Origin of the sequence: Aquimarina sp. AU58 (assembly GCF_900312745.1) — a bacterium.
GTDB lineage: Bacteria > Bacteroidota > Bacteroidia > Flavobacteriales > Flavobacteriaceae > Aquimarina > Aquimarina spinulae.
In genome coordinates, this window is the sequence record NZ_OMPD01000004.1 from 1 (window position 1) to 57,671 (window position 57,671).

A 57,671-nucleotide genomic window follows, 5' to 3' on the forward strand; every position below is an offset into this window, starting at 1 on the left:
GAAAAAAATTAAACCAAATCTCAACGAACTTAACAAAACATTATCCCGTTTTGAACGGGCGCAAACATACAACCCTTTTTTATTCTGACAAGACCTTTTTAATAAAGTTTTTAAAACTTTTTCTTAACTTAAAAATCAAAAAAATAAATCTCTCAATGAACGCACTAAACATTATCCCGTTTTGCGGGGGCAAACATATAACCATTTATTAAAACAACAACACCTTTTGGTATAATTTTTTACAAAAAATAAGGAATATGCTGATTTTAAAAAAGATAGAAAACGAAGATAAGAAATTTAATCAAAATAGAAATAGATTTTCGATACTTTTTCTAAGTTTAAATACCTAAATGTGGTTATATAATATATTGTTTTGTATTAGGAATGGAAGTGGCATCCTTTTGTTGATCCTAAACAATTTAAAAAGCTACAACTTTTAATCCTACATCTATAAAGAAAACAAACAACTATACAACAAAAGATACAGCGTACAGCCCACCCCCCTTTTTCTGGGTAAATACCCGAAATTAATTTTTAGAAGAAGTTGTTTTTGATATATCAGACCATTTATTTCTCAAATCGTAAAAACTAAAATCTAAAGCTGTTTTTTGTTCTTTTAAAATACTTGACTGAAAACTTCGCTGTAATATATCCTCTATCCAATAATCTTCTTCTACATTTATAGGGTCGTATTTCTCTTTTAAAGAAATACTAAAAAGCTTAGCAGTATTATTATACCAAAAAGCTCTCCACCCACTTCTATATTCTTTTACTAACTCGAACATTGTTTTACCTGTTTGTCGATAAATCAATTTAACCAAAATCTGTCCTTCTGTACGAGTAAGCTTTTTTAATTCTTTAGTAAACTCTTCTTCCATGTACTTCTGTAACATTTTTATGTATCGCTTCTTTTTTCTCTTAGAGTCAATATTTTCTAATCGTTCATTAAGAGATATTAGTCTATCTGCAGCTAACTTCGCATAGGGATACACTTTTCTAGTCTTACGTCGTAGAATAAGATATTTCCTTCTTGCCAGTTTATTTTTAAAATTTAATCTCCCTAAAATAATTACTTCGTCAAGATCAATAGCCTCATGAGGAATTGTATCTCCTTCAATGATGTAGTACTGCACATAACCTGTAGTATCTACCTTAGAGGTGTCCAAAAGTTTTTGATCTTTCTTTTGGGCATTACTCAAAGAAGTTAGCATTACCAAGATAATATATACCGAATGTTTTATCATAATAGATTAAGAGACTTTCTAAAATTGTTCCAAAATTAATAATTAACCAATTGTAAACTGTAAAATGAATGTGAATATTGTTATTTTCGCAATAAAATGAAATAATACTATGGCAAAAAAGAGTATTCTAAATAAAAAATCCCTGACTTTTCTTGAAAAATACCTAAATAATCCTGCTCCGACAGGATACGAATGGGAAGGGCAAAAAATCTGGATGAACTACTTAAAACCTTATGTAGATGAATTTATAACAGATACTTATGGAACGGCTGTTGGTGTAATTAACCCAAAAGCAAAGTATAAAGTTGTAATCGAGGGGCATGCAGATGAGATTTCGTGGTATGTAAACTACATAACAGATAATGGGTTAATTTACGTGATCAGAAACGGAGGAAGTGACCACCAGATTGCAACTTCGAAACGGGTTAATATCCATACCAAAAAAGGCATTGTACAAGGTGTTTTCGGGTGGCCCGCTATCCACACCAGAAAAGGTTCAAAAGAGCAAGCTCCAACCCTTGAAAACATATGTATTGATGTAGGGTGTAATACTAAAGAAGAAGTATTAAAACTTGGGGTTCATGTTGGTTGTGTAATTACTTATCCTGACGAATTTTTTATTCTGAATAAAAATAAGTTTGTTTGTCGTGCGCTTGACAATCGAATGGGAGGTTTTATGATTGCAGAAGTAGCTCGTTTACTAAAAGAAAACAAAAAGAAATTACCATTTGGTTTATATATCACTAATTCTGTACAGGAAGAAATTGGTTTAAGAGGTGCCGAGATGATCACGCATACAATTAAACCCAATGTAGCTATTGTGACCGATGTTTGTCATGATACCACTACTCCAATGATAGAAAAAAAGACACAAGGAGAAACCAAAATTGGTGATGGCCCTGTAATTTCTTACGCTCCTGCGGTTCAAAATAGGTTGAGAGAATTATTGATTGATACAGCAGAAAAGAAAAAGATTCCTTTTCAGCGTATGGCATCTAGCAGAATGACAGGAACAGATACTGATGCATTTGCATACAGTAATGGTGGTGTTGCCTCTGCTCTAATTTCTTTACCGTTGCGTTATATGCACACTACTGTGGAAATGGTACACAGAAAAGATGTAGAAAATGTTATAGAATTAATTTATGAAAGTTTACTTTCTATAAAATCAGGAGAATCTTTTAGTTATTTTGAAAAGTAATTAATTACAACTTCATATACACTAAAAAAGCCCTCGTATACGAGGGCTTTTTTAGTGTATGCTTTTATTATATCACATTATCCATTATTTCCTGAACTACATCTGGATTTAATAACGTAGACGTATCTCCCAAATTAGAAGTATCCTTAGATGCTATTTTGCGCAAAATCCTTCTCATAATCTTACCACTTCTAGTTTTTGGTAATCCACTTACAAACTGAACTTTATCTGGTTTTGCAATTGGTCCAATAGTATTAGACACTTGTTCTCTAATTTCATTTATCAATCCTTCATCTGCTACTTGGTCATTATACAGAGTAACATATGCATACAGAGCGGTTCCTTTTACATCATGAGGAAAACCAACAATTGCAGATTCTGCAACCGACAGATGTTCATTAATTGCATTTTCTATAGGTGCAGTTCCCAAATTATGCCCAGAAACAATGACCACATCATCTACTCTACCTGTAATTCTAAAATTTCCTGTTGCATCTCTATATGCTCCATCACCAGTAAAATACATGTTTTCATATGCAGAAAAATACACATCTTTATATCGCTGATGATCTCCATAAATTGTTCTTGCAATAGATGGCCAAGGAAATTTTATTGCTAATCTTCCTTCTGAGCTTTTCGATTTAAATTCTATTTCTTTTCCCTCAGCATCCATCAAAACGGGTTGAATACCTGGTAAGGGTAATGTAGCAAATGTTGGTCGTGTTGGTGTAATCCCTGCTAATGGCGAAATCATCACTCCTCCTGTTTCTGTTTGCCACCAAGTATCTACAATAGGTGAATTTCCTTTTCCGATATTATCATTATACCAGTGCCATGCTTCTTCATTTATTGGTTCTCCTACAGACCCAAGAACCTTAATAGAAGAAAGATTATGTTTATCCACCAATTCTAATGGTTGCTTCGCTAGTGCCCTAATTGCGGTTGGTGCTGTGTAAAAATGGGTTACATTAAGTTTATCACAAATTTCCCAGAAACGACCATAATCGGGATAACTTGGTACTCCCTCAAACATTACAGTTGTTGCTCCAGCAGCCAATGGCCCATAAATTATATACGAATGTCCAGTAATCCAACCAATGTCTGCTGTACACCAATAGACATCATCTTGTTTTTTGGCATGTATATCTTGTCCCGTAGGGGCAAAATGATCGCACTGAAATACATTGGCAAAAGTATAGGTAGTATACACCATATATCCTCCAATGGTATGTACCATTCCTTTTGGCTTACCAGTAGAACCAGATGTATATAATATAAACAACATATCTTCTGCATCCATCACTTCTGCCGGGCATTCTTTTTCTACTTTTTGTAATTCATCAAACCAAAACTTATCTCTACCTTCTTGCATTGGTGTTGGCTCTACCGTTCTTCTGTATACAATAACCGTTTCTATAGAAGGTGTAGCTCTTAAAGCCTCATCACACATCTCTTTCAGTTTTACAGGCTTTGCTCCTCTATACACCTCGTTTGCAGTGATCAACATTTTACATTCTGAATCATTAATACGACTTGCTATAGCTGTACTTGAAAATCCTGCAAATACAATAGAATGTATTGCTCCAATTCGAGCACAGGCTAGCATTGCTATTGCCAATTCTGGGATCATAGGCATATATAAACAAACCCGATCGCCTTTTTTAATTCCATTATTTTTTAAAACATTAGCAAAATGACAAACTTTTACATGAAGTTGTTTGTAAGTAATATGACGGGATTCTTCTGTAGGATCATTAGGCTCCCAAATAATGGCTGTTTTATTACCAAATTTCTCTAAATGCCTATCCAGACAGTTTTCTGTAATATTTAATTTACCTCCTTCAAACCATTTTACTTCGGGTTTTGTAAAATCCCACTCTAATGTTTTATCCCATCGTTTATGCCAATAAAACTTTTCTGCTATAGCGTCCCAAAATTTTTCGGGATTATTAATACTTTCCTGATATGCTTCTTTATACTCAGCAAAAGAACTAAGCTGAAGTGTGTCTTTTATTTCCATGATCTGTGATTTTCTAATTTTGGTCTATTAAATTCTTTTAAAACATGTCATCGTCAAAAAATTATCGACAAGTAACTATTATTAAGGTTCAAACAACTTAAAAATAGCTGCATCTTGTTTTAAATACTAAGATTCATTCGGTTATTTTAAGCAATAAGCTCATTGATTTCTACCATAATCTTTTTTATTGAAAATGGTTTTGTTAAATACCTATCTACTCCCATTGTTAATCCTTTTTGAATATCTGAAGCCTTATTTTTTGCGGTCAAAAATATCACCTTAATATTCTTTGTTTCAGCATTTGACCTTATATATTTTAAGGTTTGATACCCATCTACGTTTGGCATCATAATATCCAACAGCACTACATCGGGAATCTGTGATTTTAATATTTCGATAGCTTCGCCCCCATCCCTGGCAATAAAAACCTCAAAATCATTCTTCTTGAATGTATACTCTAAAGACATTACAATATTTGGTTCGTCATCAACAATTAATATCTTCTTCTTATTCAAAACTTATTTATGTTTATTGAACTCATTTTAACTTTTTCTATTTCCTAAAAAATGGCTGAAATTCACCCATATTTCGTTACTTTTCTTACCCGTAGCGCTGCTATGACTTTCAAAAAGCGCCTCATCTGATCAAATTTCAACTCATTTTCGGTTAAAAACAAAAAGTCAAGATGAGTTCATTATTTACTACTTGTGCTCATCAGGAATTTCAATAATAAATCTAGCTCCTGTTTTGCACTTTTTATCGGCCCATATTTTTCCATTATGCCCTTCTATAATCTGCTTACTTATAGCTAAACCAAAACCACTACCTGCTGGTTTTTTTACGTTTTGATTTTTGGACTGGTAAAATTTATCAAAAATATGTTTCATATCCTCGATAAGAATGCCTTTTCCGTTATCTTCTATACTAATACGAATATAATCTTTCCTTTTTTTTGATACTATTTTAATAATTCCATTTTTTTCATCAACAAATTTAATTGCATTAGAAAGCACATTAGTAAATACCTGAAGAATTCTGTCTTCATCATACCTGGCGACTAAAATTTCTGAAGGTTTTGAATTCTGAATTTTTATATTCTTTTTTTCCGCAATTGCACGTACACCTAATATTGCTTTTTCTATGGTTAGGTATAAATCATTCTCTTTTTTATCCAGAATTTCTCTGCCAGATCCTAGTTTTTCTAAATCCAGTATATCATGAATTAGCTTGGTAAGACGTTCTGAATCATAAACAATATTATCCAAAAATTGCATTTTTAGCTCATTGGGCATATCCTGACTATCCAGTAACACTTCTGATGCTGCTCTAATTGACGTAATAGGTGTTTTTAACTCATGTGCGACGGTATCCAGAAACTCATCTTTTAATTTATCATGAAGTGTTAACTCTTCATTAACCTCTTTTAATTCATCGGTAAGCTGAGTTAATTCATCTGATTTTTGTTTTAAAAATTTATTTGTAGAAATCGTCTTTTTATTTTCTTCTAAAATCTCTAATACTTCTACTAGAGTAACGGGCTGTTCTTTAACTACACTGGATATTAAAATTCGGGAAGAAGCACTACCAATACTTCCTGTCAATAGTTTTTCTGAAAAATTAATTAGTCTTGCATCTGCAGCTTCAGCATTTTTAGGAAGATCGTATTTAAGATAAAACAAATCCAAAGCACGTTCTGTACGTTCCTCTCCTAAAAATCGATTCAATACTTTTCTAATATCTGAAACATAGGCTTCTCCTTTCCATACAAATGCATTTTCCTGCAAGGAATTATAATTGCTATCCACAAACATTTCTCCGTAATTACGTTCTCTATAGTTTCCTTTAAAAGAAAGGGAAACCGAAAGGTATACAATAACATTAGAAAACATACTCCAAAAAAATGCATGCGTTACCGGGTTAAGGATATCTATACCAAACAATGCATAAGGTCTTAAAAGTTCGATTTCAAAAGGACCGTACACGATAAAATTCATATTACCGAATATTGTATCCAGTACAAAAGGTAAAACAAGAGTGTACCCTGTAACCAATGCTCCCGTAATGATTCCCATTTTTGCAGCTATAGAAGACCCTCTATTCCAAAATAATCCAATAAAAAATGAAGGTCCCAGTTGCGCAATAACAACAAAAGATAATTGTCCAATCGAGAATAATGACAATTCTATATTAAAATTGATATAGAAAAAATAAGCTCCTAATATCAAACATAAAATAGCTATCCTTCTAATATTCTTAATATAATTGGCATTACGCTCAGGACGACTTTTACTAAATTTATCTAGAAATCCATAGGGAATAATTAAGTTATTACTAAGCATAGTTGATAACGCCAATGTAGAAACAACTACCATAGAAATCACTGCCGAAAAACCTCCTAAAAACACTAGAGTTGCTAAAAACACATCTCCATTTTGTAGAGGAAGTAATAATGAATAATAATCCGGATTCGCTATATCTCCTAATCGTAATTTTCCGCCCCAGGCGATAAAAACAACAAATACATTAAACAACAGTAAGTATAGTGGAAACATCCAAATTGCATTTTTAAGATCTTTTTTGGTCGTATTCTCTATCACAGAGACGTGAAATTGTCTTGGTAAAAGAAAAATTGCTAAAAAAGACAAGGCAATCATAAAATACCAATTGATACCAGACTCCAGGCTATCGAAGGTAGTTAATGATTCGAAGTCTTCTGTAGCCGATATTTGATTGTAAATATCTGTGGTTCCATCAAAAAGAAAATAGGTAACATACCCTCCTACTCCTAAAAAGAAAATAAGTTTGATTACGGATTCTACCGCTACCGAAAATACTATTCCTTGCCTGCGTCGTGTTGCATCGGTAGTTCTTGTGCCAAAAAATGCCGCAAATACTGCTAACAAAACCGCTATATAAAATGTTGAATCCTCAAAAATTGTTCCCGAAGAATTAACGGGATCATTAGAAATGATCTCAAAAGTCTCTGAAACTGCTTTAAGTTGTAATGAAATATAAGGTAATACACCCAAGACACATATTATAGTCACTAACGCTCCTAAAAATCTATCATTACCATACCTAAGGGATATAAAATCTGCAATACTTGAAACTTTATGTTGTTTTGAAATTTTGATTATTTTTTTCAATACTACAATCCAAACTGGAAAAGCTATTACAGGTCCCAAATAAGTAGTGAGAAAACTAACCCCAGAGGTCGCTGCAATCCCAACACTACCATAATAAGTCCATGCAGAGCAATATACCGCAAGTGATAATGTATAGACATAAGGATTATTAACCCAGGATCTTTTTGCTTTTTTTTCGGCCCAGAAAGCAATTCCAAACAAAAGCAGTAGGTATCCTACAATTATGAATATTAGTACATAGCTATTCATAAAACTTTTTCAAAATTATAAAAGAGATCAAAATTGAAATTGCCCAAATCAGAAATACAAAAAAGTACAGTATAGGGAACCCAAAAATACTTCCGAAATGATTAAACATAAATATCAACGGAACATTAAACAGAAAAAGCAATGCAATAGAGAGTACTACCAGTTTTTGTTGATGACGTTTTTTCATGAGAGTACTTCTATTGGTTACTTATAGTTTTTGAGGTTATACACTTCAATTCTTATCATTTTTTTAGTCAGATTATATTTTTTTTAAACCTCACAGATCTTAACAGGCCTGTGAGATTTAATACCTGTACATCTAATGTGTTGCTTCTCCAGCTCCACTAGGGATTCTTATATTTTCTACAATCTCTTGTACTTCTTTTGGTGGTGCCGAAGTAAATTTGGAAATCACTAATGATATCACAAAATTAATCACCATGGCAACGGCTCCAAATCCTTCTGGAGAAATCCCAAACCACCATTCGCTTGATGGAGGGAGCGTTTCGTCGAACCATCCTAATTTGTATTTTATCATATATAGCAGCATACATAAGATACCTACTACCATTCCTGCAATAGCACCTTCTTTATTCATTCTTTTATAAAATATCCCTAACACAATAGCAGGAAAAAAAGAAGCTGCTGCAAGACCAAAGGCCAGAGCAACAACAGCTGCAACAAAACCTGGTGGATTGATTCCAAAATACCCTGCAACACATACGGCAGCTACCGCAGAAAGACGTGCTGCGATTAATTCCCCTTTTTCTGAGATATCTGGTTTGATCATTTTTTTGATCAAATCATGAGATACAGAAGATGAAATCACCAATAACAATCCGGCTGCTGTAGATAAAGCAGCTGCCAATCCTCCTGCAGCCACCAAAGCAATTACCCAATTAGGGAGATTTGCTATTTCGGGATTTGCCAATACCATAATATCACGATCTACAAAAAGTTCGTTCTTGGTTGCAGCATTTACATTTGTAATTTTACGCTCTCCATGTTCTCCTCTATTTTTTCCATCAAAAACCGGTTTGTTTTTATTCCCTTCAACTGCATGCCCATTGGCATATTGCACTTGCCCATCTCCGTTTTTATCTGTCCATCCTAACAAACCTGTATCTTCCCAATTTTTAAACCATAAAGGAAGTTCTTCGTATTGTTTATTTTGTACAGATTCAATAAGATTTGTTTTAGCAAAAACTGCTACAGCTGGGGCGGTTGTATACAATATAGCGATTAACAAAAGTGCATATCCTGCCGACTTACGGGCATCTCTAACACGCTTTACAGTAAAGAAACGAACAATTACATGCGGTAATCCTGCAGTACCAACCATTAATGCCAAAGTTATAGCGAATACATCTAATATAGATTTAGAACCATTTGTATATTCTGAAAATCCTAATTCTGTACTCAAACCATCTAACTTATCCAGAAGATAGGTTCCTGAGCCATCTGCAATGGTATCACCAAATCCTAACTGAGGTATTGGATTTCCTGTCATCTGAATTGATATAAATATAGCTGGTACCATAAATGCAAAGATGAGCACACAATATTGTGCGACCTGAGTATATGTTATACCTTTCATCCCACCTAATACTGCATAAAAGAGCACTATAATCATCCCAATGATCACTCCTGTATTGATATCTACTTCTAAAAATCTGGAAAATACAATGCCGACTCCTCTCATTTGACCTGCTACATAGGTAAAAGATACGAGAAGTGCACAGAATACTGCTACCGATCTTGCGGTTTTTGAGTAATATCGATCCCCGATAAAATCAGGAACAGTAAATTTTCCGAATTTCCTTAGATAAGGAGCCAGTAATAATGCTAACAATACATATCCTCCTGTCCACCCCATTAGGTATACAGCACCATCATAACCAGAAAAGGCTATAATACCAGCCATAGAAATAAATGAAGCAGCACTCATCCAATCGGCAGCAGTAGCCATCCCATTGGCTAAAGGAGATACGCCACCCCCAGCTACATAAAATTCTTTCGTAGAACTCGCTCTTGACCAAATAGCAATTCCTATATATAAAGCGAAGGTTAACCCTACCAGAATATAAGTCCACATTTGAACACTCATAATATATTTTTTTAGTTGTTTATAATCTTAGATATTGTGTGAATTGAAATAGGATCATGCCCTAACTAAATTCATGTAATTTTCTATCTTCTTATTCTTTGTCATAACCATATTTCTTATCCAATTTGTTCATTAACCGAACGTAGACAAAGATTAGAATCACAAATACATAGATAGAACCTTGTTGTGCAAACCAAAACCCTAAAGGAAAGCCTCCCATATGAAATTGGTTTAACGCATCTTTAAAAAGTATCCCTGCACCGTACGACACGACAAACCATATTGCGAGTAAAATGAATAAGTATTTTACATTTTCTTTCCAGTAGGCACTGGCTTTTTGTTGTTTTTCTGACATAGTTATTAAGTTTTAGAGATAGATCATTGCTTGTAAGGTAACAAAACTTTGCGCATCATTATCACCATATTTTATGTTTAGATATTCTAAGGTTAACTTAGAGTTATGACCACTAAAATACGCATTAGCCCCAACACCAAATGTTGTTGCATTATCATCAATAGCATCTATAGATCTCAAATTAAAAGATGTATACGGTTGAAATTTAATTTTCTTATTAGCATTGGGAATTACATATCCTACATGTCCATATACCATCGATCCCGTCTCATAGGTTTGTCCTAAAGTATAATTCTGTCCATAATTATTATTTTGATATGTTGCATAAGCTGTAATCGCTGAGCCATTACTTCCTAAAGGAGCATCGTAGAATGCATCTACTGCAAATATTGCTACATCTTCTCCTTCGAGAGTGCCATTTGTATTTGCGATTACACTTCCATCGGGATGATAAAAGAATCCTGCACCAACATTAAATACCTTTTTACCTCCCAGGTATGATCCAACTTTATAAGGTAAGAAATTGGATTCCTGATCTAAAAAATTATAATCAAAATATCCTGCAAAATTCTTTCCGGCATCCTTAGACCCTAGTAATCGTCTGCCTGCATATACAGCTGGTCCATTAACAACAGGATCGGCTCCTTCCTGAAGGTTGTTGGTTATCGATTCATTAACAGATACACGATATTGTAACTTACCAAATGTTCCTTTGATATAAATTCCGATATGACGAGCAAACTGATCTGATAGTCCTATGTGTGCCCAGGACTGTCGATTATTATCCAGAGTCATAATATTAAGTGTGCTTTGATTATTAAGACGAGAAATCCCGTTCCAATAATGCAATCCTCCACCGATTGCATGATTTGCTCCAAGGCTGTATTGCCCCCAGACCCCATGAAAGAAAAGTTGCGAACTATCACCTTTACCCACGGGGTTTAGATTATTAGCATTTAAACTATTTAATCCAAAATGAGTAAGAATCAAAAAATCTTTATTGATTTGAGAATACATTAGAATACGTGCTCTACGAATACTGAAATCTATATTACCATCGTCATCGGGAACGTTATCTGTATATCTTGCCCAAAACTGTGCCCAGGAAATAATCCTAAAGTATTTTGAACCAGATTCATTTAGCTTTACTTTAAGACCTCCGGTATAGTCTGGAGATCCTTGAGAAAAGACAGAGTGCGAAATCAAAAAGCTACTTAAAAAAAGTAGTAATATGAGTTTTTTCATAATTTAAGAATTTGATTTGTAGAAAATGATTAATACTACTTGCGTAGTGTTGTGCACTTGCTAAAATTCTAAAAATTATGTCGAGTGATAAAAATTAGTATAGTTATTTGCTAATTAATATAGTTATTCTTTAAAACGTTCCCATTTTATAAGCATAAACTTATCTCCAAGTTCTGTTACAATAACCCCTGCTCCCTGGATATTTTCTGGAGATTGAAAATAATTAGCTAATTCTAAGGAATTTAAAATCTTATAGGTAGGATGGTATTGAGAGTTATACGGTCTCTTAATATTGTATTTTTTCACCCAATTGATAACACTAACATGGGATATCCCCAAAATACGTTCAATTTCACGATATGTTAATCCTTCGAGATAAAGCTGTAATGCTTTGTTAACATAATAATCATCTATTTTTTTACCCAGCTTATTAACTGTAAAATAATAACTACATTCTTTACATCGATATCGCTGTCTTTGGTTGATTACCCCACTTTTTATATACTCAGGTGAACCGCAATTCGGACAGGCTTTAATCTTCATATATATTATTTTTGCATAAATATATCATTTTAGCAATAAAAATATAACAAGTATTTAATATTAATTATAGATAAAATTAACTTTTCCATGATATTTATTGAAAATATATCTTTAATTTCCCTTCAAAAATGCATAATTAAAAAAACAAATATGACAGATGAGTTTATCGATATACTTCATAAAACAGGAGAGTTTACTGGAGAAGTAAAACTAAAGTCTGAAGCACATCGATTAGGGTTATATCATGCTAGTGTTCATATTTGGTTCTTTACAGATCAAGGGAAAATCGTACTACAAAAACGAGCCCGTAATAAAGATACGTATCCTGATTTGTGGGATGTTTCTGTGGCTGGACATATCGGTACTGGAGAAACACCAGAGGATTCTGCTATTCGAGAAGTTAAAGAAGAAATTGGTTTATCTATTTCTAAAAATAATCTAATATTTATTGGAATATATTTAGCAGAAAAAACACCCAGACCTGATCTTTATGACAACGAATTTCATCATATTTACCTTTCTCGCCTTGATGTTTCTACTAAAACGCTAACACTTCAGGAGGAAGAAGTTTCTGATCTTACTCTTATCGATCTTGATGAATTAAAAAACATCCTTAAAGATCCTATCAGAGCCTCTGCATATGTTCCTCACGATGCTGCATATTATGATTTTATTCTTAAGAAAATCACAAATCAATTCTAGTAATATGCCTATTACAACTAACTATTGTAACTTGATACTTTACTATTTATATTATAATAGTTTTGTATTGAAATTAAAAAATCAATAGATAAAAACTATGGAAAATTCAAACACAAAAACAATAGAAGCTTTAAATATATTATTAGCTGATTATCATATGCATTATCAAAAACTCAGAAATTTTCATTGGAATATCACTGGGTCCCATTTTTTTGAACTCCACGTGAAGTTTGAAGAGTTTTATGAAGATGCTAAACTGAAAATCGATGAAATTGCTGAAAGAATTCTAACACTTAGGGGTAAACCTGTTAGCAATTTTAGCTCTTACCTAAATCTCTCTAATATTAAAGAAGCAGATACAATGCTTGTGGATCACGAAATGGTCGCTACCATTCTTGAAGATCATAGCGCACTTTTGAATCAATTAAAAATAGTAACTACTGCTGCCGAAGATGCCAAAGATGACGGAACCCTGGATATTACAGGTACGTATATTGGAGAGATTGAGAAAACAAGTTGGATGCTTAATGCCTGGAATCATAGAAGCTAAAATAGTAAAACTCTCCTATCTTATCCTTTTGATGACCGCTACTGTTAGTTGTCAAAAGGATAAGAATACAGATTTAATAAAGGTTAATACTTTACCCAAAATTCTTCACGAAATATCAGGTATCACTATGTTATCTGATCACAATTTGTATGCTATAAATGATTCTGGTAATAGCAATACATTGTTTTGTCTAAATCAAAAAGGAAAAATAGTACGTGAAATCAAAATCTCCGAAACCAAAAATATAGATTGGGAAGATCTTGCATATGACAAAGAAGACAATATTTACATTGGCGATTTTGGCAATAATGCTAATGACCGAAAAGATTTAGTTATTTATAAAGTTTCAGGAATTCTATCAAATACTATTGTTACCTCAAAAATTGAATTCATTTTTGAAGATCAAAAGAAATTTCCACCTAAGAAAAAAAGATTAAATTTTGATGTTGAAGCTTTTGTACACTTGAACGGTAATCTTTACTTATTTACTAAAAACAGAGGAAAAAAATCAAAAGGAGTTACTAAGCTATATCGGGTTTCTGCCACGCCAGGAAAACATATGGCCAAACTAATTGGAGTGTATGAAACCTGCAAAAATTATTCTAATTGTCTTATCACCGGAGCCACAATCAATCGATCTGAAGATAAAATTGCCCTTCTCACACATAATAAAGTATTCTTACTCAGTAATTTTAAGGGCGATAATCTATTTGACGGAAGTATTCAAAAAATAGCATTAAAGCATAATTCTCAAAAAGAAGGAATTTGTTTTAAAAATGATTCTATTCTTTTTATAACTGATGAAAAACAAGGTCATAAAAAAGCTACTTTGTATAAATATCAGTTTGAAAAATAGGTTTTTATATTATTCGTCATTACATATCAAAAACATTTTTTTCTCATAAACCTTTATCTGTCTATAACATCTCCTAATATATTACACATTGATTTAAAATATCATGTAGCATCTCTGGAGGTGTTATAGACAGATTGAGTTTATTTATTCTTTAATTAATTCTTCACTATATTCTTATATACTGTATCGCCATTGGCTAAAGTAATCTTTAACACATATAATCCTGCTGGCAAATGACTCATATTAAGTTGATCTTTGTAAGAAGAGTTACTTTTCAATTTCGATTTCCCTGCATATCTACCCATATAATCATTCAGTTTCCATGAAGTTATTTGTTTTGTACTATTAATAGTTACTACCCCCTTAGTTGGATTAGGGTGCACTTTAACCATCTCTAACACTTCTAAAGTATTATTTTCTATACTAATATTATCATAAGTAATAACTTCTTGTTGGCTAATCGGTTCTTCTTCGACAACTATTTTTCCAGAGCATCCTTCGATATATGCTCTAAAAGATGATCCTGATTTAGCACTAAAACCAGTTTTTAGGTGAATCGCAGTCCCTGCATCATATGCCGCAGTTCCTCCACTAAAAATAACATTGGTAGCTGTAATTGTGTTTTTTGCTTCCTGAATATCTGTTTGACCAGAAAGCACATTTTGGTTAATCGTAAGGTTATCCTGGCAACTTTGGGCTAATAATACAGCTTGATGTGCATCTACCAAACCATACCCCATTTGATTATTCCAAGTTCCATTGGGTCGTCCTCCTGTAGTAGAATATGTATATGTTCCTACTTTCTGAGCAGATTGTTCGATAATCGTATTCACCTCACCAAATGTTAAGTTTGGATTAACGCTTAATATTAGTGCTGCTACTCCCGCTACTACCGGGCATGCCGATGAAGTTCCGTTAAAAGTTTGCGTATAATCTGATGTAGAATACCCGTTTATCCCCTGCCTATCTGTAGTAGGCATTTTTACTCCGGGAGCTACAATATCTAATTGACTACCATAACAGCTCCCCCATCTATTCTCTCCATCACAAGAACTTGGATTTTTACGCTCTGCACAAGGACTCATTGCCCCTACTACTAATACATCTGGATTACTATTTCCTGGGTATCGAATATTTGTATTATTCTCATTACCTGCAGCAAAAACAATGACACAACCTTTTCCTCCTCTACCATTAGTTAATGTATTTGTTATAGCATTGTCTATAATACTAGAAGGAGCATATCCTCCCCAAGAATTACTAATCACATCTGCTCCATTTTGCCACGCCCAATTAAAACCACTTGCTAATTGAGATGGAGTATCTGACGTCCTAAGATTGATACTAATCGACATTAATTTTGAAGTGGGAGCAACACCCGAAATCCCTAAATTATTATCTTTAACCGCTCCTATAATACCAGCACAAGCGGTTCCGTGATTTCCTCTTACTGTGGCTGGTGTTGTTCCATTATTTGCATCAAACCCGGTTCCGTAAACATTAGCCTGTAAATCTGGATGATTCATTTCTAGCCCATGATCATATACAGCTGTTTTAATACTTGGATCTCCTGTAGTTATTCCCCAAGCCTGCTGCATATTGATATCAATTCCCACTGTCCCTCCATTCTGTCCTGTATTATTTAAAGACCATTGGTTATTGAAATAAGTATCATTTGAAGTTTCTATATTGTGATACATAAAAGCTGGCTCTGTACTTTCAAACCGTCCTGTTTCATAAAAAATGTTGGCAAGTTGTATTGAATTTAATTTGTTTTTGGAAGTTACAGAAAGTGTAAACCAAAGTGGCATGTACTTATCATGACCTAAGATCTCTACATTCATTTCTTTTGCTTTTTTATAAAGAATATCTACGTCATCTTTATTTTTAAGTTTTACATAAAAATTATTTGACAACCCTAATTCTCCTCCACTTTTAGTAATATATGCCGGCGAAGCTTTTAAGATATTAGGTGTACTTTTATACGACTCAATCTCTCTATAATAATCCATTATAGACATGTTTTTGGTCATAGATATTTCCATATAATAGCTTTTTATAGCTTTCCTGCTAGTAGCCTTATCGTCTATTGCAATTACTGTCGCTCTTGCATTATCTTCTACTACCTCTGTTGTTTTAATCAAATTACTATTCAAAGATTTAAAAGAATTAATAGAATTCTCTCCCTCGAATGAGATAGAAATAGTTTTGGTATTTATGGTTAAAAACACTTTTTCTCCTTTATAATAGTAGAAATTATCTAATTGTCTTTGCCCAAAGGCACTAACAGTAAGAAACAACAAAATCAATGGTGTTATTTTATATATTATATTTCTCATGATGTTTATTTGTTATTTAAAAACAGTTGTATATTTTATTTCTTGGTAGACTTAGATTCTAACAAACTAATACGTTTGTTTTGTTCAATTACATACAAAGTCAATTCCTCTATCTTTTGAAGTAGCTTTATATTCATTTCTGCTAAATGAATACCATTCTTTTCCATCTCTTTAGCCGATGCTATTTCTGGTAAATGTTTGTTTTTCTTTACAAAAGCTTCTACCTCTGCTAAAGAAGGCAACTGATACTCATTTGCAAATACAAAATCTGCCCCTCCTGCTGTAGCCGTTACTTTTATTTCGCGAGAGTGAATATTTCCTTTTACGGTAAGTTTAGAATCTGGATTCTGTGTTCCTATTCCGACATTACCATTTGTTAAAATGGTCATCTTTGAGGCATAATTTGTAATAAGATGTAAATTATGGTTGCTTTCTGTACCAACAAACCCCCCTCCTCCATACCAAGATTCATTATGAGAAAATATTCCTGTCTTATATTTCTCATTTACACTGGTTGCCAGGATTTTAGAATGTTGTGAACCCGCAACATCCAATACTCTATTCCAGCCTTGTGCATTAGAAGGATTTTGTGTTCCTATTCCCACATTACCATTTGTTAAAATGGTCATCTTTGAGGCATAATTTGTGATAAGATGTAAATTATGGTTACTTTCTGTTCCAACAAAACCTCCTCCTCCATACCAAGATTCGTTATGAGAGAATATCCCTGTTTTATATTTTTTATTTACGCTGGTTGCCAGAATTTTAGAATGTTGCGAACCGGCAACATCTAGTACTCTATGCCAACCTTGTGAATTAGAAGGGGTTTGTGTTCCTATCCCTACATTTCCACTATTTGAATAAATAGTATTTTGATTATCATAATTATGTTGGGCATAAATCCCCGAACTAATACTCATTAGAATGAGTATAAAAATCGTTTTTTTCATTTTGTGTAATTTTAAGTTGGTTTATTTTTTAGCTTCAATTAATTTTTCTATTTCTGATAATCTATTAGACAAAGATTTCAATTCTTCAATCTCACTAGCTTGCCGTTTAATTTCTTTTTCCTGTTGTATCGTATACAGTGTTAGCTCTTCGATTTTTTGAAGTAATTTAGCATCCATCGCTCCAAGATAAATTCCGTTTTTCACTACTTCTTTAGCACTTGGAATATCTTTTAAATGCCCTTTTTCTTTGATGTGGTTTTCTACTTCACTAAGCGTAGGAAGGTTATAATCGGTTTCAAAAACAAAATCTGACCAGCTAGTTGCTTCTACTTTGATTTCTCTTGCTCCTATCGAGCCATCTACTGCAAGCTTGTGAGATCCTGTTGTTATTGTCCCTATACCTACTTTACCTACATGATCTATAGTCATAGCTGTTTTAGAACCAGAAACGTATGCGTTGGTTGTTGAAAAATACATTTTTGTCCCATAACTACCATCACTTCTTACATAGATACCTGCCTGAGCAGTTTCTCCATTAGACGAGTCTGATGCTCCAAAAGTGATGGCACTTCCAAAATGGTTACTCGAATTCTCAGGGTCTAAATGGATAGAACCTACTGAAGTTCCCGGAGTAGATTCGTTCCAATTATTTGAGCCCCCCGCGATCTGAAGTTGGGATTTAGGAACATTTGTCCCTATACCTACTTTACCTACATGATCTATAGTCATAGCCGTTTTAGAACCAGAAACGTATGCGTTGGTTGTTGAAAAATACATTTTTGTCCCATAACTACCATCGCTTCGAACATAGATACCTGCCTGAGCAGTTTCTCCATTAGACGAATCTGATGCTCCAAAAGTGATAGCACTTCCAAAATGATTACTCGAATTCTCAGGATCTAAATGGATAGAACCTACAGAAGTTCCCGGAGTAAATTCGTTCCAATTATTTGAACCTCCTGTAATATGCATTTTTGCTATAGGGTTTGTTGTACTTATACCTACTTTACCGGATTTTGAATAAATAGTATTTTGATTATCATAATTATGTTGGGCATAAATTCCCGAACTAATACCCATTAGGATAAGTATGAAAACTGCTTTTTTCATTTTGTGTAATTTAAGTTGGTTATGTACTATATTAGTTATGTACTTCTTGTATGATGTACATAACTAATATTAAATTGTTATACGTCTTTACCTTTGAGATTCTAGTTTTTCTAATCGAAGGTTTAATTCTTGAAGTTTTGTATTTAGAGACTTTAATTTTTTAATTTCTTTTTCCTGTTGAATTGTATACAGTGTTAATTCCTCTATCTTTTGAAGTAATTTAGCATCCATTGCTCCTAGAAGAATTCCATTTTTTTCTACTTCTTTAGCACTTGGAATATCTTTTAAATGTCCTTTTTCTTTGATGTGGTTTTCTACTTCGATAAGTGTAGGAAGGTTATAATTAGTTTCAAAAACAAAATCTGACCACCCATTTGCTTCTACCATTATTTCGCGTGCGCCTATGGACCCTTCTACTGCCAGTTTATGTGCTCCTGTATTATTGGTTCCGATACCAACTTTTCCATTCGGTATTAAAAATTTATTCGCTCCATTTTCCAGCCCTAGAATGAAATTGGTAAGGTTAGGATTAAACCCCATATAAGCCTTACGAACTCCCGCCTTATTTTTCCATTGCGTATAAAGCCATTTGTCATCTAAGGTTTGAAATGTTGCTATTGCATCTGAAGTGCTACTCACATAGAATGCTCCTCCATTAAGATGTAAACTTCCATTATTAACAGAAAATTTATTAGCCCCGTTTTCAAGACCTAAAATAAAATTAGTAAGACTTGGATCAAACCCCATATATGCTTTACGAACTCCTGTCTTATTTTTCCACTGAGTATAAAGCCATTTGTCATCTAAAGTTTGAAATGTTGCTATCGCATCTGAAGCACTTTTAACTGTTAATGTACCTTCAATTGTTTCATTTTGAGCTTCCGAATTAAAACTCAATATGATCAATCCAATTAATAAAATTGTTTTTTTCATTTTGTGTAATTTTAAGTTGGTTTTAAGATTATTGTGATGTCACATTTTGACATAAAAAAACCCCATAACAGGATTCTTTCGAATCCTGATTATGAGGTAATTTTTAATAAATATAGAATATAATAAGACTAAAAAACCATAGCTTACGGTTATTGTTATGTTAAATTTTTATGATTATATTTAGGTTACCAGAATATACTACCAAATATAGAATATCATATAGTCTTAGTACTATTTTATAGTAGGGTATTTCAAGTATAAGAAGTTTTTTAAATGCTATAAAGTTCTATAAGCTCATCCCAAAACCAAATGTAAATCGCAATCCATCATCACTAGAAAATACTCCTAACTGTCCTCCAATAGTATCCATAGCATTAAGCCAGATGCCTCCACCTACAGAATCATGCCACCGATTAGAATCTTCACCATCTAACCATACTCTACCGATATCATAACCACCAAAAACTCCTAATTGCAATGGCAATAAACCTGTTTTAAATGTATTAAAACTATATCTTATACCATTTCCAACCTAAATTTACTCAATAAAATGCACCTTCGATAAGATATCCCTTCACGGCCTTTTTGGCTTTTTCCTCTTCTAACAACTGATTCTATGATCTCGAACATACACCTATGATAATCCGCATTATAATAAATGGTTTGTAAAGGCAGTAAAACAGGGGGAAGTTCATCGCAGTTTTTGGTAGGAATTTCTACTTCCGATATCCGAAGCCCCCGATCACTGGTAATTCAAATCGCTTGCGCATAATAGTCGTTTTATCATAAATCTAACGTACATAAACCTAGCAAAACCATTGCAGATATCAAATTAAATCTTAACTATTACACCAATATTGATTGAGATTCCTAATACATCATATTGATGGGCTTACCCCTTTTTGATTCTGGCGAAGGATATGAAAATTGAGTAAAAAAGGTATTTTTATAGCGAATTAAAAAAAAAATTAAAATTCACATATTACAGAGGAAGAAAAACGTATAGAGGTCAGTATTTAAATACTGACCTCTATTAAATTTATTTTGTTCTGGTATTTCAAAGTTAAAATAAGAGCTCCTTAGATAATCAGGATCTTACAATCAAAACTTATTCTATTACAACAGTTTTTGATAATTTTTTTGAACCCAAAACTAACTGCACTTGATAAAACCCTGAAGGAAGCCCTGATAAATCAATTTTTGTTTTACCTGAAGTCATTTTTTCTTTTTTTACTATTACACCATTGGAGTTAACAAGAGTTATTTGAGCCCCTATTAGTTTAGATGAAATAACAAATTGTTCTGGAGTTGGATTTGGATAAATAATCATATCGTCTATGGATTCAGTGATTAATCCAGATTTTGATCCTTTGATATTCACAGCATAATCCTCAACCTCTCCATAACCTCTTGTCCCACAAGAAGTTCTACTACTACTATTATAAGAAACTCTAATACGCATACCTGTAGTTCCTATAGATGCACCTGATGGTACTGGAATTGAAATCGAAGCTTCTGAGGCGCTACTTTTTGATAATAAATATTGTTCACCTGCATCCTCAAAATCACCATCAATATTCCAATCAATCCATGCTGTTACTTCATTATCATTACCATATGGTTGACCAATAACTACCGATAATGCATAACTATTATTCTTAGCAACATCTGTAGATATATTTGTATAATCATGATAAGAATCTCTGGCTGAACTATTATCTATTGTCCCAAATTTAACCTTTGCAATATGTTCTGGCCCATTTGTAGCTTCTGCCGCACAATAAGTCGGTGGTGTTCCTCCATCATTATTAGGATCTGTCGTAACTGTTAATACATTACTTGCTCCTGACACATTACCTGCTGCATCTTTAGCTTTGATGGTAAAATCATAACTTGTATTTGGCGTTAATCCTGATATTGTTGCTGTGGTACCATTTACCGTAGTAGAAAGGTTACTCCCGTTGTAAACATCATACGCTGTTACACCTACATTGTCTGTTGAAGCTGTCCAACTTAAACTTACACTAGTTTTAGTTTTTCCAGTAGAGACCAGATTGGATGGTGCTGTTGGTGCTTCAGAATCAGAACCATTCTGAGCTAATAAGACTGCTTGATGTGCATCAACCAAACCATACCCCATCTGATTATTCCAAGTTCCATTTGGTCGCCCTCCTGTAGTAGCATATGTATATGTTCCTACTTTTTGAGCGGATTGCTCGATAATTGTATTTACCTCACTATATGTTAAGTTTGGATTAACGCTTAATATTAGTGCAGCTACTCCAGCTACTACTGGACATGCCGATGAAGTTCCGTTAAAAGTTTGCGTATAATCTGTTGTAGAATACCCATTCCCCCCCTGCCTGTCTGTAGTAGGCATTTTAACACCTGGGGCCATAATATCTAATTGACTACCATAACAACTACCCCACTGAGTCTCTCCATCACAGGAGTTTGGATTTTTACGCTCTGCGCAAGGACTCATTGCTCCTACTATTAATAAATCTGGATTACTATTTCCCGGGTATCGAATATTTGTATCATTCTCATTACCCGCAGCAAAAACAATAACACAGCCTTTCCCTCCTCGACCATTATTTAGTGCATTCTCTATACTGTTATCGATAATACTTGATGGTGTGTATCCTCCCCAAGAATTACTAATCACATCTGCTCCATTTTCCGCTGCCCAATTAAAACCACTTGCTAGTTGAGATGGGGTATCTGAGAATAGGAGTTTAATACTAATAGACATTAATTTTGAAGTAGGTGCAACGCCAGTTACTCCTAAGTTATTATCTTTAACTGCCCCTACAATACCAGCGCAAGCAGTTCCATGATTCCCTCGTACAATAGACGGTGTTGTTCCTGAGGTAGTATCAAAACCTGTACCATACACATTAGCTTGTAAATCTGGGTGGTTCATTTCTAACCCATGATCATACACAGCTGTTTTGATACTTGGATCTCCGGTAGTTATGCTCCAAGCTTCCTCCATATTGATATCAATTCCTGCTGTTCCACCATTTTGCCCTGTATTATTCAAAGACCATTGATTATCAAAATAAGGATCGTTTGAAGTCTTTATGTTATGATATATAAAAGCTGGCTCTGTACTTTCAAACTTTCCTGTTTCATAAAATACATTTGACAAATCCATAGCATTTAATTCATGAGGAGATGTTATAGAAATTGTAAACCAAAGTGGCATATACTTGTCACGGCCTAAAACTTCTACATTCATTTCTTTTGCTTTTTCATATAAAAAATCGACATCATTTTTATCTTTAAGCTTTACATAAAAATTATTTGATAATCCTACTTCCCCTCCACTCTTTGTTATATATGTTGGAGAAGCCATTAAAGTATTAGGTAATTTCTTATAAGATTCGATCTCTTTATAATAATCTGCTATAGTTATATTTTTGCTTGTAGACACTTCCATATAATAGCGTTTTACAGCTTTCTTAGAAATTGCTTTAGCATCTAATGAAACTAAAGTAGCTCTCGAATTATCTTCAACTATTTCTTTTATTTTTATTGAATTACTACGTAAAGATTTAAAAGAGTTAATAGAATTTTCTCCCTCAAATGAAATAGAAATAGTTCTGGTATCTATATCTAAAAAGAATTTTTCTCCTTTGTAGTAATAGAAAGTATCTGATTGTTTTTGTCCAAAGACACTTACTGCAAAAAACAGTAACATCAATGGTGCTATTTTATATATTATGTTTTGCATGATGTTTATTTGTTAAATTGTTATTGAAGTAGTTTAAACTTTTTTAATTCTATACAAAAAGCGGTGTTTTTGACACTTCATAGCACTGCTATAAAGTAAGAAAAAGACAGGGATTAGGTAAAAAAGATATTTTTACAGCGAATTAAAAAAACTCAAATCACTTCATTCAAAAATAGATGCCTATTTTTAAATAAATATGTTTTATTTTTTTGGTAAGACGAGAATTAAACGTAATGATACGCTTATCTAAATTATCTATAAAGTTAATTCCACTATTTTCAAAAGTAGTTTTATACTCTATTCAGCCAAATGGATATCGTGTTTATCCATTTCTTATTCACAACTATAAAAGAAGAGAGAAAAGACTGTTAGTGTGCTTAAAATTTTCAGTTGAGTTTTCATTATTGTTTGATTTTTTGTGTTAAACTTATTTGTTTAAATTAAAATGTTGAGCTCTTATTAAAATTTGTTATTCAAAAGTAGAGATTAATTCAAATAAACAAATACGGCAAACACGTAATAAACAGATAGTTATATTTCTATTATCATTATTGAATCAGGTAAATCACCTTTGATTTCTAATAACGCAACAGTGTTGCGTTATTAGAAATCAAAGGGTTAAACTAAAAAGAAGAATGTCGAAATTGGAGAAAATTTCAGAAGAAAAAACCAATACTGATTTAATCAAATTCACCCCTATTTAACACTAAATTAACTCTTAATTAACAAATTAACAAATCTTATTCGCAATAAATCAGTACTATTTTTACGATATTCTAATTCACAAATCGATATTATATTCAAGTTTATGATCATTTATTTATACATTGAAACAAAAAAACCGTTGTTCAACACTTTTTATGCTAATGCTATTTGTGGTAGATTCTCATTTGTCTTCACGAGAACTTTCACCTCCTTATAGAAAAGGTAATCGGAGTCATTTACAAATAGAAATAAGCAATAGTATTTACAGTAACTTTTACTTCACGAGAATGATTTTTACCTTTTAACATAAGTTTAGAATCTTGAGTTTGTGTTTCTGTGCCTACATTTGCATTTTATAAATAAAAACGTATTTTAATTAGGGCGTCCCTTCCTGTACAAATATTCATTAGGATGAGTGTATAAACTGTTTTATAGGAGGATAATTTCAAGTATAAGAAGTTTTTCAAATACTATAGAATCCTATAAACTCATCCCAAAACCAAATGTAAATCGTAGCCCATCATCACTAGAGAATACTCCTAACTGTCCCCCAATAGCATCCATAGCATTAAGCCAGATGCCTCCACCTACAGAATCATGCCACTGATCAGAATCTTCGCCATCTAACCACACTCTACCAATATCATAACCACCAAAGACTCCTAATTGCAACGGCAATAAACCTGTTTTAAATTTATTAAAACTATATCTTAAATCTCCATTAAATGCTAGTGCGCTTTCACCAGTAAAACGTTCTTCTCTATATCCTCTCAACCCTTTTGTACCTCCCAGATTGGCACCCTGGTAAAACTCAAAACCATCACCAAGATTGATTTCTGCAATTACATCAGTTTTAAGCACTAACCTTCGGTCTTGAGTAATTGAATTATAAAAACCTAGTCTTGGGTAAATATATCCATATGTTCTATTCGAATCTTCTACATTCGTTCTAACACCTGTTTGTAATTTAAACAACATTCCTCTGGTAGGGTTAACATCATTATCGTAGCTTTCGAATTTATACATTAAGTCCAGATTCGTAAAATACTTTCTTTCGAAGAAAACAGGATCTATAGTTACAAAATCCAAGCCCGACGTAATAAATCGATCTTGAGTATCTTGAACCTCTATACCTTCAAATGCTGCTTTAACCGAAAACTCACTACCATAGCGATCTCTTTTAGAAACTCCTAACCCAAATGACCAAATTCCTAGCTTTACTCTGTTAAAATCTAAATCCAGTTCATCATCCAGGTTAATGGTATTGTTACCGAATCCAAAAAAGTTTTGCGCAAAATTCTCACTTGTATACACTGCATCAATAAGGAAATTCCAGTTTCCTAATGCATTTACAAATTCTCCCGAGTATGATAAATCATAACCTTCTGTTTGAAAGTAATATGCTGCCCTAAATCTATGTTTACTATGGTATGGATTATTTTTAAATCCATTTATTGTATATACGTCTGTTACATTAATGTTAAGTCCATCATCGGGATTAAAGCCAATAAAAGGCGTTATCGTATTCGTTTTACCTACATACTTATTGTAATCATATACATTATAGTCATAGATATTACTTAGTATAAATTTTGCTCCACCTTTTTTCTCTATAGTATTAGGTTTTGATTTATGATCATAGATTTTTACTTTTCTTCCATTCTCTATTGCATACGTATCATTATTCTGGCCACCAACAATTCGAATTCTTATCAGGTTACTTCCTTTTCCTTTTACAACAAATCGATCGTCATCATCCAATCCATAAATCCAAATTTCTTTAGTTTCTTTAGCAGTAAAACTTCTACTACTATATGGTTTTTGCTTTTTATCTCCTTTTATTCTTGAAATCTGTATCGTTGTTTTTCCTTCTTCTCTAAGTATCTCAAAAAGATCATCTTTATCTGTTCCTGTAATAATGACGTGTTTTGAAAGATATGTATAGTAACGATTAGCGATATCTTCAATATTATCTCTTCTGAGTTTAAGATCTCTTTTTATTTTTTCTATTGTCTCATCCTGAAGGTTATTTGGAAGGTTTGTAAATGCTTTTTCAATAGCAGTATCAGAAAGGTTTTCTTTAATATATCTTGCTTGTTCTATCCAGATTTCTTTTCCTGAGTTCTGTGTTAATGTTCTATCTAATGGTAGTCCTGATTGGTTAATCCACCTCACTTTTTTAAGTTCTCCATCGTATACCTGAAACTTACGAACTAACGGAACCACAAATTTTACGACATCCATAAGTATTCCATCATAATTAGAAAACACCTGATCTCTATCTCTTGGAATAGGTCTGTACTCTTTACCATTTTTAGTATCAAAACGAGCCCATCTCCATTGATCAGAATGGCGGTCCCAATCTCCTAAGATCATATCAAAAAGTCTGGTTCTTATATAGTGTTCTTCGTCCATTTGATATTTTTCGTCTTTCCTTAGTCTACTTAACAAATCATCTGTACTTTCGATATCATCAGGTTTTCCAAAAGTAACCTCGTCTTTATACTCTTTCCCTGGTCGTTCTTCTAAAAAATATATTTCATCACCAAAACTTTCATTGTATTTACCCAATGCAGGATGTTTTGGAATATAATACAACTTAGGATTTGCATGATATACTCCTATTGCATCAGCCAATGTACCAACAGCCAAAAACGCATAAGGATAGCTAGATGTATAAAAATCCGAAAGGAGGTCTTCTGTAAACGTGTCATCAAATCCATCTTCGAGATATGTATATTTAAATACTCCTTTCTGTAAAAACTGTGTAACACTTTTACGCATTGCTCTAAGGCTATAGCGCTTTCCGTCTTTATCGATAAGGCGTAGCGATCTTGTTACTTGCCCTCCTCCTTGTCTATCAATTGTAAAACCTCCCATTAATGTGTCTAAAGTAGCTACAGGAACTTTTATATCAGTTCCGTACACATATCGATAGTGATCACCCCACATCGATTGATACAATTTTGATTTTTTTACTTCATCTTTAGTATAAATTGAAGCCGAAACTTCTGGTTCAAAAGAATTCTTAACACCGCTAAAATCAAATTCTTTTTCTTTTTGATGAACTATAGTTTGATGTACCAATTTTGGGTTTCCGTTATTATTTCCAAAAAAACGAACATTAGAAGAACCATCTTTGTATACATCTAATATTGCAAAGCCCTGCCCCGGGTATGCAAACAATCCATCTTTCCCTAAAGAAACCGATGAAACTTTGGATCCAGAACCTGATACAATTTGTTTTAACCCATTACTATCGATATACTGCAAAGAGTGTTCATGCCCCGAAACAAAAACTACCTTATCCAAATCCCTTGTCATTGTAGATAGTCTTCTCATTAATTTATTATAATGAACATTAGATAAATCCTGCGTAGAAATTCCTCCCTGAGACCGTATCTGAGCAGCTAATGAACCCAAAATTGGAAGAGGTATTTTCTTTTTTGAAGGAAAAATATGTTTATCAAAGCTATATTTCCCTCCATGTATACCATTCGTAAACATGGGGTGATGCATCGCAACAAGGATAGTTTTCTTACTGTGTTTTTTTAATTCACCCTCTACCTCAAGAAAGAATTTTTCACGAGTTTTAATTTCACAATTGTCATTGATTGTAGGATTCTTATCCCAATTCGCCAAATACCACTGTGTATCTAAAATCAACAAATGTACTTTATCGCTAATTTCTACGCTTTCGACAGGACACCCTTTTGCAGGCAAAAAAGCTTTTTTATTGTCCATTTTTTTTGTTACATACCGCTCTTGCCGACGTAAACCTTCTACCCCATTAGCATACCAATCATGATTTCCCGGAATAAAAATAACATCTCCATCAAAACCCTTAGTTGCTTCAATTTGAGCATCTATCCTATGTTCTCCCAGAGCTCTTTCGGAGGACTCTTTTTCAGGCATTCCTTTTTGATAAATATTATCTCCTAAAAAAATAAGATAATCGTCTTTTGTTTTTGCAGTATCTAATACTTTTTTAAGAATCGAAAGTCCTTCTGTACTCTCTTTCATTTTGGCATTTCCAGCATCTCCCACTAGATAAAATGTCTTTTCTATAGCACTATTGGGTAATGTTTGAGTAAAATTTTCGACTTTATATTGAGGAGCGTATGTTGCGCATGAACTGAGTAATAAAGCAACACAAATAATTAGAATCTTATTATATTTATTCATTGTTTGAAGTACAATCTCTTTTTTTTAATTATTTTGGTTATCGAAAAATTAAAAGTATGTCTTCTCTACTAGAAAAAACAGATCATTTCGTTTCGGAACTTTTTGAAAAAGAGCTTCCTAACTCTTGCATCTACCATAATTACGATCATACCAAAAGAGTATTTAAAAGTACAAAAGAAATTATTGATAATACTAATTTATCTGATGAAGATAAAGAAGTTTTATTGCTTACTGCTTTGTTGCATGACACCGGATACTCTAAAAGTTCTAAAAATCATGAAGAATATAGCGTAGAGATAGCCAAAGATTTTTTAGGTCAACAAAATGTTTCTCAAGAGGTTATAAATCAAGTTTCGGAACAGATTATGGCGACCAAAATGGAACATGTTCCTACTAATCTTATGGAAGAAATTATACGGGATGCCGATGCTTCTCATTTTGCAAAAGACTATTATGGAGAAACAAGCGAACTGTTAAGGTGTGAATTTAAACTTAATGCCATTAAAGATTTAACTCCTTCTGATTGGCTAAAGGCTAATATTGACCTATTTAAAAATAAACATCAGTATTATACCGAGTATGCTATCTCTCATTGGAAACCAAAAAAAGAAGAAAATCTTACCAAAATGTTGGAAGAACAAGCAAAACTAAAAAAGGAAAAGAAACAGGAAAAAGAAAAATTAAAAAAATTACTGAGAGAAGAAAACCCCGAAAAAGGAATACAAACTTTATTTAGAGTTACCTTAAGGAATCATATGAAACTAAGTGATATTGCTGATACAAAAGCCAATATATTACTTTCTGTAAATGCTATTATTATATCTCTTGCGTTATCAAATCTTATACCTAAGCTAGATAACCCTTCTAATCAATATCTGATATATCCAACTTTGATATTTATCATATTTTGTATCGCTTCTATAGTATTATCTGTATTGGCAACACGCCCTAATATAACAAGTGGGGAGTTTACTCGTAAAGAAATAGAAGAGAAGAAAGTTAACTTATTATTTTTCGGAAATTTTCATAAAATGCCATTAGATGAATATAAATCAGCAATGACAGATCTAATGAATGATAAAGAATATATCTATGATACGATGATAAAAGATCTTTACTTTTTAGGTAAAGTTTTGCATAAAAAATACAAAATCTTAAGGGTTACATATACCGTTTTTATGATAGGGATTATAACCTCTGTTATTTCATTTATTTTTGCCTTTAACTCACTACAATAAGATAATTTGGCAGGTGGGTATACTATACTTTTATAACATATGCTAATGCCATAAAAAGATAATCATCAGGAATAACGCTTCCTGATTTAATTAATTTCTTTCATCAAATCTTCATATGTATAGTATTCTTTATCTTGTTCACTCTTATGATATAGAATATTAACTCGTAGTGCTTTTAACCCAGTAACTCCCTGAAGATTATCTAATTCTACAATCTCAATTTCTTCTTCGAGGTAATTCTTAGATTGCAGGAAATTAAGATATTTGATATATTCTCTTTCATCAGAGCGTTGAGAATAGATAATCACCAATTTACCTTTTTCTGTAACTCGTTGATCTGTACCTTTGATTTTAGATTTATCTACACGTTTTTTTACAACTTCATACCTTGCATTATAGGTTCCATCAACATCAAATCTTTTTTCATCCATTCTAAACCTAACCGATAAAGAAGAATTGAATACCAAAACCATAGAAGCTACATCCAGTGCTATAGGTAAATCTTTTTTCATTTGATAATATGCATTTTCCATTTCGCACATTACCTGTAACTGCCATAATCTTAGGTTATACAAATACACTTTATTAAAGCTGTCTTGTTTTGTTATCGATTCTCCGATATACATATTGTGTTCTACCCCATCAGATTTGAAACGTTCAAAATAATGCGGATACATTCCTTGTGCTTCATCTTGTTTTTGGTCTAATAAAGATGCCATCTTTTTATTGATAAGCATAACAGACTCATCATATGCTTTACGATGTTTATATACTGTTTTTATAACCGTATCCAACATATCATCATATTGACCAATAAGTGCATCTAGCTCAACACTTTTTTGTTTAAGGTGCTTAAACAATGGTGCAATTTCTTTTTTAATAAAGTTTAAAATTTTCTGTTCACTATCTACTTGCAATTGTTCTGTGATAGAATTGATATATCGATTTGTTCTATATTTTAATTGCTCATAAATAGGTATAGGGTCTGATTCTATGACTTTATTAATTACTTTAGCAATTCCTTTAAGTTGTAATACCAGATCTTTTTGTATTGCTTGATTACGGGCCTCAGAAGAACCTTTTATATCAATTTGCCCATATAGTGGATATACATTATCAAAAACGACTTCTCTAAATGATACAGGGTTCTCATCCACCATGGCTCGCATAAATCGTTTCGCTTCTTGTTTAAATTTCCAATGTACACTAGGGTGAATCGAAGTACATTCTTGCTGGATAATCAACTCTAACTCATTCTCTGTTTTGGATTTAGAACGTAGAACAGAATCTACCAAATATGGCATAACATCCTGTAATTTATTAGCATTAATACTATTCAATTCATGAACATTAGGCGATACGATTTCTAAAATACCTAGTAATTTATTACCGCTTTTTATAGGAGCAAGTATTGCACTATTAATGCCTTGAGCTATCAGATTTTTATACATGATCTGATCTTTAGCTAATTTTTGATATTTTTTCACATCAGAAATAGCAAAATATGTAAACTCTTCAAAAAGATAATGATATGTTCCATCACATAGAGCAGATTCACAACAATCAGAATATTTATCGTACAAAATATAACTATCTATATCCTTAAAAGGTACTCTTTCTAATACTTCTTCTTCTGGATTATAGCTAGAAAATCCGACTTTAATTTCGTGTAAATTGAATATTGCTCTAAAAATTTGTTGAAAACTACCAACAAAATCACCCTGTGTTTTATCATATTTAATAAGGCTGGTTTTGAAGTCAGACAACGAAACATCTGTTGTAACATCAAACATATTTGCAATAACCACACCTTTAAAAAGCCAACTATGTGGTGGGAATTTTTCCTTCCAGATATCTACATTGTCAAAATTATCTAGTAATTCTGCCACATCCTCATCTGTAATATCTTTGGCTCTATCTGTTTTTATAATATCTATAAAGTCTCCGTTATACATGATTCTGTAATGCCTCATTATCCCCATAGCATCAGGAATATCATAAAAGAAAGGCCTTCTAAAATCAATATTATATCCATAATAAATACTCAAAACCATACTACATCCCATAATGTAATAATGATTCTGATCAAAATTTTTAATCTGAGGTTCAAAATCTTTACCTGCAGTGGCTATTATATTTTGATAACGTTGAGATGATTTTAATACTGTATTATGAAAAGGTATTGTAGCAATCTTTATTTCATTTTGCTGTAGAATTTGTGCAAAAGAATCTTCTAATATCAAATCAATCTGAGGTAACAATTCATTTATTCTCGTTTCCTCCTTTATCCCTTCTTCTAATTCAGGATATTCTTTTGCAATTTCTAAAACTCGTGAAGCTCTGTCCTTAACAAGTTCATTACCATTTTTGAACAATTCTCTATACTGTTCAAAAAACTTTGAAAAACTAATCGATATGTCTAATGGAAAATCTTGCTCTAAACCCCTCATGTCTGCTCTTTTCTGGTCGTTTACAAAAATAACACAAACCAAATTGTATCACTAGATATTAACAATTAATTAGATTATTATTCTGAAAATATAATATATCTATGGTACTACTATACTTGACGAATGCAATTGAAAAAATTGGACATAAAATCCATTAAAATTGAATTCTGCCATCTTTTTATTAAAAATTCGTAGGTATCTGCTATTTATGTTAGACTAAAAACCTATGGATTTGTTACATAAAAGATACGTTTTTTCTTTTGATTTTGTAGAACACCTAAATAGAGCTTTTAACAATTCTTTTTTTCTACAACGTTAATTTTTGGAGTATATACTTTGGATTCTTTATTTTTACGATCAAATAATCCAAATTATTATGAAAAGAATTGCTTTGTTTGTTACAGTTCTCCTACTTGTCGCTTGTCAAAAAGATCAAAAAGGATATACTATTACTGCCAATACTGCTGGTTTTGAAGATGGAACAGTAGTGTATATTAATTCTATTAGTCAATCTAACAGACCTATTATTATTGACTCTGTAAGCATACAACAGGATAAGTTTCAAATCACTTTACCTCCTCCGGAAAATAATGATTTCAATTATTTAACTTTTAAAGACATAAGAGGTAATGTATTGTTTATGGCAGAGAACAACCCTATAGAAATGACCATCTACAAAGATAGTTTACGTTCTTCTGTGATCAAAGGAGGTTCTGAAAATGAGTTGTTCTTTTCCTATATTAATACTATTAAAAAATATGGTGAAGAGAAATTAAATCTAAATAATCAATATCAGATTTCTTCAAAATTGGGTGAAACCGATAAAGTAGTCAAGATAGCTCTCGAAAGACAAGAATTGATTGAAAAAGAAAAGCAATTTAGAAAAGACATTACAGATAATACGAATTCATTAGTATCTATTATAGCTATCACAGAGCTCTTAAACCTTAAGATGTTAACCGCACAAGAAGCTAAATTGAAATTTGATCAAATTGATGACACCCTAAAACCAACAAGGTTAGGTAAAAACTTAAATATGCTTATCAATAATGCAGTAGCTGTTTCTAAGCAAAAGAGAATAGACATAGGCGTTACTGCCGAAGATTTTTCTGCTCCAACTCCAGAAGGCAAGATGCTATCTCTTAAAGAATCTATGGGTAAAATTACTATTATCGATTTTTGGGCTTCTTGGTGCAAACCTTGTAGAATAGAAAATCCAAATGTTGTAAAAGTATATAACAAATACCACGATAAAGGACTTAATATTATAGGAGTATCTTTAGACAAAAAACAAGAAGCCTGGACCAAAGCAATTGCAGATGATAACTTAGAATGGAATCATGTTTCTAATTTACAATTTTGGCAAGAACCAATTGCCAGAGCCTATGGTGTAAGATCCATACCTGCCACTTTTATCATCGATGAAAAAGGAAATGTAATTGCCAAGAACCTTAGAGGGCCCGCATTAGAAAAGAAAATCTCAGAATTACTAGAACAAAAGTCTCTTTAATTCAACATATAGAATATAAATAAAAAACGACCTCTTGTGGGTCGTTTATTTGTTATAGTTTTCCTAGTCTTTGCAAAATAAAAAGAATTATAATAGGAACTGCTAATAGACCTATCATAAATAAATTTTCCTGAAATAACCAGGGAGCCAATATTAAAGTTATTACATACCCTCCAACAGCTCCTCCAAAATGTGCATCATGGCCTATATTTCCTATTTGGTTTTTCATCCCAAAAATAGAATATACTAAATACCCTATACCAAAAATATATGCAGGAATAGGAATTGGAATAAACATCAAGTATAAACTCATATCTGGTCTAAATAATATGCCCGCATATATAACTCCAGAAACTGCACCACTTGCTCCTACGGCACTGTAATGATATTCGTCTTTATGAAAAAACAAGGAAAACAAATTCCCCATTAATAAACTACCAAAATACACTATCAAAAACTTAACATTACCAAAAAAGCTAACAACGACAGGTGCAAAAAAATAGAGTGTAAACATATTAAAGAACAAATGCATCATATCTACATGCAAAAAACCCGAAGTTAGCATTCTTAACTGTTCTCCTCTTCTTATCCCTCCTATATTAAACTTATATTTCTCAAAAAACGAAAAGTCATTAAATCCTTTTAATGACATCAATATATTAGCCCCAATAATTATAATTATAACTATGTCAAGTGTCCCCATACAACTGTAATTTTATCCAAATATACTATATATTTTAACCTCAAAAAATCTAACTAAATTATCCTTTTCTTATTAGCAAAAGTTTATGATAAAAAAAAACGAATAATTTTATATTTGTGTCCCTAATTTAATTTTATCGAATGCAATTATTTGTATATCGTTTAGTCTATCCAATGTTGTGGGTAATATCTAAATTACCCTGGCGATTATTATATTTTTTATCCAGTACTGTTTATATTTTAGTGTATCGCATTATTGGCTATAGAAAAAAGGTAGTTACAAAAATCCTAACATTAGCTTTTCCCGAAAAACCTATAGATGAAATTTATAAAATTCGTAAAAAATTTTACAAACATATGTGCGATATGTTTATGGAAATGATAAAAAGTCTTTCTATTTCTAAAGAAGAAATGACCAAAAGATTTACAATACTTGACTCTCATACTTTTAAAGAAGTACAATCTCATCAAAAAAGTATTATTGTATTAATGGGGCATTATGCTAGTTATGAGTGGGCAATTGCTGCTCAATTCGCAATGGATTTTCCTATAGTTGGTGTATACAAAAAAATTAAAAACAAACATTTTGATCAATTAGCACATCGTATAAGAGGTAGATTTAATACAAGGCTTATAAGACATCGTAAGGTGATTAAAGAGATTACCCGAGATAAAGTAAACGGCAAATTATGCGCCTATGGTTTATTATCTGATCAATCTCCCAAATTGAAAAATGCATTATACTGGACCGATTTTATGAACATTAAAGTTCCTGTTATTGCAGGAGGGGAAGTACTAGCAAAAAGGTTAGATATGCCTGTAATGTACCTAAAAGTAGAGAAAATAAAACGTGGCTATTATCAGGCAAAATTCATAAAAATTACCGATGATCCAAAAAAGTGTGAAGACCATTTTATTACAAAAACCTACCTCTCTTTATTAGAGAACCAAATCAAAGAAAATCCTGAATATTATCTTTGGACTCATAGACGATGGAAGCATCGAAATACGAAAATTCCTAAAGGTGCAATAGTCGATTAGATCAAAGATAGTATGTACTCTAATGATCTTACCATTTCGTTTTTATAGCACCATATTTTCATTTTTAGTATTTTTTAATGCCCAAATCTCTAGATTTAACAAAATACCATTATTTTCGTAAATTAAACCCCGCCTTTTTATGCAATTAATTATCTATAAATTAGTCTACCCTTTTTTATGGTTTATTTCAAAACTACCATGGAGACTTTTTTATGCATTTTCTACATGCATTTTTTTCCTGGTATATTATATTTTTCGATACCGAAGAAAAACTGTAACTCAAAATCTGGAGTTAGTTTTCCCAAACAAAACTTTTCGAGAAATCAAAAAAATACGAAAAGAGTTTTACCAGCATATGTGTGATATGTTTCTCGAAATGATTAAATCGATATCCATTTCAAATGAAGAAATGAAAGAACGATTTAAGGTTACAAATATTGAAAAACTACACGAATTAGAAGCTAAGAAAGAAAATATCATGATACTTATGGCCCATTATGCTAGTTATGAGTGGGCAAATGTAATTGATATACAAACAAATTTTCAGGCAGTTGGAGTATATAAGAAAATAGGAAATAAATACTTCGATCGATTAGTACATCGAATTAGAGCCCGATTTGGCTCGAGAGTAATAGGTACTAAAGATGCTATGAAAGTAATTACAGAAGATCAATCTAAAGAAGGATTATATATGTATGGACTAATTTCTGATCAATCTCCAAAATTATATAAAGCAACCTTTTGGACTGACTTTATGAGCATTAAAGTTCCTGTTTTTTTAGGAGCAGAAGTATTGTCGAAACGATTAGGGTTAAACACATACTATTTACAAGTTGAAAAAATAAAAAGAGGATACTATCAAGCTACTTTTGTTACACTAACAGAAGACTCGAAAAACTGTGAAGACTATTCTATTGTAAAAAGCTACCTTAGATTACTGGAAAATCAAATTTATAATAAACCACAGTATTACCTATGGTCTCACAAACGATGGAAACACCGCAATGCGCCTATTCCTGAAGGTGCCACTGTAGATTAAAACCTGGATTCATCTACATACTGCCAAATAAGCTTACCTTTATGCGTTTTTAACTACACTACATTTATGCAATTAATTATATATTACTTAGTTTATCCTATAATATTAGGTATCTCTAAACTACCCTGGCGATTATTTTATGCGTTTTCTACCTGTGCTTATATTTTGGTATACTATGTTATTAGGTACAGAAGAAAAACAGTAACAGGGAACTTACAACTGGTTTTCCCAGAAAAATCTAAAAAAGAAATCCGGGATATTAGTAAATCATTTTATAAACATATGTGTGATATGTTTTTAGAAATGACAAAATCACTTTCAATTTCTAGAGAAGAATTAATAAAACGATATAAAGTTGTAAATCTGGATGAGTTTCATGAGTTTGAAAGGAAAAATAAAAGTATAATTACATTAATGGGGCATTATGGTAGTTTCGAATGGTCTAATGCAGTCGATCTTGTTTCTTTAAACCCATGTGTAGGAATCTATAAACAAATAGAAAACAAATATTTTGATCGTCTTGCACATCGTATCCGAGGTCGTTTTGATTCCCGACTTATTCCTAGTCATAAGGTTGCAAGACAAATTATAAAAGATAAAAAGGAAGGTACTGTATGCGGATACGGTATGATCTCTGATCAATCTCCAAAAATTTACAACGCAAAATATTGGACAGATTTTATGGGAGTCAAAGTGCCCATATTTTTAGGAGGCGAGTTCTTAGCACAACGACTTGATGTTATTGTATTATATCTTCATGTAGAAAAAGTAAAACGAGGGCACTATGAAGTAAGATTTATCCCTATCTCTGAAAACAGTAAAGAAGAAGAACCATATTTCATCATAAAAAAATACCTTCAATTACTTGAGAATCAAATTCGTGAAAAACCTCAATATTACTTATGGACTCACAAACGCTGGAAACATAGGAATTCACAAATTCCTGAGGGAGCCATAGTCGATTAAACTATGTATCAAATTTGTTATGGCGTATAGTTTGATCAAATATATTTTATCACCCTGGCAGGACTACATTTTTTTACCAAATTTAATGTCTTTTTAGAATTTATTAGATGTTATGTTTGGCATATGAAGTAATTAAATTTCATGGTTTTCAGGGGTTTATTACATAAACATATCCTATATCTTCGTTTTAAAATATGTATATCACTAATATACCTATCTACTAATAAGAACTTTACCCTAAAGTTTCTTCCTAATTAGGTTTTAAAAATGATATCGTTAAAAAAATAAAAGTGTTGAATACAATTAAAAAAAACTGGAGTATTGGTTTATTAAGTATTATTATTAATATAATAAGCTGTTGCGCAGTTTTGTGGATTATACTTCTATTTACCGGTCAAAAAGAGAATCTGGATATTGGTAAAGCCATACAAATGCTGGTTATACGAATACTTCCACTAGCCACTGGTATTGCTTTTTCTGCAAAACTCATTCTCTCTTTTTTAAACAACAAAAAAATAATTCTTGTCATCATTTTCATCATCACTATTAGTGTTCTTTTGGCAATTGTTTGGGGGTATATCGCTTTTTTATCTACTCTCCTATTTGCTATCGGATACGGTGTATATAACTCGACTGTTCTCCCTGGCATGATAATTATATACTTTATAGCTATCCTCTTGCAATTTAGCTTTTTACATCTATTTTTATCACAAAATAATGAGCGTACAAATAATGGGGTTTTGGGACTTGTCCTTTTACCTGTTTATACAATAGGTTTTACTGCTATTTCTATATTCATAACATTTGGTATTACCATGTATCCTTTACTATTTCATAAAGAAACATATCTTATTCCCCAAAATTTTCAAGGGTGTATTAGAGTAGTATATAACTTTGAATGCGGTGAAGAGGCACAGAAAAAAAATGGAAGAAGTATCATACATGTACCTGATAATGGGCTTATACTTCTTAAAAACGACCTAAAACGCCCCAAAAACCTTCTTGTTACTATATGGGAACAACAATTAGATCAAAAATTCTATATCGTTGATAGCAAAGGAAATAAAGAAAAACTACGTCATAAAGAACGATATTCACAAGATACTTCGAAAGGAGTTAGAATAACTGGTATAAACGAAAGAGGAGAACCTGGTGACAGCAATTTTGTAATATTCAAAAGGTTTTATGTCTATAATGGCTCAAGTATTAAAAATGAACTTGACTGCTCTACTGTAGAAGATAATCTATTTAATGAGCTCGAAAAATGCCAGAGTAATTAAAGAATATTATTCAACCATAATTTTATCTAAAATAAGATATCTATATCAACTCAAGATAGAAATAGATACCTTATTATATATTCTTTCAACGAAAAGATCCAAGTAAATAAAACGTTTGGCTAAATTTTACATTCCAGCTATTTCTTTTAAAGTAATGATCGTATCTTCTGCCAATGAATCTGCCTTTTCCTGGCTCAAGGCTTCGGTGTAAATACGAATGATAGGCTCTGTATTACTTTTACGTAAATGTACCCAACAATCTGCAAAATCTACTTTTACGCCATCAACAGTAGAGACTTCTTCTGAAACATATTTTGAATGAAATCCTTTTAAAATAGCATCAACATCTAAATCTGGAGTTAGCTGAATTTTATTTTTACTCATAAAATAAGAAGGGTAACTATCTCGTAACTCGCTTACACTGCATTTCTTTTCTGCCAGGTGTGTAAGGAATAAGGCTACTCCTACCAACGAATCTCTTCCGTAATGTGATTCTGGATATATAATCCCTCCATTACCTTCGCCACCGATAACTGCATTATTTGCTTTCATCAACTCTACTACATTAACCTCGCCTACAGCACTTGCTTCGTAGTTCCCATTATGTTTTTGTGTTACATCTCTTAACGCTCTACTTGATGATAAATTAGAAACAGTATTGCCACCAGTTTTTCCTAATACAAAATCGGCACAGGCAACTAATGTATATTCTTCTCCAAACATTTCTCCATTCTCACTCATAAAAGCAAGACGATCTACATCAGGATCGACGGTGATTCCCATATCTGCCTTCTCCTTAACTACTAATTCTGACAAATCTGTTAAATGTTCTTTTAATGGTTCTGGGTTATGAGGGAAGTGCCCATTAGGCTCACAATATAATTCAATAGTCTCTACTCCCATTTTCTTAAGTAACCCCGGTATGGCAATACCTCCTGTAGAATTAACAGCATCTACAACAACTTTGAAACCAGATTTACTCACCAATTCTACATCTACCAGAGATAGATTTAGCACTTCTTCAATATGTTTATCGATATAGGTATCATTTACCGTGATACTTCCCAAATCATCAACCTCTGCAAAAACATATTCATCATTTTCTGCTATATCCAAAATCTTTTTACCATTCTCTGCATTCAAAAATTCTCCTTTATGGTTCAGTAATTTTAATGCATTCCACTGTTTCGGATTGTGACTAGCTGTAAGAATTATTCCTCCATCTGCTTTTTCTAAAGGAACAGCAATCTCTACGGTAGGTGTCGTAGAAAGGTCTAAATCAATAACATGAATCCCCAATCCAACCAAACTGTTCATTACCAATTGTTGAATCATAGGTCCAGAAATTCTGGCATCACGACCAACAACTACAATTGGATGATCTTTATTAGTTTCATTTTTTAGCCAACTTCCATAAGCCGAAGCAAATTTTACCGCATCTACCGGAGTAAGATTATCACCAACTGTTCCTCCAATTGTTCCTCTAATCCCTGAAATTGATTTTATTAATGTCATATATTTTGATTGATTTTTCTATTTCGAACAAATGTACAAGATATGACAAACAGCAACAATTTAATAGGTTATAATTTTATAAACACAATCAGTTTTTTACAAAAATTAATGAATCTTTAAATCTTTACTTGCAATTTCTTTATTACACGATAAATGCAAAACAATAATTGTAAAAGAAAGGATAAACATGGTGCATTTCAGCATCTAAGTTTTTAGGGATATCATCAAAAGTAATTTATTTTAACCACTAGCCTTTATTTTTTTACAAGTGATACTTTTTGTCATACAAACAACTATAATTAATAGATATTAGTATTTAAAAAATCGTATTTTAACCCAATGAATTTTCTAGCCCACATATATCTTTCTGGTGAAGACCAAGAACTTAAAATAGGTAATTTTATCGCAGACTCTGTCAAAGGAAAAAAGCAATTACTACAATATTCAAACCGTATTCAGCAAGGTATTACCTTGCATCGTAAAATTGATTCATATACCGATACTCATGCCATTGTAAGAAAAAGTGTATCTAGGTTATTTCCAAAATACAGGCATTACAGTACTGTAATCGTAGATGTTCTTTATGATCATTTTTTGGCAGCTAATTGGAAAGAATACTCCAATATTCCTCTTGAAACGTATGTAGCAGAGTTTTATGATTTATTGTATAAATATCATGAAGTTTTACCTAAACAGATTCAAAATTTTATGCCCTATATGATTAAAGACAACTGGCTTCTTAGCTATGCCACCATTCCAGGAATAGGTACAATATTATATCAAATGAATCAGAGAACAAAAAATAGATCTAAGATGAATTTTGCAGTTATCGAACTCGAACAATATTATGTTGATTTTGATAAAGAATTTCGTTCTTTTTTTGAAGAATTAGAACTTTACACTAAAAATGAAATAAGAATATTATGAACATAAGATCCAATAGGTATTTATTTTATATCACTTTACTTGTCTTAAATTTTTCATGTAAAAATAATACAGAAGTAAAGCAAGAGGTCAAACCAGTTGTTGGTCTCGTTACTCAAAAAGCTATGGTTGTTTCTGCCCGGGAGGAGGCTTCAAAAATTGGAGCAGACATCATGAAAAAAGGAGGAAATGCTTTTGATGCTATGGTTGGTACAGCTATGGCTTTAGCAGTTACATACCCTGTAGCAGGAAACTTGGGAGGTGGTGGATTTATGGTATACCGAAAAGCTAATGGTGAAACTGGTGCTTTGGATTATAGAGAAAAAGGACCTCTGGCTTCTACCAAAGATATGTATCTGGATGATAAAGGAGAATTTATCGCTAAAAAAAGTCAACTCGGAGCTATGGCTGTTGGTGTTCCCGGAACTATTGCCGGTATTTTTGAAGTGCATAAAAAATTTGGATCCTTACCCATTGAAGACATACTTACTCCTGTGGTACAATTGGCAAAAAGAGGTTTTGTGATTACCGAAAAACAAGAAAGACGCTTTGTACATTATAAAGATTTATTCTATGAGGCTAATGAAGATACAATTCCTATTCTTAGAGGTTATAAAGCCAATGATACCTTAAAAAACAAAAACTAGCTGAAACACTAGAGAGGATCATTAAAAATGGAGCTGCCGAGTTGTATGAAGGCGAATCTGGTCAAAAACTGGTTAATTTCATCCAATCCAGAGGTGGTATCATCACTATGGATGATTTGGGAAAATACAAAGCAAAATGGCGTAAACCTGTACAGTTTAGGTATAAAAACCTCAATATAACTTCTATGTCTCCACCTTCGAGTGGCGGTATATGTCTTGCTCAGATTATGAAGATGATAGAACCTTATGATCTAAGCAGCTATGGCCATAATTCTCTTAAAAGTATACAGGTAATTACAGAAGCAGAACGAAGGGCTTATGCAGATCGTAGTTTTTATTTAGGTGATCCTGATTTTGTAAAAATTCCTATCGATACATTGATTAATGAATCCTACCTTTCTAATCGCATGCTAGATTTTAGTTTTGACAAGGCTACATTATCTTCAGATATTAATCGTGGTAGCATTCCAGGATATGAAAGTGACGAAACCACCCACTATTCTATTGTAGATCAATTCGGAAATGCTATTTCGGTAACAACGACACTTAACGGAGCTTATGGTTCTAAATTATATGTTCCAGAATTAGGTTTCTTTCTAAATAATGAGATGGATGATTTTAGCGCCAAACCTGGTGTACCAAATATGTTTGGATTAACAGGCGCAGAAGCCAATGCCATAGCTCCCGAAAAAAGAATGTTAAGCTCTATGACTCCTACAATTGTAGAGAAAGATGGAAAATTTTGGATGTCTGTTGGTACTCCTGGAGGATCTACCATTATTACTTCGGTACTGCAGACTATTTTAAATGTGAAAGAATTTGGAATGACCATGCAAGATGCAGTTAATGCTCCCAGGTTTCATCATCAATGGTTACCCGATATCGTAGTATTTGAGCCAGAATCATTTAATCATATCTTATTAGATAGCCTACGGCAAAAAGGATATCAAATTAATGAAGAAGATTCTAAAATTATTGGCAAGGTTGATGGTATTCTTGTTCTCCCAGATGGAAGACTCGAAGGCGGGGCAGATAAAAGAGGTGATGATACTGCAGTAGGGTTTTAATCTATATAAAAACATGGATTTCACAACCTCTCTAATGTCTATACTCCAAGGCTATGCTAATGCTCAAGAAGCAATACGAATGGAAGCCTATATGAAAAATCGTTTTTCTTATTATGGCATAAAAGCTCCTATAAGAAAATCGCTTCTAAAAGATGCTATTCTTCAATATACACCTACTCTCACTCATGATAATGTGATTAGTATTGCAAATGTACTCTATAAAAAACCTCAACGAGAACTACATTATTGCGCTATGGAACTGGTCGATCGACTCTTAAAAAAGAAATATAATATAGGTGACATTGATTTTATAGAACAACTGATTACTACTAATTCCTGGTGGGATTCGGTTGATTTTATAGCAAAACATATTTTGGGTAAATATTTATTGCAATTCCCAAATCAAATACATCCAGTAATTGAAAAATTTTCTAGTTCTCATAAGATGTGGCTTAACCGAAGTGCCATTTTATTTCAATTAGGATATAAAGATAAAACGGATTATCAATTATTATGTCGTCTTTGTGAGCAACATAAATCTTCTAATGAATTCTTTATAAAGAAAGCTATCGGTTGGGCTTTGCGAGAATACTCAAAAATAAATCCAGATGCTGTAGTAAACTTTATAACCAACACTAAACTAAAACCTTTATCTGAAAAAGAAGGGTTAAAAAGAATTCGTTAATAATACCTGCCCAGAGCCCTTATATTAGGGCTCTATGTGACAGATAAAGAATAGTAACACTTAAATTATTCTGTATTTAATCTACCTTTTTTATTTTACCCATCCCGCGATGGTCTAATTTTGTTGTCTTAGCTTTTCCTTTATAATAAACACTACCAATACCAGAAGAAGTTATGCTTATTTCTTGTTGTGCATTTACTTCTACTTTTCCGATACCAGAGTTATTAATCTCTAATTTCTGAGCAACCAAATCAAAAGCTCTTAAAGCTCCTGTTCCATTATTATCAAGAATTACCTCTGTAACCTTTCCTTTCAAAGTAAAATTACCTACCATAGAAATTTCACCATCTAGTTTCTCACAATCTAATTCTAAAGATGCGTTTCCTACTCCAGATGCCTCAACATCAAGTGTGTTTAAGGAAAGTTTAGAGGAAGTTTTAACATTCCCTACTCCCTTTACCTTTAACTTTGCTATATCTTTTAGCGTCACATAAACATTCATTTTGGTTTTTCTTTTCACGTTTATTCCTTTTTTCCAGCCTAAAACCAGTGCATTCCCTTTGTTTTTAACAATTACAGCTTCTTGCAGGTTCTCATCAGTTTCTACTTTTACAGATTCATTTTGTCCCTGAGTAAGGTATACATTATAAACCCCGTTTACGATGATTTCATTAAAAGGTGATATTGTTCTCTTCTGGGTAACAACATTACCATTACCCTTCATTTTTTTTTGTGCCATCACTGGGGTAATAGTAAGCAAAGCTATTACTATACATAGCAGCATTGTAATATTACTGTTTTGTGTTTTCATTTTAGATATGTTTTAAATGTTTTTTGATGATTTTATTTATAATCAAAAGACAAAACTATTCTCATATTGTTACAGTTAGCAGAGTACAAAATTCAAAAAACAGAAAAAGCAACTAAAAATAGTTGCACAATTGGAAGGTATTAAAGTAATAAAACATCTCTATCAAAAACGGATACATTTCAAGCTCATTTTTTAACGAAATAAATCATCCCTAATTATTAAATATTCGTCACTTACAATATGATACTCATCACTAATTACAAGTCATCTATCACTAAAACCTACATTGCATTTTATAATCTAAAAAAGGAAACTAAATTGCCTTACATACACAAAAAATTATACTCTAGACAGAAGTTACGGGTGTCTTTAAACCATCGTAAATTTATTAATCAAATTATTTATTTTATCATGTTAAAAAAAATTTCGAATCTTGGAAAATCTTTAAACAAAACTGAGCAAAAAAAGATTTCTGGAGGGGGGCCTCCAAAAGGTGAATGCCCAAAAGGTGGTTATCATTGGAATCCTCATAAAAGGTGTTGTTGGTCATATGCATATAACTGCTGTGCTGGTTCTCCAGAATGTCCAACTCCATATTAGAATTCTAATGATAAAGGCCTATGGTCATATATAGAAAAACAAAAAATGCGTAGCTTTTGGCTACGCATTCTTAAATATACTATCTCTAAACAAAATCATCAAGGCATTAGAAATAAAATTCTATCTCTTCAAGAATCGAGACGTCTTGAATTTTAACATTACATCGGAGGCAGAATCTAGGGAAATCTTATTCATTATACTTATACTAATAAGTTAGAAAGAATCCAAATTCCTGAGATCTATAAATTATTCAGAAATTTTTAATCACTATAAAATTCACACAATAATGAAAAAATATATTATAACATTTGTTATCGTATCAACTATCATATCCATCTTTCAATCCTGTACCACAGACGATAAAGTACTTACAAAAGAAAAAATTGACACTTACCCTTTTACTTCTTCTCTTAAGGCCGGAGACATTAATAATCCAAAGGATACTGTTATAATAATAACAGACGAAGAAGATGAAGAAGAGATTGTAGTCGTAACAGATGAAGCTGATATGGATTAATATATTTTTTCGATTAAGAAATAACTTGATTAGATTTTAGTAAATAGATAATCTAAACCATTAAATCAATGTTAATGGTCAGCCTGATCATATAAACATTAAAAAAAATGCGTAGCCAAAAGCTACGCATTTTTAAATTATATAAACTAGTTTATATTTACTTTACTTCTTCAAAATCAACATCTTCTACATCGCTTCCTTCAGAATCATCGCCAGAAGATTGGTCTGCTCCTGCTCCAGCGTCAGGTCCAGGTTGTCCGCCCTGTTGTGCATCAGCCTGAGCTTTATACATTTCTTCACTAGCGACTTTCCATGCCTCATTGATTTTATCAAGAGCAGGTTGAATTAAAGCCAAATCTTTAGATTCGTATGCTTTCTTCAATTCTTCTAAAGCTTCTTCGATTGGTTTTTTCTTATCATCTGATAATTTATCACCAAACTCTTTAAGCTGCTTTTCTGTCTGGAAGATCATTCCATCTGCTTCATTAAGCTTATCTGCAGTTTCTTTTGCTGTCTTATCTGCTTCGGCATTAGCCTCTGCTTCTTTTTTCATTTTCTCGATTTCCTCCTCTGTTAATCCAGAAGAAGCTTCGATACGAATATCCTGAGATTTGTTTGTAGCTTTATCTGTAGCAGAAACTTTGATGATACCATTAGCATCGATATCAAAAGTAACTTCGATCTGAGGAGTTCCTCTTTGTGCTGGTGGAATTCCATCTAAATGAAAACGACCAATTGTCTTGTTATCTGCTGCCATTGGGCGCTCACCTTGTAGTACATGAATCTCTACCGATGGCTGATTATCTGCAGCTGTAGAAAACACTTGTGATTTCTTGGTAGGGATTGTTGTATTGGCATCAATAAGTTTAGTCATTACATTACCCATTGTTTCAATACCAAGAGAAAGTGGAGTTACATCTAATAAAAGTACGTCTTTAACATCTCCTGTTAATACTCCTCCTTGAATTGCTGCTCCAACTGCTACAACCTCATCAGGATTTACTCCTTTACTTGGTGATTTCCCGAAAAACTTTTCTACTGCTTCTTGTACTGCAGGGATACGTGTAGACCCACCTACTAATATAATTTCGTCGATATCACTTGTCGATAATCCAGCAGCTTTAAGTGCTGTACGACAAGGTTCTATTGTACGTTTTACTAAATCATCTATTAATTGATCAAATTTTGACCTGGTTAATGATCTTACCAAATGCTTAGGTCCACTAGAAGTAGCAGTAACATAAGGTAGATTAATCTCTGTTTGTGAAGAAGATGATAATTCGATTTTAGCTTTTTCTGCAGCTTCTTTAAGACGTTGCAAAGCCATAGGATCTTGTCTAAGATCCATATTTTCATCAGCCTTAAACTCTTCTGCTAACCAATCAATTATTTTCTGATCTACATCATCCCCTCCTAAATGGGTATCTCCATCTGTAGATAATACTTCAAAAACTCCGTCTCCTAATTCAAGTATTGATACATCATGTGTACCTCCACCAAAATCAAATACAACAATCTTTTGATCTGTACCTTTTTTATCAAGTCCATAAGCCAAAGCTGCTGCTGTAGGCTCATTAATAATTCGCTCTACTTTAAGACCAGCAATTTCACCAGCTTCTTTGGTAGCTTGACGTTGCGCATCATTAAAGTAAGCAGGTACAGTAATTACTGCACTAGTTACATCCTGCCCAAGATAATCCTCTGCTGTTTTCTTCATTTTCTGAAGTGTCATTGCAGATAATTCTTGTGGTGTATATAAACGTCCATCGATATCTACTCGAGGCGTATCATTATCTCCTTTTACCACTTTATAGGCTGCTCTTTCAGCTTCTTTTGAGGATTCTGAGAATTTATTTCCCATAAATCTCTTAATAGAAGAGATAGTCTTAGTTGGATTTGTAACCGCTTGACGTTTTGCAGGATCTCCTACTTTAATTTCTCCTCCTTCTACAAAAGCTATTACAGAAGGGGTAGTTCTTTTACCTTCGGCATTAGGGATTACTACAGGCTCATTACCTTCCATTACAGAAACACAAGAGTTGGTTGTCCCTAAGTCTATTCCTATTATTTTACTCATTTTTATCTTAAATTGTTATACTATTATTCTTAATAACTTATTGCTGTTAAGTCAATGATTATGCCATTACGATCTATCTGACAGGATGTCATTATTGTTTTAGTCTTCTTAATGAATTGATCATAAAGGCAAAAGGAAAACAATATTAACTATTCTTTAAAAAATGAGTTTCTTTGTTGCCAAAAAACTATATTTACCCCCGAAATTTTATCAATAATTTTGTATTATGGAATGCATCAGTGTTTTTGATATGCTGAAAATAGGCGTAGGCCCCTCAAGTTCACATACATTAGGTCCGTGGCGTGCAGGAAGAAGATGGATCACAGAACTTAAAGAAAAAGAACTCTTTGAATCTGTCTCAACAATTACTATCGATCTTTTTGGATCATTATCACTAACAGGAAAAGGTCATGCTACCGACATTGCTGTAATTTTAGGCTTATGCGGTTACGATCCTCAAACTATTGATGTTTCTACAATTGATACTATTATTGAAAACATAAACACTTCTAAGCAACTCTTCTTTAATAGTGAATTTCAGGTATCTTTTGATCCAAAAACACAGATTATATTTAATAGAGAGTTTAAAGAATTTCATCCTAATGGTATGACTTTTCATGCCGACCTAAAAGATGGAAAAAAAGTATCGTCTTCTTTTTATTCTATTGGTGGAGGTTTTGTAGTAAAAGAAGAACGTAAGAGAAAAGAAAAAAAACTTACTGCTTTCAAACAATTTCCTATGCCAATTCATAAGGCAACCGATCTTTTGGAGTATTGTACATCGAAAAACAAAAAAGTATCTGAAATTGTTCTAGACAATGAACGCTCCTTACAAAGTGATGCCGAGATTGATGAAAGAATTGCACAAGTCTGGAAGGTAATGCTAGAATCAATGTATACTGGTTGTCATACTGAAGGTACTTTACCTGGTGGATTAAATGTAAGACGACGAGCATATGATACGCATAAAAAATTAATAGGTACGACAGCTTACACTAGTCCAACAGAATGGATTGAAGCTATACGAAATACCGAAGTAAAATTTCGTCAAATATTAAAATGGGTTTCCTGTTTTGCTTTGGCAGTAAATGAGGTAAATGCATCTCTGGGTCGTGTGGTGACTGCCCCTACTAATGGAAGTGCTGGTGTAATTCCGGCAGTAATGATGTATTATATGGTTATCGAAAACCACGATGCAAATTTTGATGATGTAAAACAATTTATGCTGGTTGCAGGAGAAATTGGAAGTCTTTTCAAAAAAGGAGCTACTATCTCTGCAGCTATGGGGGGTTGCCAGGCAGAAATTGGAGTATCGTCTGCAATGGCCGCTGGAGCATTAACCGAACTTATGGGAGGTACTCCAGAACAAGTATTAATGGCAAGTGAAATTGCAATGGAGCATCATCTGGGATTAACATGTGATCCCATCGCCGGATTGGTACAAATCCCTTGCATAGAACGAAATGCTATGGGGGCTATAAAAGCTATTAATGCCTGTGAAATGGCATTAGACACAGATGCTGCAAATGCTAAAGTACCATTAGATAAAGTAATTGAAACTATGTGGGAAACTGCTCAGGATATGAACACAAAATATAAAGAAACCAGTGAAGGTGGTTTGGCTGTAAAAGTAAACCTTAGTGATTGTTAATCTATAATCACCTGTAATGAAATACAAAACTCAAAATTTATAACATTGCAGGTTTTTAATAAGTATGTTATTACTTACATCCTTCTCTAAATCGGGTATCAGCAATAGCTATAATTTTCCAGGTTTTACCGTCATTAAATAGTTGAAATACATTTACGCCACAATGGCTAAAATTATCATTGACATAAAACTCATAAGGAGTCCATGCATTTGCAATTGCAGAATCTGCTTCGATTTTAAATGCTAATAATCGTTCATCCCATTTTTGCTCTGCTGGTCTATTTTGTATAGCAGTTAAAATTTTTTCTATATCATTCTTTACTGTTTTTATCTCTCCTTCTTTGGTTCTCACAATAGTTTGTACTGCTATGTTTTTATCTATAGTAGTTTTCATTTTAGCAGTGTCACCAGCATGAAAACCTTCAAAAAACTCTAAAACAGTCTGTTTCACTTCTTTTTCATAACGGTTTTGGTCATCTTTGGATATATTTTTTTGAGAAAAAACATGGCATGAGAAGAATAAAACAACCAATATTGATACTTTATACATAATGTTCATTATTTTTGAATAGGTATAAAAATAAGATTTTAATCACTTCTATACTATATAATTTTCGCTTCATTGTATCAAAGAAAAATCAAAAACAAATTACACTTGTTACCATATAGGTAATTGATTACTTTTACAATCCTAAAAAAAACAATTCAAAATGTCTACAGCAAAAAAAGATTATAAGCGCGTTACGGTAAAATCTCTTGTAGAGATGAAAGCTAACCAAGAAAAGATATCTATGCTAACCGCTTACGATTACACGATGGCCAAAATTGTAGATGGTGCCGGAGTAGATGTTATTCTCGTCGGAGATTCTGCTTCAAATGTAATGGCAGGTCATGAAACTACATTACCGATTACATTAGATCAGATGATTTATCATGCATCTTCTGTAATTCGAGCAATTGATCGCGCATTAATCGTTGTAGATTTACCTTTTGGAAGCTACCAGAGTGATCCTAAAGAAGCTTTACGTTCTGCAATTCGTATCATGAAGGAATCAGGAGGGCATGCTGTAAAACTTGAAGGAGGAAAAGAAGTTAAGGAGTCTATTAAAAGAATCCTTAATGCCGGTATCCCTGTTATGGGACACCTTGGTCTTACTCCACAATCTATATATAAATTTGGAACCTATACTGTTCGTGCCAAAGAAGAACAGGAAGCGCAGAAACTAAAACAAGATGCACTTATGCTTGAGAAAGCAGGATGTTTTGCAATCGTTCTTGAAAAAGTTCCTGCCAAATTGGCTAAAGAAGTAGCAGAAAGTCTTACTATTCCTATCATTGGTATTGGAGCAGGAAATGGTGTAGATGGACAAGTATTGGTTACTCACGACATGTTAGGAATGACCCATGAATTTAATCCTCGTTTTTTAAGACGTTATTTAGACTTATATACAGAAATGACTAATGCTTTTAAACAATACGTTACCGATGTGAAAGCTGTTGATTTCCCTAATGAGAATGAGCAATATTAATTTCATTAGATTTAAAGTTTATCGATCAAACCGAACTTAGTAAACTTTTTAAAGGATTGAAGTCAATTATTAAAATGACATCAAAATTTAAGTCTACATTACAATAGTTCTAAAAATCAAGAATGTCAAAAATCATTTCAAATAAAAACAATCTTCAGGTGCTGCATGAAGACAATCATATTATTATTATTAATAAGCGTCCTGGAGATATTGTACAAGGTGATAAAACGGGTGACAAACCACTTAGTGAAGTTGTCAAAGAGTATATTGCAGAAAAATATAATAAACCGGGTGCAGTATATCTTGGGGTTGTACACCGTTTAGATCGTCCTACTAGTGGAATTGTCGTATTTGCAAGAACAAGCAAAGCACTTCCCAGGCTTAACGCATTATTTGCAAACAAAGAAGCTCAAAAAACATATTGGGCTGTGGTAAAAGATTGTCCTCCTAAAAAACATGACAACTTAACACATTGGTTAAAACGTAATCCAAGACAAAACAAATCATATGCACATACTACCGAAGTCCCTGATAGCAAAAAAGCAGTCTTAGAATACCAATTAATCAAAAAGTTAGATAATTATTGTTTATTAGAAATTGATCTTCATACAGGGCGTCATCATCAAATACGAGCGCAACTCTCTTATATTGGTTGCAGAATCAAAGGTGATCTAAAATATGGAGCACATCGTAGTAATAAAGATGGAAGCATTCATTTACATGCCCGAAAACTAAGTTTTATTCATCCCGTTAAAAAAGAAACTATAGCTGTCATCGCTCCTCCTCCTTCTGATCCTATTTGGAAAGATTGTCTAAATTAAGCTTTTGGTTATTATCTTTTAACTATTTGTAAGTTCGTATACTTTCAATCACTACAGATGTTAAAATCAAAACACCACCAATAACCGTAGAAAGTACAGGGACTTCTCTTAAAAAAATGATTCCAAGAATAATACCATATACCGGTTGGATACTACCAATAATACTAGCCGTTGTTGCAGAAAATCGTTTAAAACTATATAAAAACAAGGTATGGCCTATTGCAGTAGTTAACAAGGCTAAAATCAAAACAAAAGGAAATTGACTAATAATGCCCGAGCTATCCATAATAAATAAGGCAGGCGATAACAGTACTACCATTATTATTAATTGATACCACATTAACATAGAACCATGATAATTACTAACTTTTGTTTTCATGATTAGATTTCGAAGAGCATAACATAGTGCCGAAAATACTCCCATGGCAACAGCTTTAGCATACGTATTTTCTATACTAAAATCCGGAACCAAAAAATAAATTCCTACCAGTACAAGTACTCCCAGCATCAAATGCATTTTCTGAAATTTAACTTTTAACACCAAAGGTTCTAGTAAAGCCGTAATGACTGGATAAGTAAATAAAGACAACATACCAATTGCCACATTTGACATTTTCAGAGCATAAAAATAAGTGATCCAATGTAGCCCCATAAGTATCCCTCCTGCAAGAATGGGAATACGATCCTTAGTTTCAATTCTAAATGATATCTTTTTCCATTTACAAAACAAGAATAATATGCACGCTGCTAAAATAGCTCTATAGCCAATAATAACAGGTACTGGCATATCGATATGTCTTCCTAATACCCCAGAAGTACTAATGAGCAACATAGCAAAATTTAACTCGAGTATGTTTCTTAAGTGTTGGTTATTTTTTGACAAGGTTTATCGAATTAGTGAGAAATTAGAATTAAATACTTTTGGTACACCATTTTCAATATAACGCACTTTAAACCAATAATCACTTGCTGGCAATTGTTTTCCGCTATATGTTCCATCCCAGTTACCATTTGCACCAAGATCTTTTAAGAGTTTACCAAATCTATTAAAAATTAGAATCTGAGTTATTATAACATTTGTACTTCCTGTGATTCCCCAAGAGTCATGAAATCCATCCCCGTTAGGTGTAAAATACTTTGGATAGTCTACTACTATTTCTACTTTAGATTCTAGTTCATCACACATACGCAAATCTCTTACAAATACGGTATGTTCTCCTCTTGAAACACCCGTAAAGATATTAGACGCTTGCCATTCTCTATTATCTATTCTAAATTCATATGTTCCATTTCCGACCACTGTAACTTCAATAGTAGCATTATCAGAAAAAGCTCCTGATAGCAGTTCTGCCGTAATACTTTCTGGAGGATAAGAAGTTACTACCAATGTACTTTTTGATATTTCACATCCTGTGATTATACTTGTAGCTAATACACTATACTGCCCAGGAGTATCTGGCAAAAAAGAAGTATCTACTTCTCCTGGTATTTCATTTCCTGCTACAGGAGCAGTCCCTGTATACCACTGAAACGTATAATCTGAAGGCTTTAATCCAGTTTCTATACGATCTTCGGGCGCCAGATTAAGTACTTGCCCATCTCTTTCTAAACATAATGTATACTCATCTTCAAACGTAATAGGTTCAAAAGGGTTAACTATTAAGGTAATATGCTCTCCTAATCCTAGGCAAGAATTCGCTACACTATTCTCTACTCTTACATATAGCGTAGCTCTAAAAGGAGATGAATTATTCCTATAGTTAGAGATATCGGTTATCTCATTTTGTTCGGATAACGCATCTGCCTGGTTTTCGTAATACCTAATCGTTAAATTTTGACCACCAGGATATAGCTGAATTATTTGAGGAGTAGCATCACTAAAATCGAATGATGCAACCCCATCTGTAGGGTCAACATCGTTTGCCTCGCATGCTGTATACGTAAGATTAAAATTAGCCGGAATTTGAGTTGATGAAACTTCGAGATCAATTCGTGATGTTCTAAAACAATCTGTTATAGATTCTACTCTGGCATACACCACACTGTTCTGTACAGTTGGATTAGGATATGCTGTAAAATTGGTGATTTGATCTGCTGAATCTCCTCTAATTGCCTGCTGTTCTGTTAAATAATATGAAAAAGTTTCATTTGCAGCATTAGTAGATATCAAAGAATTTGCTTCAGATAAATTGAACAATGAAAAGCCATCAATATCATCATCGCATTGCAGAAGCTGTACCGAATTCAAAACATTTGGAGGAGGAACAAATTCAACATTAACAGAGTCAGACGATGAACATCCGTTAGCGATATTTACTTCTACACTATACACTCCATTTTGCGTCACTTCTAATTGAGCACCTCCTGCTATAAGCGTTGTCCCGTCACCTGCCGCTAAAGGAGCTCCATTTTTTCTCCAGGTATAGGTAGGGTTATTCCCTACTGTAGCATTTAGGGTAATCGGCACCCCAAGACATCCTGGGTTACCAGACGCTAATGTTCTGTCTTCTCCCAAATCTCCTCCAATATTAAAACTTCCGGCGGCTAGAAATACTGCAGAATCAAATTGTCCATCTCGATTTTCTGCAATTACTAATTTAATTGTATATCGCTCACCAACCACTACGCTTCCTTCGGCTGTTAATACTTTTGTATACCCATTAAAATCTATAGGAGCGGCATCTCCTGGTCGAATTGTTCTATTATAGAAATTTGGATTTCTTGGAGGGCATTCTGAAATCTGGTTAATTACATCAACAAAATCTCCATCATTATTTAAATCTACTCCTTCATTAACCGTAGTAACTTTAATAGGAGTATTAGTACCTGGTACAACTGCTAAGTTTCTCGAATTTCCAGATGAATCGGTAAGGATAAAAGCAAAAACATCAGAAAATGTACAAGGAAAAGCTTCTGTATACTCTTCTGAAGCAAATAAGAAATCGAAACTTATGAAGTCTATAGTCGGCACAAAATCAAATTGGATATAACTGGCATTATGCAAATTAACTGTACTAGTCACTGATCCCAAATCACTATCACCACCCCATCCCGAATCATCACCTTCAGACAATGCAATCCGCCCATTTGGGCCAATTGCGCTTCTTGCATTACCTGTACTTAAAATGACTCCTCTGTCAATTTCAAAACCAGAATTATTAGATTCAAAATAACCTATACCATTAAATCCAAAATTGGTTCCGGTGAAAGAAGAGATATTTTCTACCGTTGCACAAGGACTATCTATCAAAACGTCTTCTACCAACTGCTCTACAGTGAAAGCGCTATCATCTACCGTTATCTGAGCATTAGTAGATACTACGGTAAAAAAACAAATATAAAAAACTCTTTTTGCAGTAGAGTTTTTCGGTATCCATAAATTCATTACGACTTACTATTAAATGGAATATCATCCACATGCAATATTCCTTATTCTTACAGAGAAAGTTGCACAGTTGTATATTAGAAACTAAAATACCCGTATTTTAATTCTATAAAGCATTCCAATTATTTTTCAAAGGACGAAAGATATAAAATACTAATTAACTTTCAGTTCTTTATAAAATTTAAGTTACCTTATTAATCCTTTTGCCTTCTCCTTTATTATATCTGCAACAGGTCTCCCTTCAATATTGCTTTCGAGCCATGAAAGAATATCCAAATACAAAAAAGCTCTCTTTTCATAAGGGTGATCTTCATACTGTTTTAATCTTTTATGAAGTTTTCTAAACTCCTCTTTAATTTGGTGAGGGTAAATATCTCCAAGATTTTTAAGAAATTTGATCATTTCTTTTTGTACTTCATGCAGGTCATTCATTTTTATTAAAAACCGATACGTCTCTTTTAGTTGGGTTTCTAAATGATAATCCATTCCAGCTTCATAATGAGCTACCAAACTTAGTACTCTGGAGAAGCACATCAAGTCTTCTCTCATTTTCAAAGATTTATTATTGATAATTTTGGTTAGATATTCAATACATTTTCGATGGTTTGCCATTCCGAAATACAAACAACCAATCTTATAATAAAGTACCATTATATGGTGATCATCCAAACGATTTTTGAATTCTGATATTCCGCTAAGAATCTCTTCTACCAAATATTCTCCTTTGTCAAAACTTCCTTCCAAAAAATGAACATTCAACTTATTGTTATAAATAAACTGAAAAGATAAAACTTCTATATTATCATCTTTAGGAAAAGGAAGATCAGTAATCCTATTTTCGAATTCTTGCAAGGTGGATTTTAATTGTGCTTTATCTTTTATGAGATACAAAGACTCTAATAAATAGTGATTTCCTCTAAGAAAAAAAACGGGATTTTGAACAATCATTTTTGGATGTTCATAAAATAAATCTAACCATTTCTTCGAATATTTATAACATGATAAAAAATCCTGAACAATAAAACTATACCACAAATGAGCTTTATATAGCCAAAGTTTTTCTCTAAACCCTAACATATTCCATTCATATTTTGGCAGTTTCCCATTAAAATAATTAGTAATTTCCTGATGTTCTTTATCGTTTCTTACATAACCACTTTTAAGCATCAAACCATATAACTGAAGAGATAAATTAGATAACCTACTGGTCAGCACGTTTTTCATACTTAACATCTTGGCTTCGACCGTTAGCTCGTCTGCCCTACTATTAATACTTCTGGTTATGTATTGCGTTTCTATAATTTTTTCGAACTCTACAATTTCATAAGCAATATTATGCTCCTCATTTTCCATAGCCAGAGTTTTTGCTTTATCTAATATCTTAAGACTTTGTTTATATAGTCCTTTATGATATAATATAGAGGCAAAATCTAATTGTTCTCGTATTTGTGATCGTGTATTTTGATGTAATGGACTTAATCTTAAGCTAATTAATATTTGTTTATATAAATGAGCTTTAAGATTAGAAAATTGTTGCTTTTTTACAATTCCTTTTGAAACAATAAGATCTTCATCCAGAGTATCGTGTTTATCCAAATGATTAAAAAGAGCTAGAAATTTTGAATCTGTATTTACTCCTAATCGTCCTACATATACCTTAAATTGTCGTTTTTCTGATTTAGAAAGTGACTTCACTAAAATAAACAATGGATCTTTTTGGTCATTAGTCATTGTATGAAAATATAATATAATTAACTGATTTAAAAATAGTTATGTTTTAATTAAAAGATTTTAGCATTGTAAAATCAGTAATCAAATACTTCCTTTTTGAATTCCCAAAATATAAATTCGTAAGAGATTAAAGAAACATCTTTTAAGAATATTTTAAAATAATGATGTTTTTATAGATAACACTAAAAGTCAAATTCACTGTATTTCTATGAGTAATAATAAAGTTCAAATATTCGATACCACATTAAGAGACGGAGAACAGGTCCCTGGATGTAAATTAAATACGCAACAGAAACTAGTTATTGCAGAACAACTCGATCTTTTGGGTGTAGATATTATAGAAGCAGGATTCCCTGTTTCGAGCCCGGGAGATTTTACTTCGGTAAGTGAAATAGCCAAAATCGTAAAAAATGCAACTGTATGTGGATTAACCAGAGCTGTAGAAAAAGATATTAAAGTTGCTGCAGAAGCTTTAAGTTATGCAAAAAGACCTAGAATCCATACAGGTATAGGTACTTCTGAGTCTCATATTAAATATAAATTTAATTCTACTCAAGATAAAGTAATAGAAAAAGGAGTTGCTGCAGTTAAATATGCAAAATCTTTTGTAGAGGATGTTGAGTTTTTTGCAGAAGACGCCGGGAGAACTGATAATGAATTTTTAGCTCGTGTATGCGAAGCTATGATCAAAGCTGGTGCAACTGTACTTAACATTCCTGATACAACCGGGTATTGTTTACCAGAAGAATACGGTGCGAAAATTAAATACCTTAAAGAAAATGTAAAAGGTATAGATAATGTTATTATTTCTTGCCACTGTCATAATGATTTAGGTCTTGCTACTGCAAATTCTATCGCAGGAGCAATTAATGGTGCTCGACAAATTGAATGTACAATTAACGGTATTGGTGAACGTGCAGGCAATACATCTCTAGAAGAAGTAGTTATGATCATGAAACAACATCCGTATTTAAATATAAATACCGATATTGATTCTAAATTATTATACAGTACCAGCCAAATGGTATCTGATCATATGGGTATGATGGTACAACCCAATAAAGCAATTGTCGGAGCTAATGCTTTTGCTCATAGTTCGGGAATACACCAGGATGGAGTAATTAAAAACCGGGAGACTTATGAAATTATTGATCCCGAGGAAGTTGGAGTTACAGAATCTGCTATTGTGCTTACTGCCAGAAGTGGTAGAGCTGCACTAGCTTATAGAGCCAAAAAAGTTGGTTACGAATTATCTAAACTTCAATTAGATGATGTTTATTCAGAATTTTTGAAATTTGCTGATCGT

At 32.8% G+C, this 57,671-nt stretch carries 42 protein-coding genes and 1 pseudogene (1 of these 43 running past the window's edge); 19 read left to right on the forward strand and 24 right to left on the reverse strand.

Features of this window, described 5'->3' with window-relative positions; all coding sequences use genetic code 11:
• Window positions 1–527 precede the first annotated feature (527 nt).
• A complete protein-coding gene (locus tag DK441_RS00395) occupies window positions 528–1,211 on the reverse strand; it encodes a DUF4294 domain-containing protein (protein WP_235015681.1) in 684 nt (227 codons plus the stop codon).
• A 142-nt stretch (window positions 1,212–1,353) separates the two neighbouring features.
• Here DK441_RS00395 and DK441_RS00400 point away from each other — a divergent pair, with 142 nt between their 5' ends.
• The gene (locus DK441_RS00400) at window positions 1,354–2,445 is read left to right on the forward strand and encodes a M42 family metallopeptidase (RefSeq protein WP_109096991.1); all 1,092 of its coding nucleotides are present in this window, start codon (window positions 1,354–1,356) and stop codon (window positions 2,443–2,445) included.
• A gap of 67 nt (window positions 2,446–2,512) precedes the next feature.
• Here DK441_RS00400 and acs read toward each other — a convergent pair whose 3' ends face one another.
• The 7 genes from acs to DK441_RS00440 all read right to left on the reverse strand — a co-directional run bounded on the left by acs (window position 2,513) and on the right by DK441_RS00440 (window position 12,110).
• Window positions 2,513–4,465 (reverse strand): acetate--CoA ligase, encoded by a 1,953-nt coding sequence (acs, locus tag DK441_RS00405; protein ID WP_109096992.1) that lies wholly within the window; start codon window positions 4,463–4,465, stop codon window positions 2,513–2,515.
• 146 nt (window positions 4,466–4,611) lie between these two features.
• The gene (locus tag DK441_RS00410) at window positions 4,612–4,980 is read right to left on the reverse strand and encodes a response regulator transcription factor (protein ID WP_255412026.1); all 369 of its coding nucleotides are present in this window, start codon (window positions 4,978–4,980) and stop codon (window positions 4,612–4,614) included.
• A 186-nt stretch (window positions 4,981–5,166) separates the two neighbouring features.
• Entirely contained in the window at window positions 5,167–7,860 is a 2,694-nt protein-coding gene (locus DK441_RS00415) for an ATP-binding protein (RefSeq protein WP_109096993.1), read from the reverse strand.
• A gap of 319 nt (window positions 7,861–8,179) precedes the next feature.
• The gene (locus tag DK441_RS00425) at window positions 8,180–9,967 is read right to left on the reverse strand and encodes a sodium:solute symporter family protein (RefSeq protein WP_074409997.1); all 1,788 of its coding nucleotides are present in this window, start codon (window positions 9,965–9,967) and stop codon (window positions 8,180–8,182) included.
• A gap of 91 nt (window positions 9,968–10,058) precedes the next feature.
• The gene (locus DK441_RS00430) at window positions 10,059–10,322 is read right to left on the reverse strand and encodes a DUF4212 domain-containing protein (protein ID WP_074409998.1); all 264 of its coding nucleotides are present in this window, start codon (window positions 10,320–10,322) and stop codon (window positions 10,059–10,061) included.
• A 12-nt stretch (window positions 10,323–10,334) separates the two neighbouring features.
• Window positions 10,335–11,567: a hypothetical protein gene (locus tag DK441_RS00435; RefSeq protein ID WP_109096994.1), complete on the reverse strand. Its 1,233-nt coding sequence runs from the start codon at window positions 11,565–11,567 to the stop codon at window positions 10,335–10,337.
• A gap of 123 nt (window positions 11,568–11,690) precedes the next feature.
• A complete protein-coding gene (locus DK441_RS00440) occupies window positions 11,691–12,110 on the reverse strand; it encodes a helix-turn-helix domain-containing protein (RefSeq protein ID WP_109096995.1) in 420 nt (139 codons plus the stop codon).
• A 150-nt stretch (window positions 12,111–12,260) separates the two neighbouring features.
• Here DK441_RS00440 and DK441_RS00445 point away from each other — a divergent pair, with 150 nt between their 5' ends.
• The 3 genes from DK441_RS00445 to DK441_RS00455 all read left to right on the forward strand — a co-directional run bounded on the left by DK441_RS00445 (window position 12,261) and on the right by DK441_RS00455 (window position 14,218).
• Window positions 12,261–12,812: an NUDIX domain-containing protein gene (locus DK441_RS00445; protein ID WP_109097047.1), complete on the forward strand. Its 552-nt coding sequence runs from the start codon at window positions 12,261–12,263 to the stop codon at window positions 12,810–12,812.
• Window positions 12,813–12,909: 97 nt separating this feature from the next.
• Entirely contained in the window at window positions 12,910–13,362 is a 453-nt protein-coding gene (locus DK441_RS00450) for a Dps family protein (RefSeq protein ID WP_109096996.1), read from the forward strand.
• Window positions 13,340–14,218, forward strand: coding sequence for a hypothetical protein (locus tag DK441_RS00455; RefSeq protein WP_160111874.1), 879 nt, complete (start codon window positions 13,340–13,342; stop codon window positions 14,216–14,218). Before DK441_RS00450 ends, DK441_RS00455 begins: the two co-directional genes overlap by 23 nt.
• 155 nt (window positions 14,219–14,373) lie before the next feature.
• Here the strand turns inward: DK441_RS00455 and DK441_RS00460 are convergent, their stop codons facing one another.
• From DK441_RS00460 to DK441_RS00490, 7 genes are all read right to left on the reverse strand, one after another.
• A complete protein-coding gene (locus DK441_RS00460) occupies window positions 14,374–16,557 on the reverse strand; it encodes a S8 family serine peptidase (protein WP_109096998.1) in 2,184 nt (727 codons plus the stop codon).
• Window positions 16,558–16,592: 35 nt separating this feature from the next.
• Entirely contained in the window at window positions 16,593–17,507 is a 915-nt protein-coding gene (locus DK441_RS26970; protein ID WP_160111876.1) for a tail fiber protein, read from the reverse strand.
• A 21-nt stretch (window positions 17,508–17,528) separates the two neighbouring features.
• On the reverse strand, window positions 17,529–18,617 hold the full coding sequence (locus DK441_RS00470; protein ID WP_109097000.1) for a hypothetical protein: 1,089 nt from the start codon (window positions 18,615–18,617) through the stop codon (window positions 17,529–17,531).
• An 87-nt stretch (window positions 18,618–18,704) separates the two neighbouring features.
• Window positions 18,705–19,550: a hypothetical protein gene (locus tag DK441_RS00475; protein ID WP_109097001.1), complete on the reverse strand. Its 846-nt coding sequence runs from the start codon at window positions 19,548–19,550 to the stop codon at window positions 18,705–18,707.
• 286 nt (window positions 19,551–19,836) lie between these two features.
• Complete coding sequence (locus DK441_RS00480) at window positions 19,837–20,034, reverse strand: hypothetical protein (RefSeq protein ID WP_160111877.1); 198 nt, start codon at window positions 20,032–20,034, stop codon at window positions 19,837–19,839.
• 624 nt (window positions 20,035–20,658) lie between these two features.
• Window positions 20,659–23,289 carry a S8 family serine peptidase gene (locus DK441_RS00485; RefSeq protein WP_109097003.1) on the reverse strand — a complete coding sequence of 877 codons (2,631 nt, stop codon included), beginning with the start codon at window positions 23,287–23,289 and terminating at the stop codon, window positions 20,659–20,661.
• A gap of 1,185 nt (window positions 23,290–24,474) precedes the next feature.
• Complete coding sequence (locus tag DK441_RS00490; RefSeq protein WP_109097004.1) at window positions 24,475–28,179, reverse strand: metallophosphoesterase; 3,705 nt, start codon at window positions 28,177–28,179, stop codon at window positions 24,475–24,477.
• Between the two features lie 56 nt (window positions 28,180–28,235).
• Here DK441_RS00490 and DK441_RS00495 point away from each other — a divergent pair, with 56 nt between their 5' ends.
• The gene (locus DK441_RS00495; protein ID WP_109097048.1) at window positions 28,236–29,417 is read left to right on the forward strand and encodes a Pycsar system effector family protein; all 1,182 of its coding nucleotides are present in this window, start codon (window positions 28,236–28,238) and stop codon (window positions 29,415–29,417) included.
• Between the two features lie 86 nt (window positions 29,418–29,503).
• On the opposite strand, the gene DK441_RS00500 is transcribed toward DK441_RS00495, so the two are convergent.
• Window positions 29,504–31,867, reverse strand: a complete 2,364-nt coding sequence (locus tag DK441_RS00500; RefSeq protein ID WP_109097005.1) for a GAF domain-containing protein — start codon at window positions 31,865–31,867, stop codon at window positions 29,504–29,506.
• Window positions 31,868–32,243: 376 nt separating this feature from the next.
• Here DK441_RS00500 and DK441_RS00505 point away from each other — a divergent pair, with 376 nt between their 5' ends.
• Window positions 32,244–33,377: a TlpA disulfide reductase family protein gene (locus DK441_RS00505; RefSeq protein WP_109097006.1), complete on the forward strand. Its 1,134-nt coding sequence runs from the start codon at window positions 32,244–32,246 to the stop codon at window positions 33,375–33,377.
• A gap of 52 nt (window positions 33,378–33,429) precedes the next feature.
• On the opposite strand, the gene DK441_RS00510 is transcribed toward DK441_RS00505, so the two are convergent.
• Window positions 33,430–34,080, reverse strand: coding sequence for a rhomboid family intramembrane serine protease (locus tag DK441_RS00510; RefSeq protein WP_025667915.1), 651 nt, complete (start codon window positions 34,078–34,080; stop codon window positions 33,430–33,432).
• Between the two features lie 140 nt (window positions 34,081–34,220).
• On the opposite strand from DK441_RS00510, the gene DK441_RS00515 reads away from it, so the two are divergent.
• From DK441_RS00515 to DK441_RS00530, 4 genes are all read left to right on the forward strand, one after another.
• A complete protein-coding gene (locus DK441_RS00515; protein ID WP_109097007.1) occupies window positions 34,221–35,120 on the forward strand; it encodes a lysophospholipid acyltransferase family protein in 900 nt (299 codons plus the stop codon).
• Window positions 35,121–35,259: 139 nt separating this feature from the next.
• Window positions 35,260–36,159, forward strand: a complete 900-nt coding sequence (locus tag DK441_RS00520) for a lysophospholipid acyltransferase family protein (protein WP_109097008.1) — start codon at window positions 35,260–35,262, stop codon at window positions 36,157–36,159.
• Window positions 36,160–36,225: 66 nt separating this feature from the next.
• Window positions 36,226–37,125 (forward strand): lysophospholipid acyltransferase family protein, encoded by a 900-nt coding sequence (locus DK441_RS00525; protein WP_074410014.1) that lies wholly within the window; start codon window positions 36,226–36,228, stop codon window positions 37,123–37,125.
• Window positions 37,126–37,418: 293 nt separating this feature from the next.
• Window positions 37,419–38,405: a hypothetical protein gene (locus DK441_RS00530; protein ID WP_160111879.1), complete on the forward strand. Its 987-nt coding sequence runs from the start codon at window positions 37,419–37,421 to the stop codon at window positions 38,403–38,405.
• A 126-nt stretch (window positions 38,406–38,531) separates the two neighbouring features.
• Here DK441_RS00530 and glmM read toward each other — a convergent pair whose 3' ends face one another.
• Window positions 38,532–39,920, reverse strand: coding sequence for a phosphoglucosamine mutase (gene glmM, locus DK441_RS00535; RefSeq protein ID WP_109097010.1), 1,389 nt, complete (start codon window positions 39,918–39,920; stop codon window positions 38,532–38,534).
• Window positions 39,921–40,259: 339 nt separating this feature from the next.
• Between glmM and DK441_RS00540 the strand changes: the two genes are divergently transcribed.
• From DK441_RS00540 to DK441_RS00550, 3 genes and pseudogenes are all read left to right on the forward strand, one after another.
• Window positions 40,260–40,847, forward strand: a complete 588-nt coding sequence (locus DK441_RS00540; protein ID WP_109097011.1) for an ACP phosphodiesterase — start codon at window positions 40,260–40,262, stop codon at window positions 40,845–40,847.
• A pseudogene (ggt, locus tag DK441_RS00545) lies at window positions 40,844–42,558 on the forward strand (gamma-glutamyltransferase). The gene DK441_RS00540 and the pseudogene ggt overlap by 4 nt, the downstream one beginning before the upstream one ends.
• A 13-nt stretch (window positions 42,559–42,571) precedes the next feature.
• Window positions 42,572–43,243, forward strand: coding sequence for a DNA alkylation repair protein (locus DK441_RS00550; RefSeq protein WP_109097012.1), 672 nt, complete (start codon window positions 42,572–42,574; stop codon window positions 43,241–43,243).
• A gap of 76 nt (window positions 43,244–43,319) precedes the next feature.
• Here the strand turns inward: DK441_RS00550 and DK441_RS00555 are convergent, their stop codons facing one another.
• Window positions 43,320–44,054, reverse strand: a complete 735-nt coding sequence (locus tag DK441_RS00555; protein WP_109097013.1) for a head GIN domain-containing protein — start codon at window positions 44,052–44,054, stop codon at window positions 43,320–43,322.
• 411 nt (window positions 44,055–44,465) lie between these two features.
• Here DK441_RS00555 and DK441_RS00560 point away from each other — a divergent pair, with 411 nt between their 5' ends.
• Both DK441_RS00560 and DK441_RS00565 read left to right on the forward strand, forming a co-directional pair.
• A complete protein-coding gene (locus DK441_RS00560) occupies window positions 44,466–44,654 on the forward strand; it encodes a hypothetical protein (protein ID WP_025667924.1) in 189 nt (62 codons plus the stop codon).
• A gap of 286 nt (window positions 44,655–44,940) precedes the next feature.
• Window positions 44,941–45,171: a hypothetical protein gene (locus tag DK441_RS00565; protein WP_109097014.1), complete on the forward strand. Its 231-nt coding sequence runs from the start codon at window positions 44,941–44,943 to the stop codon at window positions 45,169–45,171.
• Between the two features lie 157 nt (window positions 45,172–45,328).
• Here DK441_RS00565 and dnaK read toward each other — a convergent pair whose 3' ends face one another.
• Window positions 45,329–47,248: a molecular chaperone DnaK gene (gene dnaK / locus DK441_RS00570; protein WP_109097015.1), complete on the reverse strand. Its 1,920-nt coding sequence runs from the start codon at window positions 47,246–47,248 to the stop codon at window positions 45,329–45,331.
• A 226-nt stretch (window positions 47,249–47,474) separates the two neighbouring features.
• Here dnaK and DK441_RS00575 point away from each other — a divergent pair, with 226 nt between their 5' ends.
• A complete protein-coding gene (locus DK441_RS00575) occupies window positions 47,475–48,899 on the forward strand; it encodes an L-serine ammonia-lyase (RefSeq protein ID WP_109097016.1) in 1,425 nt (474 codons plus the stop codon).
• A 70-nt stretch (window positions 48,900–48,969) separates the two neighbouring features.
• On the opposite strand, the gene DK441_RS00580 is transcribed toward DK441_RS00575, so the two are convergent.
• A complete protein-coding gene (locus DK441_RS00580; protein ID WP_109097017.1) occupies window positions 48,970–49,449 on the reverse strand; it encodes a nuclear transport factor 2 family protein in 480 nt (159 codons plus the stop codon).
• 160 nt (window positions 49,450–49,609) lie between these two features.
• On the opposite strand from DK441_RS00580, the gene panB reads away from it, so the two are divergent.
• Both panB and DK441_RS00590 read left to right on the forward strand, forming a co-directional pair.
• A complete protein-coding gene (gene panB / locus DK441_RS00585; RefSeq protein WP_025667928.1) occupies window positions 49,610–50,428 on the forward strand; it encodes a 3-methyl-2-oxobutanoate hydroxymethyltransferase in 819 nt (272 codons plus the stop codon).
• A 122-nt stretch (window positions 50,429–50,550) separates the two neighbouring features.
• Window positions 50,551–51,249 (forward strand): RluA family pseudouridine synthase, encoded by a 699-nt coding sequence (locus DK441_RS00590; RefSeq protein WP_109097018.1) that lies wholly within the window; start codon window positions 50,551–50,553, stop codon window positions 51,247–51,249.
• A 22-nt stretch (window positions 51,250–51,271) separates the two neighbouring features.
• Here DK441_RS00590 and DK441_RS00595 read toward each other — a convergent pair whose 3' ends face one another.
• From DK441_RS00595 to DK441_RS00605, 3 genes are all read right to left on the reverse strand, one after another.
• The gene (locus tag DK441_RS00595; RefSeq protein WP_235015682.1) at window positions 51,272–52,132 is read right to left on the reverse strand and encodes a DMT family transporter; all 861 of its coding nucleotides are present in this window, start codon (window positions 52,130–52,132) and stop codon (window positions 51,272–51,274) included.
• Between the two features lie 3 nt (window positions 52,133–52,135).
• A complete protein-coding gene (locus DK441_RS00600) occupies window positions 52,136–54,634 on the reverse strand; it encodes a T9SS type B sorting domain-containing protein (RefSeq protein ID WP_109097020.1) in 2,499 nt (832 codons plus the stop codon).
• A 186-nt stretch (window positions 54,635–54,820) separates the two neighbouring features.
• Window positions 54,821–56,365, reverse strand: a complete 1,545-nt coding sequence (locus DK441_RS00605; protein WP_109097021.1) for a hypothetical protein — start codon at window positions 56,363–56,365, stop codon at window positions 54,821–54,823.
• 208 nt (window positions 56,366–56,573) lie between these two features.
• Between DK441_RS00605 and DK441_RS00610 the strand changes: the two genes are divergently transcribed.
• On the forward strand, window positions 56,574–57,671 hold the 5' portion of the coding sequence (locus DK441_RS00610; RefSeq protein ID WP_109097022.1) for a 2-isopropylmalate synthase. Its footprint extends 72 nt past the window's final position; 1,098 of the gene's 1,170 nt are visible here — the first part of the coding sequence; it begins with the start codon at window positions 56,574–56,576; its stop codon lies beyond the right edge, outside the window.

Excerpts from the sequence above, each read along its gene's own strand:
- acs (WP_109096992.1), bottom strand. The coding sequence starts at position 4,465 with ATGGAAATAAAAGACACACTTCAGCTTAGTTCTTTTGCTGAGTATAAA.
- DK441_RS00415 (WP_109096993.1), bottom strand. The coding sequence starts at position 7,860 with ATGAATAGCTATGTACTAATATTCATAATTGTAGGATACCTACTGCTT.
- DK441_RS00555 (WP_109097013.1), bottom strand. The coding sequence starts at position 44,054 with ATGAAAACACAAAACAGTAATATTACAATGCTGCTATGTATAGTAATA.
- DK441_RS26970 (WP_160111876.1), bottom strand. The coding sequence starts at position 17,507 with ATGAAAAAAACGATTTTTATACTCATTCTAATGAGTATTAGTTCGGGG.
- DK441_RS00445 (WP_109097047.1), top strand. The coding sequence starts at position 12,261 with ATGACAGATGAGTTTATCGATATACTTCATAAAACAGGAGAGTTTACT.
- DK441_RS00455 (WP_160111874.1), top strand. The coding sequence starts at position 13,340 with ATGCCTGGAATCATAGAAGCTAAAATAGTAAAACTCTCCTATCTTATC.
- DK441_RS00510 (WP_025667915.1), bottom strand. The coding sequence starts at position 34,080 with ATGGGGACACTTGACATAGTTATAATTATAATTATTGGGGCTAATATA.
- DK441_RS00515 (WP_109097007.1), top strand. The coding sequence starts at position 34,221 with ATGCAATTATTTGTATATCGTTTAGTCTATCCAATGTTGTGGGTAATA.
- DK441_RS00500 (WP_109097005.1), bottom strand. The coding sequence starts at position 31,867 with ATGAGGGGTTTAGAGCAAGATTTTCCATTAGACATATCGATTAGTTTT.
- DK441_RS00425 (WP_074409997.1), bottom strand. The coding sequence starts at position 9,967 with ATGAGTGTTCAAATGTGGACTTATATTCTGGTAGGGTTAACCTTCGCT.
- DK441_RS00525 (WP_074410014.1), top strand. The coding sequence starts at position 36,226 with ATGCAATTAATTATATATTACTTAGTTTATCCTATAATATTAGGTATC.
- DK441_RS00580 (WP_109097017.1), bottom strand. The coding sequence starts at position 49,449 with ATGTATAAAGTATCAATATTGGTTGTTTTATTCTTCTCATGCCATGTT.
- DK441_RS00435 (WP_109096994.1), bottom strand. The coding sequence starts at position 11,567 with ATGAAAAAACTCATATTACTACTTTTTTTAAGTAGCTTTTTGATTTCG.
- DK441_RS00470 (WP_109097000.1), bottom strand. The coding sequence starts at position 18,617 with ATGAAAAAAGCAGTTTTCATACTTATCCTAATGGGTATTAGTTCGGGA.
- DK441_RS00605 (WP_109097021.1), bottom strand. The coding sequence starts at position 56,365 with ATGACTAATGACCAAAAAGATCCATTGTTTATTTTAGTGAAGTCACTT.
- dnaK (WP_109097015.1), bottom strand. The coding sequence starts at position 47,248 with ATGAGTAAAATAATAGGAATAGACTTAGGGACAACCAACTCTTGTGTT.
- DK441_RS00395 (WP_235015681.1), bottom strand. The coding sequence starts at position 1,211 with ATGCTAACTTCTTTGAGTAATGCCCAAAAGAAAGATCAAAAACTTTTG.
- DK441_RS00550 (WP_109097012.1), top strand. The coding sequence starts at position 42,572 with ATGGATTTCACAACCTCTCTAATGTCTATACTCCAAGGCTATGCTAAT.
- DK441_RS00505 (WP_109097006.1), top strand. The coding sequence starts at position 32,244 with ATGAAAAGAATTGCTTTGTTTGTTACAGTTCTCCTACTTGTCGCTTGT.
- DK441_RS00600 (WP_109097020.1), bottom strand. The coding sequence starts at position 54,634 with ATGAATTTATGGATACCGAAAAACTCTACTGCAAAAAGAGTTTTTTAT.
- DK441_RS00460 (WP_109096998.1), bottom strand. The coding sequence starts at position 16,557 with ATGAGAAATATAATATATAAAATAACACCATTGATTTTGTTGTTTCTT.
- DK441_RS00490 (WP_109097004.1), bottom strand. The coding sequence starts at position 28,179 with ATGAATAAATATAATAAGATTCTAATTATTTGTGTTGCTTTATTACTC.
- DK441_RS00430 (WP_074409998.1), bottom strand. The coding sequence starts at position 10,322 with ATGTCAGAAAAACAACAAAAAGCCAGTGCCTACTGGAAAGAAAATGTA.
- DK441_RS00590 (WP_109097018.1), top strand. The coding sequence starts at position 50,551 with ATGTCAAAAATCATTTCAAATAAAAACAATCTTCAGGTGCTGCATGAA.
- DK441_RS00475 (WP_109097001.1), bottom strand. The coding sequence starts at position 19,550 with ATGAAAAAAACAATTTTATTAATTGGATTGATCATATTGAGTTTTAAT.
- DK441_RS00495 (WP_109097048.1), top strand. The coding sequence starts at position 28,236 with ATGTCTTCTCTACTAGAAAAAACAGATCATTTCGTTTCGGAACTTTTT.
- DK441_RS00400 (WP_109096991.1), top strand. The coding sequence starts at position 1,354 with ATGGCAAAAAAGAGTATTCTAAATAAAAAATCCCTGACTTTTCTTGAA.
- DK441_RS00440 (WP_109096995.1), bottom strand. The coding sequence starts at position 12,110 with ATGAAGATTAAAGCCTGTCCGAATTGCGGTTCACCTGAGTATATAAAA.
- DK441_RS00565 (WP_109097014.1), top strand. The coding sequence starts at position 44,941 with ATGAAAAAATATATTATAACATTTGTTATCGTATCAACTATCATATCC.
- DK441_RS00485 (WP_109097003.1), bottom strand. The coding sequence starts at position 23,289 with ATGCAAAACATAATATATAAAATAGCACCATTGATGTTACTGTTTTTT.
- DK441_RS00575 (WP_109097016.1), top strand. The coding sequence starts at position 47,475 with ATGGAATGCATCAGTGTTTTTGATATGCTGAAAATAGGCGTAGGCCCC.
- DK441_RS00450 (WP_109096996.1), top strand. The coding sequence starts at position 12,910 with ATGGAAAATTCAAACACAAAAACAATAGAAGCTTTAAATATATTATTA.
- DK441_RS00540 (WP_109097011.1), top strand. The coding sequence starts at position 40,260 with ATGAATTTTCTAGCCCACATATATCTTTCTGGTGAAGACCAAGAACTT.
- glmM (WP_109097010.1), bottom strand. The coding sequence starts at position 39,920 with ATGACATTAATAAAATCAATTTCAGGGATTAGAGGAACAATTGGAGGA.
- DK441_RS00560 (WP_025667924.1), top strand. The coding sequence starts at position 44,466 with ATGTTAAAAAAAATTTCGAATCTTGGAAAATCTTTAAACAAAACTGAG.
- DK441_RS00520 (WP_109097008.1), top strand. The coding sequence starts at position 35,260 with ATGCAATTAATTATCTATAAATTAGTCTACCCTTTTTTATGGTTTATT.
- panB (WP_025667928.1), top strand. The coding sequence starts at position 49,610 with ATGTCTACAGCAAAAAAAGATTATAAGCGCGTTACGGTAAAATCTCTT.